The sequence below is a fragment of the Aeromonas sp. QDB39 genome, from assembly GCF_027707585.1.
Classification (GTDB): Bacteria; Pseudomonadota; Gammaproteobacteria; order Enterobacterales; family Aeromonadaceae; genus Aeromonas; species Aeromonas hydrophila.
The window spans coordinates 1-57,671 of the sequence record NZ_JAPCIV010000031.1 but is presented as its reverse complement, the minus strand read 5'-3'; the positions used below and the strand labels follow the sequence as shown (position 1 = coordinate 57,671).

Annotated in this window: 52 protein-coding genes; 37 read left to right on the top strand and 15 right to left on the bottom strand. The window is 57.2% G+C overall.

The genetic code is table 11. The annotated features are described in order from the left end of the window. Positions 1-180: 180 nt before the first annotated feature. The 4 genes from mntA to PG899_RS17775 all read left to right on the top strand — a co-directional run bounded on the left by mntA (position 181) and on the right by PG899_RS17775 (position 2,789). On the top strand, positions 181-615 hold the full coding sequence (mntA, locus tag PG899_RS17790) for a type VII toxin-antitoxin system MntA family adenylyltransferase antitoxin (protein ID WP_270693932.1): 435 nt from the start codon (positions 181-183) through the stop codon (positions 613-615). A gap of 2 nt (positions 616-617) precedes the next feature. Then, positions 618-1,046 (top strand): type VII toxin-antitoxin system HepT family RNase toxin, encoded by a 429-nt coding sequence (gene hepT, locus PG899_RS17785; protein WP_270693933.1) that lies wholly within the window; start codon positions 618-620, stop codon positions 1,044-1,046. A 169-nt stretch (positions 1,047-1,215) separates the two neighbouring features. Further along, positions 1,216-1,470, top strand: a complete 255-nt coding sequence (locus PG899_RS17780; RefSeq protein WP_042047685.1) for a helix-turn-helix domain-containing protein — start codon at positions 1,216-1,218, stop codon at positions 1,468-1,470. After that, on the top strand, positions 1,470-2,789 hold the full coding sequence (locus PG899_RS17775) for a type II toxin-antitoxin system HipA family toxin (RefSeq protein ID WP_270693935.1): 1,320 nt from the start codon (positions 1,470-1,472) through the stop codon (positions 2,787-2,789). Before PG899_RS17780 ends, PG899_RS17775 begins: the two co-directional genes overlap by 1 nt. 419 nt (positions 2,790-3,208) lie before the next feature. Here PG899_RS17775 and fhuB read toward each other — a convergent pair whose 3' ends face one another. From fhuB to PG899_RS17750, 5 genes are all read right to left on the bottom strand, one after another. Continuing rightward, positions 3,209-5,191, bottom strand: a complete 1,983-nt coding sequence (gene fhuB, locus PG899_RS17770; RefSeq protein ID WP_077096335.1) for a Fe(3+)-hydroxamate ABC transporter permease FhuB — start codon at positions 5,189-5,191, stop codon at positions 3,209-3,211. Next, entirely contained in the window at positions 5,191-6,114 is a 924-nt protein-coding gene (locus PG899_RS17765; RefSeq protein WP_077096334.1) for an ABC transporter substrate-binding protein, read from the bottom strand. The genes fhuB and PG899_RS17765 overlap by 1 nt, the downstream gene beginning before the upstream one ends. Before the next feature lie 18 nt (positions 6,115-6,132). After that, a complete protein-coding gene (locus PG899_RS17760; RefSeq protein ID WP_039214120.1) occupies positions 6,133-6,897 on the bottom strand; it encodes an ATP-binding cassette domain-containing protein in 765 nt (254 codons plus the stop codon). Between the two features lie 22 nt (positions 6,898-6,919). Continuing rightward, entirely contained in the window at positions 6,920-8,578 is a 1,659-nt protein-coding gene (locus tag PG899_RS17755) for a multidrug ABC transporter permease/ATP-binding protein (RefSeq protein WP_077096333.1), read from the bottom strand. 79 nt (positions 8,579-8,657) lie between these two features. Next, positions 8,658-10,766: a TonB-dependent siderophore receptor gene (locus PG899_RS17750; RefSeq protein WP_179101426.1), complete on the bottom strand. Its 2,109-nt coding sequence runs from the start codon at positions 10,764-10,766 to the stop codon at positions 8,658-8,660. Between the two features lie 383 nt (positions 10,767-11,149). Here PG899_RS17750 and mioC point away from each other — a divergent pair, with 383 nt between their 5' ends. From mioC to PG899_RS17620, 26 genes are all read left to right on the top strand, one after another. Continuing rightward, entirely contained in the window at positions 11,150-11,599 is a 450-nt protein-coding gene (gene mioC, locus PG899_RS17745) for an FMN-binding protein MioC (RefSeq protein ID WP_029302499.1), read from the top strand. 509 nt (positions 11,600-12,108) lie between these two features. Next, the gene (mnmG, locus tag PG899_RS17740) at positions 12,109-13,998 is read left to right on the top strand and encodes a tRNA uridine-5-carboxymethylaminomethyl(34) synthesis enzyme MnmG (protein ID WP_016352399.1); all 1,890 of its coding nucleotides are present in this window, start codon (positions 12,109-12,111) and stop codon (positions 13,996-13,998) included. A gap of 20 nt (positions 13,999-14,018) precedes the next feature. Further along, positions 14,019-14,645: a 16S rRNA (guanine(527)-N(7))-methyltransferase RsmG gene (gene rsmG, locus PG899_RS17735; protein WP_024946269.1), complete on the top strand. Its 627-nt coding sequence runs from the start codon at positions 14,019-14,021 to the stop codon at positions 14,643-14,645. Between the two features lie 26 nt (positions 14,646-14,671). Continuing rightward, positions 14,672-15,475 carry a ParA family protein gene (locus tag PG899_RS17730; RefSeq protein ID WP_011707916.1) on the top strand — a complete coding sequence of 268 codons (804 nt, stop codon included), beginning with the start codon at positions 14,672-14,674 and terminating at the stop codon, positions 15,473-15,475. Next, positions 15,472-16,380, top strand: a complete 909-nt coding sequence (locus PG899_RS17725; RefSeq protein ID WP_011707915.1) for a ParB/RepB/Spo0J family partition protein — start codon at positions 15,472-15,474, stop codon at positions 16,378-16,380. Before PG899_RS17730 ends, PG899_RS17725 begins: the two co-directional genes overlap by 4 nt. 190 nt (positions 16,381-16,570) lie before the next feature. Then, a complete protein-coding gene (locus tag PG899_RS17720; protein ID WP_017410469.1) occupies positions 16,571-16,981 on the top strand; it encodes an ATP synthase subunit I in 411 nt (136 codons plus the stop codon). A gap of 8 nt (positions 16,982-16,989) precedes the next feature. After that, positions 16,990-17,772 (top strand): F0F1 ATP synthase subunit A, encoded by a 783-nt coding sequence (gene atpB / locus PG899_RS17715; RefSeq protein WP_011707913.1) that lies wholly within the window; start codon positions 16,990-16,992, stop codon positions 17,770-17,772. Positions 17,773-17,830: 58 nt separating this feature from the next. Continuing rightward, positions 17,831-18,073 carry a F0F1 ATP synthase subunit C gene (gene atpE, locus PG899_RS17710; RefSeq protein ID WP_005307205.1) on the top strand — a complete coding sequence of 81 codons (243 nt, stop codon included), beginning with the start codon at positions 17,831-17,833 and terminating at the stop codon, positions 18,071-18,073. Positions 18,074-18,125: 52 nt separating this feature from the next. Next, positions 18,126-18,596 carry a F0F1 ATP synthase subunit B gene (atpF, locus tag PG899_RS17705; RefSeq protein ID WP_011707912.1) on the top strand — a complete coding sequence of 157 codons (471 nt, stop codon included), beginning with the start codon at positions 18,126-18,128 and terminating at the stop codon, positions 18,594-18,596. 13 nt (positions 18,597-18,609) lie between these two features. Beyond that, positions 18,610-19,143, top strand: coding sequence for a F0F1 ATP synthase subunit delta (atpH, locus tag PG899_RS17700; RefSeq protein ID WP_011707911.1), 534 nt, complete (start codon positions 18,610-18,612; stop codon positions 19,141-19,143). A gap of 15 nt (positions 19,144-19,158) precedes the next feature. Then, positions 19,159-20,700: a F0F1 ATP synthase subunit alpha gene (gene atpA / locus PG899_RS17695; protein WP_011707910.1), complete on the top strand. Its 1,542-nt coding sequence runs from the start codon at positions 19,159-19,161 to the stop codon at positions 20,698-20,700. A gap of 43 nt (positions 20,701-20,743) precedes the next feature. After that, positions 20,744-21,610, top strand: coding sequence for a F0F1 ATP synthase subunit gamma (gene atpG / locus PG899_RS17690; RefSeq protein WP_011707909.1), 867 nt, complete (start codon positions 20,744-20,746; stop codon positions 21,608-21,610). Between the two features lie 33 nt (positions 21,611-21,643). Then, on the top strand, positions 21,644-23,032 hold the full coding sequence (atpD, locus tag PG899_RS17685; protein WP_005307215.1) for a F0F1 ATP synthase subunit beta: 1,389 nt from the start codon (positions 21,644-21,646) through the stop codon (positions 23,030-23,032). Between the two features lie 18 nt (positions 23,033-23,050). Further along, positions 23,051-23,479: a F0F1 ATP synthase subunit epsilon gene (locus PG899_RS17680; RefSeq protein WP_005307217.1), complete on the top strand. Its 429-nt coding sequence runs from the start codon at positions 23,051-23,053 to the stop codon at positions 23,477-23,479. Between the two features lie 94 nt (positions 23,480-23,573). Further along, entirely contained in the window at positions 23,574-24,941 is a 1,368-nt protein-coding gene (gene glmU, locus PG899_RS17675; RefSeq protein ID WP_077096330.1) for a bifunctional UDP-N-acetylglucosamine diphosphorylase/glucosamine-1-phosphate N-acetyltransferase GlmU, read from the top strand. A 20-nt stretch (positions 24,942-24,961) separates the two neighbouring features. After that, positions 24,962-26,365, top strand: coding sequence for an undecaprenyl-phosphate glucose phosphotransferase (locus PG899_RS17670; protein WP_077096329.1), 1,404 nt, complete (start codon positions 24,962-24,964; stop codon positions 26,363-26,365). Next, the gene (locus tag PG899_RS17665; RefSeq protein ID WP_143238990.1) at positions 26,349-27,671 is read left to right on the top strand and encodes an outer membrane beta-barrel protein; all 1,323 of its coding nucleotides are present in this window, start codon (positions 26,349-26,351) and stop codon (positions 27,669-27,671) included. The genes PG899_RS17670 and PG899_RS17665 overlap by 17 nt, the downstream gene beginning before the upstream one ends. Before the next feature lies 1 nt (position 27,672). After that, complete coding sequence (locus PG899_RS17660; RefSeq protein ID WP_081398601.1) at positions 27,673-28,212, top strand: polysaccharide biosynthesis/export family protein; 540 nt, start codon at positions 27,673-27,675, stop codon at positions 28,210-28,212. Between the two features lie 15 nt (positions 28,213-28,227). Next, positions 28,228-30,372, top strand: a complete 2,145-nt coding sequence (locus PG899_RS17655; RefSeq protein WP_081398600.1) for a GumC family protein — start codon at positions 28,228-28,230, stop codon at positions 30,370-30,372. Beyond that, positions 30,369-31,583 (top strand): lipopolysaccharide biosynthesis protein, encoded by a 1,215-nt coding sequence (locus PG899_RS17650; RefSeq protein ID WP_077096327.1) that lies wholly within the window; start codon positions 30,369-30,371, stop codon positions 31,581-31,583. Before PG899_RS17655 ends, PG899_RS17650 begins: the two co-directional genes overlap by 4 nt. Further along, complete coding sequence (locus tag PG899_RS17645; protein WP_232105275.1) at positions 31,580-32,959, top strand: capsular biosynthesis protein; 1,380 nt, start codon at positions 31,580-31,582, stop codon at positions 32,957-32,959. Before PG899_RS17650 ends, PG899_RS17645 begins: the two co-directional genes overlap by 4 nt. Further along, positions 32,956-33,957, top strand: a complete 1,002-nt coding sequence (locus PG899_RS17640) for a glycosyltransferase family 2 protein (protein ID WP_270697530.1) — start codon at positions 32,956-32,958, stop codon at positions 33,955-33,957. Before PG899_RS17645 ends, PG899_RS17640 begins: the two co-directional genes overlap by 4 nt. Before the next feature lie 5 nt (positions 33,958-33,962). Then, on the top strand, positions 33,963-35,174 hold the full coding sequence (locus PG899_RS17635; protein ID WP_077096325.1) for a glycosyltransferase family 4 protein: 1,212 nt from the start codon (positions 33,963-33,965) through the stop codon (positions 35,172-35,174). 1 nt (position 35,175) lies between these two features. After that, complete coding sequence (locus PG899_RS17630) at positions 35,176-35,679, top strand: serine acetyltransferase (protein ID WP_077096324.1); 504 nt, start codon at positions 35,176-35,178, stop codon at positions 35,677-35,679. Next, positions 35,666-36,796 (top strand): glycosyltransferase family 4 protein, encoded by a 1,131-nt coding sequence (locus PG899_RS17625; RefSeq protein ID WP_077096323.1) that lies wholly within the window; start codon positions 35,666-35,668, stop codon positions 36,794-36,796. Before PG899_RS17630 ends, PG899_RS17625 begins: the two co-directional genes overlap by 14 nt. Further along, entirely contained in the window at positions 36,789-37,190 is a 402-nt protein-coding gene (locus PG899_RS17620) for a hypothetical protein (protein WP_197984393.1), read from the top strand. The genes PG899_RS17625 and PG899_RS17620 overlap by 8 nt, the downstream gene beginning before the upstream one ends. Positions 37,191-37,220: 30 nt before the next feature. Here the strand turns inward: PG899_RS17620 and PG899_RS17615 are convergent, their stop codons facing one another. The 5 genes from PG899_RS17615 to blrA form a co-directional block, all read right to left on the bottom strand. Next, positions 37,221-38,618 carry a DUF4832 domain-containing protein gene (locus PG899_RS17615; RefSeq protein ID WP_197984392.1) on the bottom strand — a complete coding sequence of 466 codons (1,398 nt, stop codon included), beginning with the start codon at positions 38,616-38,618 and terminating at the stop codon, positions 37,221-37,223. Between the two features lie 177 nt (positions 38,619-38,795). Next, positions 38,796-40,145 carry a cell envelope integrity protein CreD gene (creD, locus tag PG899_RS17610; RefSeq protein ID WP_077096320.1) on the bottom strand — a complete coding sequence of 450 codons (1,350 nt, stop codon included), beginning with the start codon at positions 40,143-40,145 and terminating at the stop codon, positions 38,796-38,798. Between the two features lie 118 nt (positions 40,146-40,263). Next, positions 40,264-41,058, bottom strand: coding sequence for an OXA-12 family class D beta-lactamase AmpH/OXA-724 (locus PG899_RS17605; RefSeq protein ID WP_077096319.1), 795 nt, complete (start codon positions 41,056-41,058; stop codon positions 40,264-40,266). Between the two features lie 75 nt (positions 41,059-41,133). Beyond that, positions 41,134-42,555 carry a beta-lactam sensor histidine kinase BlrB gene (gene blrB / locus PG899_RS17600; RefSeq protein ID WP_077096318.1) on the bottom strand — a complete coding sequence of 474 codons (1,422 nt, stop codon included), beginning with the start codon at positions 42,553-42,555 and terminating at the stop codon, positions 41,134-41,136. A gap of 34 nt (positions 42,556-42,589) precedes the next feature. After that, positions 42,590-43,264 carry a beta-lactam response regulator transcription factor BlrA gene (gene blrA, locus PG899_RS17595; protein WP_077096349.1) on the bottom strand — a complete coding sequence of 225 codons (675 nt, stop codon included), beginning with the start codon at positions 43,262-43,264 and terminating at the stop codon, positions 42,590-42,592. A 123-nt stretch (positions 43,265-43,387) separates the two neighbouring features. Here blrA and PG899_RS17590 point away from each other — a divergent pair, with 123 nt between their 5' ends. The 7 genes from PG899_RS17590 (at position 43,388) to PG899_RS17560 (ending at position 53,933) form a co-directional block, all read left to right on the top strand. After that, complete coding sequence (locus tag PG899_RS17590; protein WP_017410463.1) at positions 43,388-44,161, top strand: DeoR/GlpR family DNA-binding transcription regulator; 774 nt, start codon at positions 43,388-43,390, stop codon at positions 44,159-44,161. Between the two features lie 55 nt (positions 44,162-44,216). Further along, positions 44,217-46,049 (top strand): glutamine--fructose-6-phosphate transaminase (isomerizing), encoded by a 1,833-nt coding sequence (gene glmS, locus PG899_RS17585; protein ID WP_077096317.1) that lies wholly within the window; start codon positions 44,217-44,219, stop codon positions 46,047-46,049. A gap of 157 nt (positions 46,050-46,206) precedes the next feature. Further along, positions 46,207-47,028: a TnsA endonuclease N-terminal domain-containing protein gene (locus PG899_RS17580; RefSeq protein ID WP_001029679.1), complete on the top strand. Its 822-nt coding sequence runs from the start codon at positions 46,207-46,209 to the stop codon at positions 47,026-47,028. Beyond that, on the top strand, positions 47,015-49,123 hold the full coding sequence (locus PG899_RS17575) for a DDE-type integrase/transposase/recombinase (protein WP_000267723.1): 2,109 nt from the start codon (positions 47,015-47,017) through the stop codon (positions 49,121-49,123). Before PG899_RS17580 ends, PG899_RS17575 begins: the two co-directional genes overlap by 14 nt. Then, on the top strand, positions 49,120-50,787 hold the full coding sequence (locus tag PG899_RS17570; protein ID WP_001276994.1) for an AAA family ATPase: 1,668 nt from the start codon (positions 49,120-49,122) through the stop codon (positions 50,785-50,787). Before PG899_RS17575 ends, PG899_RS17570 begins: the two co-directional genes overlap by 4 nt. 2 nt (positions 50,788-50,789) lie before the next feature. Next, a complete protein-coding gene (locus tag PG899_RS17565) occupies positions 50,790-52,316 on the top strand; it encodes a TnsD family Tn7-like transposition protein (protein WP_001243518.1) in 1,527 nt (508 codons plus the stop codon). After that, complete coding sequence (locus PG899_RS17560) at positions 52,317-53,933, top strand: Tn7-like element transposition protein TnsE (protein WP_000251879.1); 1,617 nt, start codon at positions 52,317-52,319, stop codon at positions 53,931-53,933. A gap of 55 nt (positions 53,934-53,988) precedes the next feature. Here the strand turns inward: PG899_RS17560 and PG899_RS17555 are convergent, their stop codons facing one another. The 5 genes from PG899_RS17555 to sat2 form a co-directional block, all read right to left on the bottom strand. Continuing rightward, positions 53,989-54,114, bottom strand: a complete 126-nt coding sequence (locus PG899_RS17555; protein WP_000870005.1) for a hypothetical protein — start codon at positions 54,112-54,114, stop codon at positions 53,989-53,991. A gap of 49 nt (positions 54,115-54,163) precedes the next feature. Beyond that, complete coding sequence (locus PG899_RS17550; protein ID WP_001271300.1) at positions 54,164-54,541, bottom strand: hypothetical protein; 378 nt, start codon at positions 54,539-54,541, stop codon at positions 54,164-54,166. A gap of 841 nt (positions 54,542-55,382) precedes the next feature. Then, positions 55,383-55,880 (bottom strand): hypothetical protein, encoded by a 498-nt coding sequence (locus PG899_RS17540; RefSeq protein ID WP_001444089.1) that lies wholly within the window; start codon positions 55,878-55,880, stop codon positions 55,383-55,385. A gap of 75 nt (positions 55,881-55,955) precedes the next feature. After that, positions 55,956-56,744 (bottom strand): ANT(3'')-Ia family aminoglycoside nucleotidyltransferase AadA1, encoded by a 789-nt coding sequence (aadA1, locus tag PG899_RS17535; RefSeq protein WP_001206315.1) that lies wholly within the window; start codon positions 56,742-56,744, stop codon positions 55,956-55,958. A gap of 57 nt (positions 56,745-56,801) precedes the next feature. Further along, the gene (gene sat2 / locus PG899_RS17530) at positions 56,802-57,326 is read right to left on the bottom strand and encodes a streptothricin N-acetyltransferase Sat2 (protein ID WP_000704156.1); all 525 of its coding nucleotides are present in this window, start codon (positions 57,324-57,326) and stop codon (positions 56,802-56,804) included. Positions 57,327-57,671: the final 345 nt, after the last annotated feature.

The following is a 57,671-nucleotide window of genomic DNA, read 5'->3' as shown; positions in this document are numbered from 1 at the left end:
ATGCCAAAGGAGGGAATCTACAGAAGCTGGGCTTTGAGGTGAGTCATCTTTTCGACTCGCCGAACAAGCCAGCAGCCAAGCGCAGCGCGGCAGGCTACTGGAAGTTACGTACAAAAGCCCAACCATGTGGCACCATACTAACCGGAACTCTGTCTCAAACGACCAAATGGCCGTACCAATATGAAACCCGACAGCGATGTTATTCACCAGTTGATTACCCTCGCCAACAGCAACCCCCAGGTGCAGGTGCTTTGGCTTTACGGCTCCCGTGCCAAGGGGACTGCTGGTCCTGCCAGCGACTGGGACCTGGCGGTGGCCTTTGATCCGATCAAACAGAACGGACCCTTGGGCACTGCACTGGAGAATCGGTTGCGGCCCGAATTGCTAGCGCTGGAGTGGCAACGAGCCCTGGGGTTGGCAGAGGGGAAACTTTCGGTCGTCGATATCAATCAGGCCCCGATCCCGCTGGCCTTTGCGGTAGTCGATGCCAATCGTCCTCTCTATAGCAGTGATGAGGGGCGACGCTTGCAGGAAGAAGCGCGGATAATGTCGCAGATGGAACTTGGTTATCCCCGTCGCCAGATAGATATCAGTAAGCATCATTCAGAGGAGTAGAGATGAGCGATAACGCCTATATCGGCGCTTTGCGCATCAGCCTGTCGCGCTATCAGGCCGAGCTGTCAGAGATCCGGGCTATTCTGGCGCTGCGTGCGCTTTCCAATCTGGAGTACCGCGCCGCCGAGCGAACCCTGCAAGTGTCTATCGAAGCGTGTATTGGCGTGGCAAAGCACTGGGCTAAAGCATTGGCAAGTCATACCCCACAGGATGCCTATCAGGCATTTGAAATCCTGGCCCAGCGTGGTGAGCTATCCCCCGACACCTTGATCGGCTGGCGCAAGATCATTGGCCTTCGCAATGCGCTGGTGCACGACTATCTGAATATTGACCCCGAGATCATCCGTAGCGTCATTGCTCAAGGCTATAGCGACCAGCTATTCACGTTTGCAGAGCAAGGTCTCGACTGGTTGGCTGCCCATATTGATTGAAACTTCGACGTCATCTCTCCGTTTGCCGTTCTCTTACCCGCTATAAGGGATAAATGTTAAATACCGTCTATGGCGTGTAAATGATACTTACCCTCTACAACAGGTAAATATTGATATACCTGCCATAGCGTGTAAATTGGAAGAAGGCACGCTACCAGGTTGTCGAATCATGAAAGTAACCAGCGCCAAGCAGCTGAGCGCCTGTATCAAGGATGCCAGGCTTTCTCAAAAGCTCTCTCAAGGCAAAGTGGCCGAGAAAGTGGGGATTAGGCAAGACACAGTCTCCAGCTTCGAGCTCAACCCTGAGTCCACCAAGCTGGAGACCCTGTTCAAGATCCTCGCGGCACTCGAATTGTCACTGGACATCAAACCCCGCAATGAGTCATCCGATAGTCCGGCATCGGGCTGGAAGGAGGAGTGGTAATGGCCAATCTGGCTGTCTACATGAACGGCTATCGGGTAGGCACATTCACCAAAACTACCAGCGGCGCCCATCAGTTTCAGTACCATGAGTCATGGCTAGCACAACCGGGCAGCCGTCCGATCTCACTCTCCATGCCATTGCGCCATCAGGCCTACCGGGGCGATGAAACCTATAACTTCTTCGACAACCTGCTGCCAGATAATACGGAGGTGAGAAACAGGGTTGTAGCACGCTATCAAGCGGCATCAACCCAGCCCTTCGATCTGCTCAGTTGCATTGGCCAGGATAGCGTAGGGGCATTACAGCTGGTTACCGAAGGGCACGACGTTCCAGATGTCAGGCGAATCGACTACAAAGCACTTTCCGATGACGAGCTCGAGCAGATCCTGACCAGCTACAAATCAGGAATCCCTTTGGGGATGGTCAGAGAACAAGAGGAGTTCCGGATCTCTATCGCCGGGGCGCAAGAAAAGACTGCGCTGCTCTATCTCGATGACCGTTGGTACTTGCCACTCAACGCAACGCCGACAACCCACATTATCAAACTCCCTATCGGCAAGATTGAAAGCCACTCCTACTCGATAGACCTCTCCCAGAGCGTAGAAAACGAATATCTCTGCACTCTGATTACCAAGGAGTTTGGTCTACCCGTACCTCACTGCTTCATGATGCAGGTTGGCCAGGTCAAAGCACTGGCTGTGGAACGCTTCGACAGACGTTACGCTGCCGATCGCAGTTGGATCATGCGCCTTCCCCAAGAAGATTTCTGTCAGGTATTGAATGTTCCGTCAGCACGGAAATACGAGAACCATGGAGGACCGGGGATCACTGACATCATGAAAACCTTGCTGGGCTCTGCGACACCAGAACAGGATCGCTACCTATTCATGAAATCTCAGGTCCTGTTCTGGCTGCTGGCGGCCACCGATGGCCATGCAAAAAACTTCTCGGTCTTTATTGAGCCGGAAGGGCGTTTTCGCCTGACCCCTTTTTACGACATCCTATCTGTCTATCCAGTATTTGGCGGCCGAGGCCTCAACCGAAGGGACGCCAAGCTCGCTATGGGCCTAGCAAGCAGCAAGGGAAAGAAGTACGCCATTGAGCAGATATTCCCGCGTCATTTCTTCCAAACGGCGAAAGCTGTGGGATTTGAGCGTTCTGCTATGGAAGAGATCCTGACAGAACTGGCCAACTCCGTTGATGATGTTATTGAGAGCGTTACACAGCAATTGCCAGCAGGCTTCCCCGATACCATCAGCAGCACCATTCTAGAGGGCCTAAAAGCCCGCTCAGCCAGGCTGATAAAGGGCTGGGATTAAAATGGCGGTATGTGGGATGACTGCACGGTTAGCCAAACTACCTATGGGAAACTTGCACGGTTCGAAGAGTAAAGCGGCTTTCCAGGTTCCGGACGGTGCTACAGTCGGTTCAAAATATGTTCAAAACTCACCTAAAAAACGGTTTTAAGTGCGTGTGGTGGCATCACGTTGATTCATATGGGAAGGCTGCACGATCGAGAATGGACTATGTGGGAACGCTGCACGATAGCAGAAACCCGTGAGCGGCCTCTCAATATGCTGTTTTAGTTACTTTTACCCCAAGCGGCCCCCGAAAAGTCACTAACATATTGAAGATAATAGATTATTTACATTCTGCATCGGCAAGTAAGCCTGCACGGCAGGCAATGAAAAGCCCGGGTTCATCCCGGGCTTTTTTTGTGCATTTTTCATCCACCAACCTACAGGCGGCGTAGGCACCACATGAAGTAAGCGCCCCCTAACAAGGTGGAGACCAGCCCTACCGGTACCTCCTGCGGGAACAGGATCTGCTGGCCGATCCAGTCCGCTGACACCATCAGCAGGGCGCCGAAGACGGCGGCACCGAGCAGATGCCAGCGTGCCCGCACCAACCCCATCAGCTTGGCCATGTGCGGTGCCAGCAGACCGACGAAGGAGAGCGGTCCCACCACCAGGGTCGCGCTGGCGGTCAGCACGGCCACCAGCAGCAGGATGGCGAGCTGAGCCCGGTTGAGCCGAATGCCGAGCGCGGCGGCCACCGCCGGCCCCATCGGCAGCAGATCGAGCCAGCGACTGAGCAGCAGGCAGGCTGCCAGCAGCGTCAGCGCCAGCACGACCAACCCGCCGGCAATCGGCAGGGTGACGTAATAGGTGGAGCCGGACATCCAGGAGAGCAGTTGCTGCACCCGCAGGTCACCGTTGGCCAGCGCGATGGCCTGCAGCGGCTCGAACAGCGCCGTGATGGCGATGCCGGAGAGCAGCAGCCGCTCCGGCTGGAAGCCGTGGCTGCGATTGACCAGCAGCAACAGCAGCAGACAACCGAAGGCACCGAGCAGGCCGCCGGCCAGCATCATGGGCAGCGGCAGTGCGGGCAGCAGCAGCGCCGTGGCAATCACCCCCATGAAGGTGCCACCACTCACCCCCAGCAGCTCGGGGCTCGCCATGGGGTTGCTGCTGACCCGTTGCAGCAGGGTGCCCGCCAGCGCCAGCAGCATGCCCGCCGCACCGGCCGCCAGGGTGCGCGGCAGCCGCCACTCCAGCTGGGCCTGCCAGCGCAGCCAGCTCGGCCAGTGCCAGCCGTCCATCCCCTGTCCAAACAGCAGGGAGGCGATCACCGCCAATACCAGCCCCATCAACATCAGGCCGACAAGGCGGGCCGGTGCCGGGTGGCGGGCCACCAGCAGGGCAGCATTCGCCTTCGGCGTGCCCGATTTGATACCCAGGCGCGGGATCAGCCACAGCAGCAGTGGCGCCCCCAGCAGGGCCGTCATGGCACCGGTCGGGATGAGCACAGAGCCGCTGCGGCTCAGGGATTGCAGCAGCAGATCGGTAGCCGCCAGCAGCAGAGAACCCAGTACCGAGGCCCACAGCAGCCGCAGGGCCAGTTTTCTCACCCCCAGCAAGCGCACCAGGGCGGGCGCGGCCAACCCGATGAAGCCGATCAGCCCCACCACGCTCACCACGCAGGCGGTGACGAACACCGCCAGCCCCAGCCCGGCGAAACGCAGGTGTTGAAGGGAGACCCCCAGGCTGCGGGCGCTGGCATCATCCAGCTCCAGCACCGCCAGCGGGCGCACCAGCACCGCGGCCAGCACGCCGGCCAGCAGCAGACGGGGCAGCAGGTAGCTCACCCCGCTCCAGCTGTTCTGCACCAGCGAGCCACTGCCCCACACCAGCAAGCCTTTCAGCTCCTCCTGGAAGAACAGCAGAAGCCCCATGCTGATGGCCGCCAGATAGAGGTTGATCACCAGCCCGGCAAAAACGATGACCACTGGATTGAGCTGGCGACGCCAGGCCAGGGCAAACACTAGCCCCATGGCGAGGCTGCCGCCGGCCATGGCGATCCACTCCCGCCCCAGCAGCAGCCAGGAGGGAGCAAACAGGGTCACCATCATCAGCGCCAGCTGGGCGCCGGAGGCCACCCCCAGGGTGGTGGGCGAGGCCAGCGGGTTGCGCAGCACCTGCTGCATCAGGGTACCGGCCAGCCCGAAGGCGGCGCCGGCCAGCAAGCAGATGGCAAGACGAGGCAGCCAGCTGAAGTGGACCACCGCCTGACTGGCATCGGTCAGATCTGGCGACAGCAGGGCCGCCAGCCAACGCGCCACCGGCAACTGACCGGCCAGCTCCCAACCGGCTAGCGCCAGCGTCAGCCCCAGCAGCAGGCTGACGGGAAGCCGCAGCGGCGACGGAAAAATCCGGTTCATCACAACCCCTCCCCGCTTTGCCCATCCTGCTGCAGCGCAGTACTGAGCTGCACGGCGAAGCGACGCGCCGCCAGCACGCCACCAAAACTCCACACCGCGGGCAGATGCAGCACGGCCGCCGCCCTCACCTGTGGCAGCTGCTGCCACAGACCGGGCTCCTGCAGCCGCTCGCTCACCCCGACCGGGATCGGATCGACCACCACCAGCCGCGCTTGCGGCAGCGCCATCAACTGCTCCAGGCTGGCCACGGCAAAGCCCCAGGCATTGGTTTCCCCCTGCCAGCCATTGCGCAGGCCGAGCCGCTGCATCACCGCCGCGAACAGGCTGTGGCGGCCAAATACCCGCACATGGCGCTCATCGATGAACTGCACAACCAGCAGGGGCGGCAGATCTTCGGGTAATGTGGCCCGCATCTGAGCCAGATCCTGGTCCAGCCTGGCCAGCAGTTGCTCGGCCTCGGCGGTCTTGTTCACCAGTGCGGCGATGGTCAGGGTCGCCTCGTGCAGCCGCTGCCACAGATCGACATCCGGTTCGTAGAGCGCGATGGATTGCACCGGCGCGATGCGGGAGAGGGTCGGCGCCAGCGGGGCCGCCAGCGGCGAGATGAGGATGCGATCGGGTTTCAGCTCGGCCAGCAGCTCGCGGTTGGGCTGGGCGCGCTGGCCGATATCCACCACGGCGGCCGGCAGCAGCGGTTCGCCGACCCAGGCGCGGTAGGAGCCGACATCCCCCACCGCCAGCGGCGTCACCCCGAGTGCCAGCAGGGTTTCGGCTATGGTCCAGTCGACGGTGGCAATGAGGGGTACCGACTTCACAGCATCGGCTTGAGGGTGGTCTGCTGCGGCAAGCATCACTGGCTCGGCCTGCAACATGAGCGGAGCCAAGAGGCAGCAGAACCAGCCAACTTTCTTGAATAAGAGCATCGAGATAACAAGCCTTATCTAAACGATGGCGATGGCGTGGTCATGGGCCGGGTGGCGAATGACCTCCATCGGTATGCCATAAATGGCGTGCAGGGTCTCGCCGGTCATGATCTGCTCGGGTTCGCCGTGGGTGAGCAGGCGGCCGGAGTGCAGCGCCACCAGCCGATCGCAGAAACGGGAGGCCATGTTGATGTCGTGAATGACGATGATGACCCCGAGCTTGAGCTGACGGCTCAACTGCTTGACCAGCGTGAGCACCTCCACCTGATGGGCTACGTCCAACGCGGCCAGCGGCTCGTCCAGCAGGATGAAACGGCTCTCCTGGGCCAGCAGCATGGCCAGCCACACCCGCCCCCGCTCGCCGCCGGAGAGCGTATCCACCAGCCGGTCGGCAAAGCGTTCGGTATGGGTCAGCGCGATGGCCCGTTCGACCTGGCGGTGATCCTCCACCCCCATCCGGCCCAGCAGGCCGCGCCAGGGGTAGCGACCCATCTCCACCAGCTCCCGCCCGAGCAGGTTTTCGGCGCTCGGCAGATGCTGGGGCAGATAGGCCACCTGACGGGCGAAGTCGCGCGCCCCCCACGCCGGCAGCGGCTTGTCATCGAACCGGATCTCGCCGTCACTGAGCGGCTGCTGACGTGCCAGCAGCTTGAGCAGGGTGGATTTGCCCGAACCGTTGTGGCCGATGAGGCCATAGACCTTGCCCTGCTCAAAACAGAGATCGGTGGGGTGCAGCAGCGTGCGGTCATTGACCGCGAAGCTGGCTGATTTCATCTCAAACATAAGCGGTTCCTGTTGGCCGGGTTCAAACCGGCACCTCTGCATTCAAGTCACAATCCAGATGGGCGACCGCATCGCGGCTCACCTGCTCGCGCCGCTCGCCGGTCAGCTCGCTGAGCCGGCCCTGGCGCATCTCCAGCAGCCGGTCGGCCTGGGAGAAGTAGAGATCGTCGTGGCTGATGGCGATCACGGTCTTGCCCATCTCCTTCAGGCGCGGCAGCAGCAGCTGATAGAAGATGCGGCGGAACTGGGGATCCTGATCCGCGGCCCACTCGTCAAACAGCATCACCTCGCGCTGCTCGGCCAGCGCCAGCAGCAGGGCGACTCGCTTGCGCTGCCCCTGGGAGAGGTCGATATCGGCGATGAAGCCATCTTCGATGGTGAGCTTGCTGCCCATCTGCAGCCGCTCCAGCCACTCGGCCACCAGCTCATCCTTGGGTTCCGGCCCCAGCAGGTGCTGGAACAGGTGATAGTCGGTGAAAATGGCGGAGAAGAGCGCCAGATAGGCGTTGCGATCGGTGACCGGCTCCCCATCCAGCAGGATCCGGCCCGATACCGGTTGATAGAGGCCGGTCAGCAGCATGGCCAGGGTCGACTTGCCGGAGCCGTTGCCACCGATGATGAAGATCTGCTCCCCCTTTTCGATGACCAGATCGATAGGGCCGACGGCAAAGCCGCCCTCCCCCTGATAGTGAAAGATCACCTGCTCCAACTCGATGCGCTGCCAGGCGCGGGGCGCGGACGGCAGCGGGAAGTCGGCGTCCGGCGCGGCCAGATTGAGGGCCGCAATCTTGTCGAACGCCACCTGGGCAGAGAGCAGGGTCGGCAGGGCGCCAATGCCCTGCAGCAAGGGGGTACGCAAGAACAGCAGGGTCAGCGCGAAGGTGGCGGCCACCCGGGTGTCGGCCCAGCCCAGTCCGTTGGCCAGGAAGAAGACCAGGCCGATGGCCCCCAGCATCATGATATTCGACCAGTTCACCGCGCTCAGGTGATAGGTGTCGGCACGGATGATCTGCTGGCGGTACTCCTGCGCATTCTGCTGATAAAGCTGGTGGTAGACGAAGTGGGCACGCTCGCGGTTGAGCGCCAGCTCCTTGCTGCCGGCGATGATGGCCTGATAGTTCTGATAGAGCCGATCCTCGGCCTGACGCATGTGGGAGAGATGACGATAGACCCGGTTCACCAGCAGCCAGCCCACCACCATGGTGAAGGTGACCCAGAGCGTGGTGACGCCAAGCAGGGCCGGCGACAGCCAGCCGAGGTAGAGGGCCGACCCCAAGGTGAGCACCAGCCCCTGCACCAGCTCCGGCAGGCGCACGAAGGCGATGGTGATCTGGCCGATGTCGCTGGAGAGGGAGGCCAGCAGCGGCCCCTGGCCAATCTGGCGCAGACGGGCGACATCGGTATCCAGCAACTGCTTGAGCAGGCGGCCGCGCAGCCGGTAGACGAAATGATGGCCGAGGGTGGTCAGCGCCAGCTGAGAGCCGAGCGTGATCACCAGCAGCAATAAAATGAGGCCGATCAGCTGACCGAGCACCGGCAGCGGATCGCCGACGGATTCAACGAGAGGCTGATTGATAAAGGCAATGACACCAATCCCGCTGACGGCACTGAGCAGGCTGAGCAGGGTAATGGCGATGAAGGGCCAACGATATTGGCGATAAACCAGAGACAAGAGTTCCATAACGGACCGGTATTCCAGAGAGATCAGAGCAACTGCAGGTGAAAAGAAGGGCGGGAACCCGGTTCCCGCCCCACTTCGATTACCAGCGGTAGTTGATGCTGCCCACTACGCTGCGCGGCTCGCCGTAGTAGCAGTAGTAGTCGCAGCTGGCCACGTAGGTATCACCCAGCAGGTTGTTGACATTGAGCTGAGCCCGCCAGTTCTTGGCAAAGTCATACCCGATCATCGCATCCCATACGGTATGGGCCGGCACCTCGGCCGAGCCATAGATGGGGGTGTAATCCGCATTCACGGCACCGATGCCGACGCTGGAGCCGACGTAGCGCACGCCGCTACCCAGTTCCAGACCGGAGACCGGACCCTGCTGCACCTTGTAGTTGCCCCAGAAGGAGGCCTGGTGGCGCGGGATCAGACTGGCACGGCGATCGCCCTTGCCGGTGTCGTTGGTCTTGGCATCGGTATAGGTGTAGGCGGCAGTCAGGCGCAGCGCCTCGGTGGCCTGCACGCTCCCTTCCAGCTCGACGCCCTGGGAGGTCACTTCACCGGCCTGGGTCTGCTGGCCGGAACCGGTGGAGACCAGCGAGTTGGTCTGCTCCAGATCGAACAGGGCCAGGTTGATGTAGCCATCGAGGAAACTCGGCGCGTACTTGACGCCGGTCTCGTACAGGGTGCCCTTGAGCGGCTTGTAGGATTGGCTGGTGTTGGGGTCGATCCCCGGCAGCACCTCGAACGACTCGGCATAGGCAATATAAGGAGAGAGACCGTTGTCGGCCAGGTACATCAGGCTGCCGGAGAGGGAGAGCTCGTGATCATACTGCTTCTCGTTCTTGCCCTTGGCTTCGCTGATGTTGTGGGTCTCCACGTAGTCGAAGCGACCACCGCCGGTCAGCAACCAGCGATCGTCCCAGCGGATCTGGTGCTGGGCGTAGAGACCGCTCTGGCCCTTGGTGCTCTTCTGGTGGGTGGCGGTGGATTCATCAAAACCGGGGAAGCCGCTGTAATCCGGGTTCATGGTATTGATGGAGCCCATGCCGTAGTTGTCGGCTTCCTGGCCTTCATTGACATGGCGCTGCAGATCCACCCCCAGCAGCAAGGTCTGTTCCGTACTGTCGGTGTTCCAGTAACCCACCATCTGGTTGTCCATGGTGGCGCTCTTGGTGGTGCCATCGCGATAGACCAGGCCGCGGAAGGCGGTAGTGCCTTCATAGGTCGGGAATATATAGGTCTGGCGCAGCAGCAGATCGTTGTAGTTGAAGCGGACGTTCTGCTTGAACTCCCAGGTCTGGTTGAGCTGGTGGGCCAGCTCGTAACCGGTGGAGATCTGGGTGTTACGGTTGCGATCGTAATCCGGCTGGCTCAGGTTGGTGCTGGGATCGATCTGGCCACCGCTGGTATTGAGGGTGCCGTAAACCGGGAAGAAGCCGTTGGTCGGCACCCCTTCGTCGTGCAGGAAGCTGGCCAGCAGGGTCAGGCTGGTGCGATCCGAGAGATCGAAGGTCACGCTCGGCGCCAGATAGACGCGATCGTTGTAAGTGCCATCCAGCACGCCGTCACGCTCTTTATAGAGAGCAACCATGCGGTAGCGGCTGTTGTCGGTCAGCGCATCGGAGACATCCACCCCGATCTGGCGGTGATCCCGGCTGCCGAGCTGCAGATCCAGCAGCCCCTGCGGGGCGGCGGTAGGCCGCTTGCTGATGGCATTGATCACGCCTCCGGGAGGCGCCTCGCCGTAGAGGATCGAGGCTGGTCCTTTCAGCACTTCCACGCTCTCCAGGCCGAACGGCTCCGGCGTCCAGACATAGTAACCGGTGCCGAACAGGCGGTTGCCGTCCAGATAGGAGGCGGCATCGAAGCCACGCACCTTGAACCAGTCGGTATTGTTGTCGGAGCCATAGAGGCCGCTGAGCACGCCGGAGCGGTAGCGCAGGGACTCGTCAAGCTGCTGCACGGCGTGCTGATCCAGGTCCTCGCGGTTGACCACGGAGACGGCGCGAGGCGTCTCGGCCATCGGCACTTCCACCTTCATGGCGGTGCCGGTGACCAGCATGGTCTCGCTGGCCTTGAGCAGTTCTTTCGGTGGTTCGGCCGCCAGCACGGGCAGGCTGGCCAACAGGCAGGAGAGCGGCAACAGTTGCTGTGCGCCTCTCTTTCGCATTGCTGCGATGGGGGTGTCTTTTTGCGCAATCATAGTAAGTGTCTCAAATATCAATGAGTTGTTTCTGATTTCTTATTATTGGTGCCCGGTCATGCCGGTAGCCCGGTTCCTCAGGCGAATAAAGCAGCGACATGCTACTACAGGAGCCATGATCGAATCGATTCAATAATTGCTAATCATTTGCATCTGCATTGTTACTTAACGTATCAAGGCGTCGATTGAGCAGCATATGAAGAGGGGGAGCAGATCTTTTTCTGCCAGTCGGCAAGAAGGTGTCAACGGAGCGCCGGGGATCCCCATTGATGGGCAAAAAGCACCGAGGATCCATTATCCCCAAGCTTTATCCATATTTATCCACACCCTTTGGCGGTAGAATCCGGCTTTTCCTCGCTTTGCCAGAAATCAGGATCCATTACATGGCCAAACTCAATCTCGTCGTCGGTTCCATGCTGGGAGCCGCCGAATATGTTGCAGATCACGTCGCCAGCTTGCTGGAACAGGCAGGCCATCAGGCCGAGATCCACAATCCGGCCAGCCTGGCCGAGGTGCTCGCCGAGCCCGAAGCCATACTGCTGGTGGTCACCTCCACCCACGGCGCCGGCGATGTGCCGGACAACCTGCAGCCCTTCGCCAAGGATCTTGCCGAGCAGCATCCGGATCTTAAAACATTGAAATATGGCGTGATCGCGCTGGGTGACAGCAGTTATGACACCTTTTGCCAGGGCGGCAAGACGCTGGATCGACTGCTGGCCGAGTGCGGCGCCAGCCGGATTGGAGATCGTCTCGACATCGACGTGACCCAGCACGAGATCCCGGAAGATGCCGCTGAAGGCTGGATCCGGGACTGGCTGGCATTGATCGCCTGAACGGGAGCGGGAGATCCGGTAAAAAAGGCCTTGATCTCCCCGCTTATCCCCAGATCGCTATCCACCAGGTTATTAACAGATGGATCCGGATAAGTTGTTCTACGCCGTTACCCACAACGACGCCGAGAAATGTGTATAACTATGGTGTAAAACTCTGTAAAACCTATAGTTATCCATGTATGAGATCCAGAGCGGCAAGCCTCTGTGCATAAAAACCCTTGTTATCCCCCAGTTCACGGGGCCAGGATCCAAGCTTTTCCACAACCTGGGATCGTCTTTAACACGATGATCTTTATGATCAAAAAGTGCTTATCAACAGAAGTGGCGGATCCTAATAAAAGATCCAATAAAAGATCGATCTAAAGATCCTTAAGATCTATTTAGTGGATCCTCCCTCCATACTGAACGCTAAGTAGACGTTCCCCTCAGGGCGTGAAACAGATAGAATGTTCCGCCCTTCAGCCCAGGCAAATAAAGATCTTCAGGCGTGCAGATCAAGGTGATCCCCAATGCAATACCATGAACAATTTGATGTGATCGTCGTTGGCGGCGGTCATGCAGGAACCGAAGCAGCAACAGCGGCAGCCCGGATGGGGCTGAATACCCTGTTGCTGACCCACAATATCGATACGCTGGGACACATGTCCTGTAATCCGGCGATCGGCGGGATCGGCAAGGGACACCTGGTCAAGGAAGTAGATGCCCTCGGCGGGATCATGGCGCGCGCCATCGATCTTGGCGGGATCCAGTTCCGCACCCTCAACTCCTCCAAAGGACCGGCAGTGCGCGCCACTCGTGCCCAGGCGGATCGCCTGCTGTACAAGGCCGTCGTACGCCAGATGCTGGAGAACTACCCCAACCTGAAGATCTTCCAACAGGCCTGTGACGATCTGATCATGGACGGGGATCGGGTTGCCGGCGTGGTGACCCAGAGCGGGATCCGCATCAGTGGCAAGACGGTAGTACTGACCGTCGGCACCTTCCTGAACGGCCTGATCCACATCGGGATGGAGAACTACAAGGGCGGCCGCGCCGGGGATCCTCCCTCGATCGCTCTCGCCCAGCGCCTGCGGGAACTGCCGCTGCGCATCGATCGCCTCAAGACCGGCACTCCGCCGCGCATCGATGCCCGCAGCGTCGATTTATCGGTGATGCAGGCCCAGTACGGCGACGATCCGCGCCCGGTCTTCTCCTTCATCGGCGACGCCAGCCAGCACCCGCGTCAGGTGCCCTGCTACGTTACCCATACCAACGAGCGCACCCACGAGGTGATCCGCAACAACCTGGATCGCAGCCCCATGTACGCCGGGGTGATCGAGGGGATTGGGCCGCGTTACTGCCCGTCGATCGAGGACAAGATCACCCGTTTTGCCGACAAGACGGCGCACCAGATCTTCGTCGAGCCGGAAGGCCTGACCACCCACGAACTCTACCCGAACGGGATCTCCACCAGCCTGCCGTTCGACGTGCAGGTGCAGATCGTCCGTTCCGTGCGCGGCTTCGAGAATGCCCACATCACCCGTCCCGGCTACGCCATCGAGTATGACTTCTTCGATCCGCGGGATCTCAAGGCCAACATGGAGAGCAAGTGCATTCCAAACCTGTTCTTCGCCGGCCAGATCAACGGCACCACCGGCTATGAAGAGGCGGCCGCCCAGGGTCTGCTGGCCGGTCTGAACGCCGGTCTGCGGGCGCAGGAGAAAGATGCCTGGCATCCGCGCCGGGATCAGGCCTACATCGGCGTGATGATGGACGATCTCTCCACCCTGGGGACTCGCGAGCCCTACCGCATGTTCACCAGTCGCGCCGAATATCGCCTGCTGCTGCGCGAAGACAACGCCGATCTGCGTCTGACCGGCATCGGCCGTGAACTGGGTCTGGTGGACGACGAGCGCTGGGGCAAGTTCAACGCCAAGATGGAGCAGGTGGAGCAGGAGCGTCAGCGCATGCGCTCGACCTGGATCCACCCGCAGCATCCGTCGCTGGAGGCGGTCAATGCTCTGGTCAACACCCCGTTGACCCGCGAGCAGAGCCTGGAAGAGCTGCTGCGTCGCCCCGAGGTGACCTATGAGGCCCTGATGGCTATCGAGGGGGTCGGTCCGGCCCTGCCCGATACGGCAGCCGCCGATCAGGTGGAGATCCAGATCAAGTACGCCGGCTACATCGAACGCCAGCACGACGAAGTGGAGAAGCAACTGCGCAACGAGAACACCTTGTTGCCGCTGGACATGAACTACCGCGACGTCAACGGCCTCTCCAACGAGGTGATCGCCAAGCTCAACGATGCCAAGCCGCAGACCATAGGTCAGGCGTCCCGCATCTCAGGCATCACCCCGGCGGCCATCTCCATCCTGCTGGTTCATCTGAAAAAACACGGCCTGCTGCGTAAAACCGCCTGAGGATCCTACCGTTGCAAAACATGCTGGAAAGATTGAACGGCCTGCTCATGCAGGCCGGAATTGTTATCACCGATACCCAAAAGACCCAGTTGGTTCAGCTTGTCGAGTTGCTGCACAAGTGGAACAAGGCTTACAATCTCACCTCGGTACGAGATCCGGACGCCATGCTGGTCAAGCATATCCTCGACAGCCTGGTGGTGAGCCAGCACCTGCACGGTGAGCGCTTCATCGATGTGGGCACCGGCCCGGGCCTGCCCGGCCTGCCGTTGGCGATCATCAACCCGGACAAGCAATTCGTGCTGCTGGACAGCTTGGGCAAGCGGATCAACTTCATCCGCCAGGTGATCCTGGAGCTGGGCTTGACCAACGTGACGCCGGTCAAATCCAGGGTCGAGGAGTATCAGCCCGAGGTCGGATTTGACGGTGTGCTGAGCCGGGCATTCGCCTCGCTGGAAGACATGCTGAACTGGTGTCACCATCTGCCGTCGGCCCAGGGCAGCTTCCTGGCGCTCAAGGGACAATTCCCCGAGCAGGAGCTGGCCCAGTTGCCCGCCAACATCCATCTGGTCGCCTCCCATCAACTGGTGGTGCCGGAGCTGGAAGGCGAACGTCATCTGCTGGAATTCAAACATATCCAGCCCGAATAGGGTCGCAGTTTCATTTAGGGGACAGTGTGGGAAAAGTCATCGCCATAGCCAACCAGAAGGGTGGAGTGGGTAAAACCACCACCTGTGTGAACTTGGCCGCCTCCATGGCCGCTACCCGCCGCAAGGTGCTGGTGATCGATCTGGATCCGCAGGGCAATGCCACCATGGGCAGCGGTGTCGACAAGTACGACGTCGAGCGCACCGCCTATGAGCTGCTGATCGAGGATGCCCCCATCGGCGAGGTGATCATCCCCGAAACCTCCGGGGGCTATCACCTGATCGCCGCCAACGCCGACGTGACCGCAGCCGAAATCCGGCTGATGGAATTCTTCGCCCGCGAGATCCGCCTGCGCAATGCGCTGGCCTCGGTACGAGACAAATACGACTACGTCTTCATCGACTGCCCGCCTTCTCTCAACATGCTGACCGTCAACGCCATGGCTGCCGCCGACTCCGTGCTGGTGCCCATGCAGTGCGAATACTATGCGCTGGAAGGGCTTACCGCCCTGGTCGACACCATCAGCAAGCTGGCAGCAGTGGTCAACCCGGAGCTGAAGATCGAGGGGGTGCTGCGCACCATGTTCGATCACCGCAACCGGTTGGCCAATGATGTGTCCGATCAGCTTAAACAGCACTTCGGGGACAAGGTCTATCGCACCATCATTCCCCGCAACGTAAGACTGGCTGAGGCGCCGAGCTTCGGTGCGCCGGCCATGCACTATGACAAATCATCGGTGGGCGCCAAGGCCTATCTGGCTCTGGCTGGCGAGATCCTGCGCCGTCAGGAGCAGGAACGTCAGGTGACCATCGCAGACCGAGAGAGCATATGACGCCGAAAAAACGTGGGCTGGGCAAGGGGCTGGACGCTCTGCTCAGCACCAGCACGGCCGCGCGCCAGAAACAGGTGATGAGCGACCAGCGCACTGAGCAGGCCATGGCCCCGACCAACCAGGGCGAGCTGCGCAAGCTGCCGGTGGAGTGGCTGCAATCCGGCAAGTACCAGCCGCGCAAGGATATGTCGCAGGATGCGCTGGAAGATCTGGCCAACTCCATCCGTGCCCAGGGGGTGATCCAGCCCATCGTGGTGCGTCCGCTCGGCGAGCACTCCTTCGAAATCATCGCCGGTGAGCGGCGCTGGCGCGCCTCCCAGCTGGCCCGCCTCGAGGTGGTGCCCTGCCTGGTCAAGGACGTGCCCGACGAGGCGGCCGTCGCCATCGCGCTGATTGAGAATATCCAGCGCGAGGATCTCAATGCCATCGAAGAGGCGGTCGCCCTGCAGCGGCTGCTGACCGAATTCGAACTGACCCACCAGCAGGTGGCCGAGGCGGTGGGCAAGTCCCGCACCACGGTCACCAATCTGCTGCGCCTCAATCAGCTCAACGACGACGTGAAGCGCTTCGTCGAGCACGGCGACCTCGACATGGGTCATGCCCGTGCCCTGCTGGCCCTGAGCGGCCAGGCACAGTCCGAACTGGCGAAACTGGTGGCCCAGAAGGGGCTGACAGTGCGAGATACCGAGAAGCTGGTGCAAAAAGCGCTGGAACCGGCAAAAGCCAAGGTCGAGCCCGTCCGTGATCCCCAGTTTGGTTATCTCGAGCGCCAGATTTCAGAAAAAATTGGCAATCAGGTACAACTTCAGCCGGGAAAACAGGATAGCGGTAAGTTAGTAATAAGTTACGAGAACTTGGCGGATTTGGACCGGGTATTGGGCTATTTTGGCCTGTCAGAAACGTGATTTTTACGCTTTTTGTAGTAATAAAACATCCATTCCTTTTGATATGAACATAACCTTAATTCTGTGCGGAAAGCCGCAAAAATTAAGGATTTTTGCCATGTTGCAATAGCTGTCTTCAAGGGTATAATTTGACCGGCTTTTTGGGCTGTAAACGCGGGGTCTTCGGATCCCGATTTTTTACAGTTCTGTAATGTTCAGGGGTAGGTTGGTGAAGCAGAAAATAGCCTTGGAAGGTTTAACGCTGGCCTTGGCTATGCTCGTTTGTCAGCTCGTCCTGATCCTGGCGATCAGTACCGTCTGGTTTTACCAGACCGGTGCGTTTGCCGGACGCTCCTCCCTCTTCGGGGGGGGCATGTACTGGGTTCCTCAAGCCCTGTTCACGCTCTGGGTTCTGCGCCGCAAGGTGACGAAGGAGAGTGTGGGCCTGGTTCTGCGGGACTTTTATGGTGGGGCAGGGATTAAGCTCATTACTACAACAGGACTTTTCGCCCTGATGTTTGGCGCCGGGATCGAGGTCGATACCGTCTCGTTCTTCGCCACTTATATCCTCGCCCTCGTTGTACAGTGGATAGTCTCATTCACGCTTAACAACCACTATTAGGAAAACTCATGTCTGCAACCGGAGAAGTCCTGACTCCTCAGGGATATATCTCCCACCATCTGACCCATCTGCAAGTCGGGTCTGGGTTCTGGACGGTGAATATCGATTCCATGATATTTTCCGTCTTGCTAGGCGCTCTGTTTATCTGGTCGTTCCGCCGTGTCGCCGTCAAGGCTACCAGTGGTGTGCCCGGCAAACTGCAGTGCTTTGTGGAGATGCTGGTCGAGTTTGTGAGTGGTAACGTCAAGGACATCTTTCACGGTCGTAACAAGGTCATCGCACCTTTGGGCCTGACAGTGTTCGTGTGGATCTTTCTGATGAACCTGATGGATCTGATCCCCGTTGACTTTATCCCCCACGCTGCACAGTTGATGGGTGTTCCCTATCTGCGTGTGGTTCCCTCTGCTGACGTTAACATCACCATGTCCATGGCTTTGGGCGTGTTCTTCTTGATCCTGTACTACAGCATCAAGGTCAAGGGTATCGGCGGGTTCGTGAAGGAGCTGACGCTTCAGCCTTTCAACCACCCGGCGGCCATCCCGGTTAACCTCATCCTGGAAACTGTTACGCTGATTTCCAAACCTGTTTCTCTGGGTCTTCGACTGTTCGGCAACATGTATGCTGGCGAACTGATCTTTATCCTGATTGCGGGTTTGCTACCCTGGTGGTCACAGTGGATCCTGTCCGTGCCTTGGGCAATTTTCCACATCCTGATCATCACTTTGCAGGCGTTTATCTTCATGGTGCTGACCATCGTCTATCTGTCGATGGCACAAGAAGACCATGGTTGATGCAACTCAAATAATCCTTTTTATACAATCAATTACATCTAAATAAATGGAGATCCTCATGGAAAACTTGAACATGGACCTGCTGTACATCGCTGCTGCAATGATGATGGGTCTGGCGGCTATCGGCGCGTCCATCGGTATCGGTATCCTGGGTGGCAAGTTCCTGGAAGGCGCTGCTCGTCAACCTGACCTGATCCCTGTTCTGCGTACCCAGTTCTTCATCGTGATGGGTCTGGTGGATGCGATCCCGATGATCGCCGTTGGTCTGGGTCTGTACGTGATGTTTGCGGTTGCTGGCTAAGTCTCAACGACTCCCGGACATAACCCATTAACTAACTAAGAGGACATAGGCTGTGAATATCAACGCCACCCTCCTCGGCCAAGCAATTGCTTTTTTCATCTTCGTAGTGTTTTGCATGAAGTACGTATGGCCGCCGCTGATGGCAGCCATCGAAGCCCGTCAGAAAGCCATTGCTGACGGTCTCTCTTCCGCGGAGCGTGCCAAGAAAGATCTGGATTTGGCCAAGGCCAACGCCACCGATCAGCTGAAAGAAGCCAAGCTCCAGGCTGCAGAAATCATTGAACAGGCTAACAAACGTAAAGCCCAGATCATTGATGAGGCTGCTGCCGGTGCCCACTCTGAGCGGGAAAAAATCCTGGCTCAGGGCCGTGCCGAGATCGAAGCTGAACGTCATCGTGCCAAAGAAGAACTGCGTAAGCAGGTTGCTGCTCTTGCCATTGCTGGTGCAGAGAAGATCCTGGCGCGTCAAATCGACCAGGCTGCCAACAGCGACATCGTCGACAAACTGGTAGCAGAACTGTAACGGGAACGGGGCTATGTCTGAACTGACTACAATCGCTCGCCCCTACGCCAAGGCTGCTTTCGAGTTTGCCGTTGAGCACAAGGCGGTTGACCAGTGGCTGGGGATGCTCGGCTTCGCTGCACAAGTAGCGGAGAACGAGACCATCCACAACCTGGTAAACGGCTCTGTGGCTGCTGAAGAACTGGCAAGTATCTTTGTCGGTATCTGCGGTGAGCAACTCGACGAGCATGGTCAGAACCTGATCCGGGTGATGGCTGAGAATGGTCGCTTGGGTGTGCTGCCGGCGGTCGTTGCTGAATTCGTCGCGTTCAAGGCTGAACTGGATAAAGAAGTTCAGGCTGACGTGATTTCGGCGATCGAACTGACCGACCAGCAGAAAGCCAATATTCAGGCTTCTCTGGAACAACGTCTCGCGCGCAAAGTGAAGCTGAATTGCAGCATGGATGCGTCCTTGATGGCCGGGGTGCTCATCAAGGCCGGTGATCTGGTTATCGACGGTACAGTCCGCGGTAAGCTGGATCGCATGGCTGACGCGCTGCAATCTTGATTGGGGTATTAGAGCATGCAACTGAATTCCACTGAAATCGCCGAGCTGATCAAGCAGCGCATTGCGCAGTTTGATATCAAGAGCGAAGCGCGTAACGAAGGTACCATCGTCTCTGTGAGCGACGGTATCATTCGTATTCACGGCCTGGCCGATGCCATGCAAGGTGAGATGATCGAGCTGCCGGGCAACCGCTACGCTCTGGCATTGAACCTGGAGCGTGACTCCGTCGGTGCGGTGATCATGGGTTCCTATGACGGTCTGTCAGAAGGAATGAAAGTAAAAGGGACTGGCCGCATTCTGGAAGTGCCGGTCGGTCGTGGTCTGTTGGGCCGGGTGTTGAACACCCTGGGTCAGCCGATCGACGGTAAAGGTCCAATCGACAACGACGGCTTCTCGCCGATCGAAGTGATTGCACCGGGCGTTATCGAGCGTAAGTCTGTTGACCAGCCGGTCCAGACCGGTCTGAAAGCCATCGATGCCATGATCCCTATCGGTCGTGGCCAGCGTGAGCTGATCATCGGTGACCGTCAGGTTGGTAAGACCGCCATCGCGATCGACACCATCATCAACCAGAAAGACTCCGGCATTAAGTGTGTCTACGTTGCGATTGGCCAGAAGGCCTCCACCATCGCCAACGTGGTACGCAAGCTGGAAGAGCACGGCGCCCTGGCCAACACCATCGTGGTAGTTGCCTCTGCTTCCGAAGCTGCCGCTCTGCAGTACCTGGCTCCGTATGCCGGCTGCTCCATGGGTGAGTACTTCCGTGACCGCGGTGAAGACGCGCTGATCATCTATGATGACCTGTCCAAGCAGGCCGTAGCTTATCGCCAGATCTCCCTGCTGCTGCGCCGTCCGCCAGGACGTGAAGCTTACCCGGGTGATGTTTTCTATCTGCACTCCCGTCTGCTGGAGCGTGCTGCTCGCGTCAACGCCGAGTACGTAGAGAAGTTCACCAATGGTGCCGTGAAAGGCCAGACAGGTTCCCTGACCGCGCTGCCGATCATCGAAACCCAGGCGGGTGACGTATCTGCATTCGTACCGACCAACGTGATCTCCATCACTGATGGTCAGATCTTCCTGACTTCACAGCTGTTCAACTCCGGTATTCGTCCGGCGGTTGACCCGGGTATCTCCGTATCCCGTGTGGGCGGTGCTGCTCAGACCAAGATCGTCAAGAAGCTGTCCGGTGGTATCCGTACCGCGCTGGCCCAGTATCGCGAACTGGCGGCATTCGCCCAGTTCTCCTCCGATCTGGACGACGCAACCCGCAAGCAGCTGGACCACGGTCAGAAAGTGACCGAGCTGATGAAGCAGAAACAGTACTCTCCGCTGAGCGTGGCTCACCAGTCTCTGGTGCTGTTCGCCGCGGAAAAAGGCTATCTCTCCGATGTCGAGCTGAACAAGATCGTCGACTTCGAAGCCGCTCTGCTCTCTTACGCCAATACCCAGCATGCTGAGCTGATGGCTGAAATCAATGCCAAGGCCGACTACAACGACGCGATCGTTGGCAAGCTGACTGCGTTGCTGGATGACTTCAAGGCAACCCAGACCTGGTAAGCGTGTGTGGCAGCGCGAGCTGCCACCTGATGGAGAGTAAGAGATGGCCGGCGCAAAAGAGATACGTAACAAGATCGGGAGTGTGAAAAACACTCAGAAGATCACCGGCGCTATGGAAATGGTGGCAGCAAGCAAGATGCGCCGTGCGCAAGATCGCATGTCTGCCAGCCGTCCGTACGCTGAAACCATGCGCAAGGTGATCGGCCATATCGCTCAGGGGAACTTGGAATACAAGCACCCCTACCTCATCGAACGTGAGGTCAAGCGAGTGGGTTACATCGTCGTCTCCACCGACCGTGGCCTGTGTGGCGGTTTGAACATCAACCTGTTCAAGGCTGCCCTCAATGATATGAAGCAATGGAGCGCGAAAGGAGCCAAGGTTGACCTGGCTCTGATCGGCAACAAGGCCTCCAACTTCTTTGAACGGCACGGCGCCAAGGTGAAAGCTCATGTCGCAGGACTGGGCGATAACCCGAGCGTCAATGACCTGATTGGTTCAGTCAAGGTCATGCTGAAGGCTTACGACAACGGTGAGATTGACAGGCTGTACCTGGTGTACAACAAGTTCGTCAACACCATGGTTCAGCAACCACGAGTCGATCAACTGCTGCCTTTGCCCGTAACTGAAGACAGCAAGCTCGCCAAGAAACACCACTGGGATTACCTCTATGAGCCGGATCCCAAGCAACTGCTGGATACCCTGCTGATTCGCTACGTCGAATCCCAGGTGTACCAGGGGGTAGTGGAAAACTTGGCAAGTGAACAGGCAGCCCGAATGGTTGCCATGCAAGCCGCGACTGACAACGCCGGTAACCTGATTAACGATCTGCAACTGGTATACAACAAGGCCCGTCAGGCCAGTATTACCCAGGAACTGACAGAGATCGTATCCGGTGCTGCTGCGGTGTAAGGCAAGGGTTATCAAAGGTTTAGAGGATTTGACATGAGTAACGGTTTCATCGTCCAAATCATCGGCGCTGTGGTGGACATCGAGTTCCCGCAAGATGCCGTGCCCCAGGTGTACGATGCACTGAAGGTTGTCAGCGAAGGTCAAGGCCAGGGTCTGGTGCTGGAAGTTCAGCAACAGATCGGTGGCGGCGTCGTTCGTTGCATCACCATGGGCTCCTCCGACGGTCTGCGTCGTGGGTTGGAAGTAGTGAATAGCGGTAAATCCATCCAGGTGCCGGTCGGTGTATCGACTCTGGGTCGGATCATGAACGTACTGGGCGATCCGATCGACGAAAAAGGTCCGATTGGTGAAGAAGAGCGTTGGTCCATCCACCGCGCGGCTCCCAGCTACGAAGATCAGTCCAACAGCAACGACCTGCTGGAGACCGGCATCAAGGTTATCGACCTGGTATGCCCGTTCGCCAAGGGTGGTAAGGTTGGTCTGTTCGGTGGTGCCGGTGTAGGCAAGACCGTCAACATGATGGAGCTGATCCGTAATATCGCGATCGAACACAGCGGTTACTCCGTGTTCGCCGGTGTAGGTGAGCGTACCCGTGAGGGTAACGACTTCTACCACGAGATGATGGAGTCCAACGTACTGGACAAAGTATCTCTGGTTTACGGTCAGATGAACGAGCCGCCCGGAAACCGTCTGCGCGTGGCGCTGACCGGTCTGACCATGGCCGAGAAGTTCCGTGACGAAGGTCGTGACGTGCTGTTCTTCGTGGACAACATCTACCGTTACACCCTGGCCGGTACTGAAGTATCCGCACTGCTGGGCCGTATGCCTTCCGCAGTAGGTTACCAGCCGACCCTGGCCGAGGAGATGGGTGTTCTGCAGGAACGTATCACCTCCACCAAGACCGGTTCCATCACCTCCGTACAGGCCGTTTACGTGCCTGCGGATGACTTGACCGACCCGTCTCCGGCGACCACCTTCGCCCACCTGGATGCGACCGTCGTACTGTCCCGTCAGATCGCGGCACTGGGTATCTACCCGGCCGTTGACCCGCTGGACTCCACCTCCCGTCAGCTGGATCCGCTGGTGGTTGGCAAGGAGCACTACGAGACTGCTCGTGGCGTTCAGACCGTACTGCAGCGCTACAAAGAGCTGAAGGACATCATCGCCATCCTGGGTATGGATGAACTGTCAGAAGAAGACAAACTGACCGTAGCCCGTGCCCGTAAGATCGAGCGTTTCTTGTCCCAGCCGTTCTTCGTGGCAGAAGTGTTTACCGGTTCCCCGGGCAAATACGTGCCGCTGAAAGAGACCATCCGTGGTTTCCAGGGCATCCTGAAAGGCGAGTACGACGATCTGCCGGAGCAGGCGTTTTACATGGTTGGCAGCATCGACGAAGTTGTCGAGAAAGCCAAGAAACTGTAAGCCTCGATAGGAGGGCCCATGGCAGAGATGATCTCCTTTCACCTGGACGTGGTGAGCGCTGAAGGAAAACTGTTTTCCGGTCGCGTGCAGTCCGCTCAGGTATCAGGCTCCGAAGGTGAGCTGGGTCTCCGCCACGGTCATGCTCCGTTGCTGACTGCCATCAAGCCGGGCCTGGTCCGCTTGGTGAAGCAGAATGGAACTGAAGAGGTGCTGTACATCTCCGGCGGCATGCTGGAAGTACAACCCGAAGCCGTGACCGTGCTGGCGGACACCGCGATTCGTGCCGACGATTTGGATGAGGCGAAAGCCCAGGAAGCCAAACGCGCGGCGGAAGAGCGGATCCACAGCTCCCATGGTGATATCGACTACGCCCAGGCCGCTACCGAGCTGGCCAAGGCGATGGCTCAATTGCGGGTCATCGATATCGTCAAAAAGAATTACCGTTAATAACGGTGAGGTAAAAAGCGACCTGCGGGTCGCTTTTTTTTTACTCGTTGGATAGACTCCGCCGAGTATTTCTTCATGTTCCAAAGGTCGAATTATGTCTCTCAACGTCGTGATCCTGGCGGCGGGTAAAGGTACCCGTATGCGCTCCTCCCTGCCCAAGGTGCTGCACCCGGTCGCCAACAAGCCGATGGTTTCCCATGTGATCGAGACTGCCCGCAAGGTCGGTGCCGAGCAGTTGCATCTGGTGTATGGCCACGGTGCCGAACTGCTGAAGGAGCGGATCCAGGCATCCGACCTGAACTGGGTGCTGCAGGCCCAGCAACTGGGGACCGGCCACGCCGTCGCCCAGGCCATCCCGTTCTGGCAGGACGAAGACGACGTGCTGGTGCTGTACGGCGATACCCCGCTGATCCAGCCGGAAACCCTGCAGCGGCTGCTGGCCGCCAAGGCCGCCGACGGCATGGCACTGTTGACCGTGGTGCTGGACAACCCGACCGGCTATGGCCGCATCGTGCGCAGTAACGGCCAGGTGGTCGGCATCGTCGAGCAGAAGGATGCCAATGCCGAGCAGCTGGCCATCCGCGAAGTGAACACCGGCGTGCTGGTGGCCAACGGTGGCCAGTTGCGTCAATGGTTGTCACGTCTGGACAACAAGAATGCCCAGGGCGAGTTCTATCTGACCGACGTGATCGCCATGGCACACGGGGATAATTGCCCGATTGCTGCCGTGCATCCGGACCATGCCATGGAAGTGGAAGGGGCCAATAATCGGGTTCAGCTGGCTCAGTTGGAGCGCAGTTATCAGCAGATGCAGGCCGAGCGGCTGATGATTGCCGGTGTCACTCTGATCGACCCCCTACGCTTTGATTTACGAGGAGTTTTGGATATTGGTGAGGAAGTTCTTATTGATGCAAATGTCATCATTGAGGGCAAGGTGGTGCTGGGCAACCATGTACGCATCGGAGCCGGTTGCGTGCTGAAGGATTGCGTGATCGGCGATCACACCGAGGTGAAACCTTACTCCGTCATCGAGGGGGCTCAGGTGGCAGATCTGTGTTCGGTCGGCCCATTTGCCCGCTTGCGTCCTGGCGCCGTGCTGGAGCAGGATGCGCACGTTGGCAACTTCGTCGAGATGAAAAAATCCCGTCTCGGGGTCGGTTCCAAGTGTGGTCATCTTACCTATCTGGGGGATGCAGAGATCGGCGCCAAGGTGAATATCGGGGCCGGCACCATCACTTGCAACTACGACGGGGTCAACAAGTTCCAGACCATCATCGAGGACGATGTGTTCGTCGGTTCCGATACTCAATTAGTAGCGCCAGTTCGCATCGGCAAGGGAGCAACCCTAGGTGCGGGCTCTACTATTACCAAGGATGTGGGTGAGCATGAACTCGTGATTACCCGGGTACCCCAACGCCACATCCGCAATTGGGCTCGTCCGGTCAAGAAAACTGATAGGTGATATCAGTATGAAGGCCATCCATGAACAAACGAATCATCCGGCTTGCAGATGCAAGCCACAGCCTGTTTTCCCGCTTTGTCGATCTGGTGGGAATATTTATCTCCATGCTGTTGCTGTCCCGGCATTATGGTTTGCTTCATGGATTGGACGAGATGTCCCTGGCTACGCTGGGCATGGTGGTCTTTTTTCTGGTTTCCCAGAACACAGGGCTCTACCGTAGTCAGGTTCGCAATCATCTGGCGCAGTCTCTGCTGCGCCTGTTCAGCACCTGGGTGCTGACTGGTTCTCTGCTTTATCTTCTTATCTGTTTCGTTCCTCTCTTCCAGCCTCATCACGCATTTACGCTGAACATAGGTCTGCTCTGGCTGTCTCTGGCCTGCCTCTCTTCTGCCTGCTATCGACTGTTGTACCGGCTGGTAACCCTCTGCTTCAGTACCCCGTCTCATGGCCGGCGCGTAGCCATCATCGGTGTCACCCCGACAGGTCTCGCCATCGAGAAGTCCCTGTGGGAAAGCCAGACCAATGATATCCAGATGCTGGGTTTCTTTGACGCCCGCAGTGAGGATCGCTTTGGTTACCCGACCCGCAGTCCTGTGCTGGGTGAAGTGGACAAACTGCTGGCGTTGGCGCGTCAGGGGTTGGTGGATGAGGTCTATCTGGCCCTGCCACTGACGGCCAGGGATCGCATCAATCACTATCTGTACGAGCTGTCGGATACCACGGTCGACACCTATCTGGTACCCGATTTCTATGAGTACAGCCTGACTGTTTCCCAAATAAAACGGGTGGGCGACATCTATACCTTCAGCGTGTTCGATTCCCCCTTCGAGGGAGGCTCGGCCTTGCTCAAGCGGATCGAGGATCTGGTGCTGGGTTCGCTCATTCTGCTGCTCATCTCCCCCGTCATGGTACTGGTGGCGTTGGGGGTTCGTCTCTCCTCCCCGGGACCCGCCCTGTTCAAGCAGGATCGCTACGGCCTGGGCGGCAAGCGGATTCGGGTATGGAAATTTCGATCCATGCGGGTCATGGAGAATGATGCCGTGGTGACCCAGGCCACCAGGGGGGATCGCAGAGTCACCCGTTTCGGTGCCTTTCTCCGTCGCACCTCACTGGATGAATTGCCGCAGTTTTTCAATGTGATCCAGGGCTCCATGTCCATTGTCGGTCCCCGTCCCCATGCGGTTGCTCACAACGAACAATATCGCACTTTGGTGGATCGCTACATGCTCCGACACAAGGTCAAGCCTGGTATCACAGGCCTGGCTCAGATAAGCGGATGTCGTGGCGAAACCGATACCCTCGACAAGATGGAAATGCGGATAAAGTTCGATCTCAAGTACATCCAGTACTGGTCGCTCGGACTGGATCTCAAGATCATTTTCCTGACCGTGTTCAAGGGGTTCACTGGTGCATCGGCTTACTAGCCTGGTTTGCGCCGGACTGCTGCTCTCCCCTTCTCTTTCAGTCCGTGCCGACGTCACTCCCGTATCGCATCAGGGGCCGCTTGGCCTGGCGATCCAGACCGAGGTGGCGAGCCGTCATGGTCATGACAGCAACCTGCTGTGGCAGCGTGAAAGTCATCAGGCGATCGATTCCGATTTCATCGGGATCGCCCCGGAATTCCGGATGGTGGGCGAGCGGGGTCTGGATCGTTATCAGCTGAGCTACCAGGGCGACTATCGCCGTTATGACGGCAGTCGGGCCGATGACTATGCGGATCATCAACTTCAGCTCGATGGCAGCTGGCGTTTCTCCCTGCGCAACGCCTTTCAGCTGATGTACCAGTATCGGTTGGGCCACGAGGCGCGTGGCGAGGGCCTTACCGAAGGCTTTCTGCTGCAGGGCGACGAGGGGGATGCCACGTTTGGCTGGTTCAACATCGCCGAGCCGTTGCGCTTCAGGCGCACCGAGCTGGGTGGGCGTTACAGTTATGGCGCCCCCGAGGCCAGAGGCAAGCTGGAGCTGGCCTGGTCCCGCAAGGTGATGCGCTATGCAGACAAGCACCATTATCTGAATGGGTTTGAGCGCTACGTGACCGAGCAGGAGTGGCAGGAGAACACGGCCATCGCCGAGCTGTTCGATCAGGTCAGCCATGTCAGCCGTTTTCGCTACACCCTGCAGGCCAACCTGCGGCGCTACCCTGCCAACCCGAACAAGGACTCTGACGAGTTTTTTCTCATCACCGGGGTGATGAGCCAGCTGACCGGCAAGACCCGGATCGATGCCAATATCGGCGGGATCTACAAGCGTTTCATCAACGATCCGCAGGCGGAGAGCTTCAGAGGACTGAACTGGGATCTGCGTCTGGGATGGCAACCACTCGACTACAGCAACTTCGCGCTGATCTCCAGCCGCACCATTCGTGATCCGGGCGGTGACGGCGGCTATGTCAGCAGCCAGCAATATGGCGCCGAGTGGCAGCACTACTGGTCAGCCAAGGTGGCGACCACGCTCTCTTACCAGGATATCCGCGATGACTATCACCAGTCGGTTGTCTGTGGTCAAGACCATCGCCACCGTCAGGATGAGATCCACCGCTGGGGCATGGGGCTCAGCTATGACCTACGCCCCTCCATCAACCTGGGGTTGAGCTATCAGCTGGCCGATGCCACGTCCAGTTTCAGTGGACAACCCATCGAGATCGGCAGTGGCTCTGGGTCAGCCTGCTACGGGCGGGCGCTAGGTTATGACAAACAACAGCTTTCTCTTTCACTCAAGGTAGCCATTTAACATGAACAAAAGCGTGATGGTGCTTCTGCTTGGCTGCTTGTTCAGCCTGTCAGGCTGGGCCGGTCAAGACCCCTTGAATACCCAGCAGGTCTATCGTCTGGCTGCGGGAGACGAGGTGGAGATCCGGGTCTATGGCGAGCCTGACCTGTCGATGAAGTTCAGGATCGATACCAGCGGCCATGCCAATTATCCCTACCTGGGGCAGGTGCTGCTGATGGGGCGTACCACGGCGGAGGTCGCGGATTTCCTGGCGCATGGCCTCAAGCAAGGGGTATTGCGCGACCCCATGGTGACGGTGAATGTGACCACCTTCCGTCAGGTGTTCGTTGCGGGCGAGGTGGCGCAGCCTGGTGGCTATGAATATCAGCCCGGGTTGACGGTGGAGAAGGCGGTGGCACTGGCGGGAGGATTCACCGATCGGGCGGCTCGGCGTGACATCAGCTTGCGCCTCAACGGCGACGACAGGTTGCTGGAAGAGGTGAGTCTGCAGCAGCGGCTCAATCCCGGCGACATCATCACCATAGAACAAAGCTTCTTCTGAATCAGGACTCCATTCATGTCTTCATTGTTGGTTGAAAATGGCCGTGCGCTCGAGAGTCGCATCGATTTCAGCGCGCCCTGGCGTGCCTTGAAGGCCAATTGGTGGAAGGTAGTGCTGTTTGCCCTGCTGATGACACTGGCGGCGGCGCCCTTCATCCTGGTCATGCCGCCCTATTATCAGGCCAGTGCGGCACTGCTGCTGAAAGCCGACACCGACAGCGCCTCCCCCGTCGAGCCCATCTATCGGGTCGACACCAGCCGGCGCGAGTACTACAACACCCAGTTCGAGCTGCTCAAGTCGCGTCGGGTGGCGGACAAGGTGGTGACCAGTCTGGGGCTGGCCGATGAGCCCGAGTTCAATGGTCAGCCTGACCCGGATGGCTGGTGGGCCCGGCTGAAGGGGTTGGTGCGGGAGCCCCAGATCGAGAGTGAATCGGCGCGTCACCAGCATGCGCTCGATTACCTGGCCAAGCACCTGACCGTCTCGCCGGTGCGCGATACCCAGCTGGTCAGCATAGGTTTCGAATCCCGTTCCGCCGAGCTGGCCGCCAGGGTGGCCAACGAGGTGGCCAAGACCCATATCGCCCTCAGCGTGGAGGAGCGGGTCGATGCCAACACCATGGCGTCCAAATGGAATCAGACCCGGCTGGAGGAGGTCAAGGCCAGTTTGAACCGCCAGGAGCAGCGGCTCGGCGATTTTCTGGCGAGCCACGACTTGCTGACCTTTCGCGGGGTCGATGGTCTGCAGACCGAAGAGCTTGGCATCATCACCAACAAGCATGCGGATGCGCGGGAGCGGCGGTTGGCCGCCCAGGCCGAATATCAGAGTATCCAGGGTTATGGCGGGTGCGATCCGGCGACGCTTGCCTCCTTGCCTGAAGTATCCAACCACCCCCAGATGCAGGATCTGCGTATCGCGCTCATCAAGGCGCAGCAGGCGCTCTCTGAACTCTCCAAGCGCTATGGCCCCAGGCATGAACGCATTCTGCAGGCGCAAGCCCGCATCACGGCGCTCAACACCCAGTCCGACCGGCTGCTGCGCGAGATAGCCAGAGGGATCCAGGAACGTTACCAGAGTGCCCTGCACAAGGAGCAGCAGTACCTGCAGCAACTGGAAGAGAAGAAGCGGGAATTTGCCTCGCTGGCGGTCAAGAAGGATGACTACAACAACCTGAAGAACAACATCGACAAGACCCGCCAGCTCTACAACGAGCTGTTCCGTCGCCAGGAGGAGACCCGGCTCAATGCCCAGTTGCACGAGCCGAGTGCCATCCTCTATGACGATGCTTCCGTCCCGTTGCTGCCCTCCAAGCCGAACAAGCTGCTGTTCCTGCTGATGGTGTTGATCATGGCCGGCATGGTGGCCGTGCTGGTGGTGATCTCCGCCGGTGCCTTGCGCAATACCCTGGACCGTTTGAGCCAGCTTGTCCCGCAGCTCGGAGTGCGGGTGCTTGGCGAGATCCCGCGGCTGGCGGCCCTACAGGAGCAATCCGTGCTGTTGCGGGCCGGGTCGGTCAACCCCAGGGTGGGGGCCTGTGCGGATGATCTCTACGCCATCCTGCGGCTGGAATCGAACCCGCTGCAGCGCATCATGATCACCTCCACCCGCGAAGGGGAAGGCAAGTCCACCCTGGCGGCCCTGTGTGCTGCCAGCTTTGCCCGCCATGAGCGGGTGCTGCTGGTGGACGGCGATCTGCGACGCGGCACCCTCAGCCGCCAGTTAGTTGGCCCGTCAGCCAAACCCGGATTGGCAGAGTTGCTCGCGGCTGAGGCCGAACTTGCCGATTGTCTGGTACAAAAAGAAGGGCTGACCCTGCTGCCGGTGGGGCGTCTGGTCATGTCGCCATTGGCGCTGCTGGGTTCCCCGCTCTGGGCCGAACTGTTGGTCACCCTGACGTATCAGTTTGATCGCATCATAGTGGATACGCCGGCGCTGGAGCTGGGCAAGGATGCCCTGCTGCTGGGGCAACCGCTGGATGGGGCCATTCATGTGATCCAGTCCGGGGCACTGCCCGCCGGGCGCGTGCTGACAGCGTTGGAACAACTCAAGACGACCCGGGTGCCCGTTCTGGGGGCCGTGCTGACCCAAGTGGCCGAGCGCCAGCTGGAAGGGGGCGAGAATCTGAGGCTCTGTGGTGCCCCCAGCCAGGGAGCATTATGAAACTGCTGCGCAGCATCACAACCATAGGCGGCGCTTCCGTGCTTTCCCAGCTGATCGGCGCCCTGTCGGTCTGGTATCTCTCCCACAAGTTCGACATGGCTGCGGTGGGCCTCTATGCCCTGAGTTACAGCGTGGTGCTGATTGGGGCCCAGATCGCCACCTTTGCCTCCCAACTGCTCATTCCCAAGCTGGACGAGGCCGAACTGCCTGCCAACCTGATGTTCACGCTGCTGCAGGTCTGCTTGATCCCCATCCCCTATGTGCTGGGGATAGTCTGCTTTTTTGCGCTGCCGCTGTGGCCCCTTTATCTGCTGACGGTGACGCACGGACTGATCCTGATAGCCGAGAACCTGGCGCTGCGGGCGGGTCATTACCAGCGCCTCGGCTTGCAGCGGATCTGTGCCTCTGCCGTGGTATTGCTCAGTCTGTTGTTGGCGCCAGACATGAGCCGCTTCTATCAGGCATGGGCGCTGTTGTTGCTGCTGGTGATCGGCGGCTGGCTCGGGAGCGCCTTTGACTGGCGCAATATATGGCGGGCCGCGCTGACCCCGCGCCAGCTGGTGCGTTTCTTTTCCCGGCACCGGGCCCATCTGGCCGGGGTGGGCAGCGCCGAGGTGCTGGCCATGGTCACGGCCAACCTGCCGACCCTGCTCATCAACTTCTGGTTTTCACCGCTGGTGGCCGGCTATTTTGCGGTGGTCAACCGCTTCTGTCTGGCGCCCGTGATCATAGTCGGTAACGCCATACGTCATGCCATCTTCTCCCGATGGTCGGACGATTTTCGCCAGCACCGTTTCAACGGACAGGAGTTTCGCAAGGTGAAACTCCTTCTGCTGGCGATGGGCAGTGCGGCAACGCTGGGCATTCTCATCTGCTATCCGCTGGTGATGCGCTGGTGCTTCAATGAGGAGTGGATCGCCTCCATCGACACCTCCCGTTACATGCTGCCCTATGTGTTCACCGCCGTGGCGGTCTGCCCGTTGACCGTGATCGAGCTGGTGTTTGGCTCGCCTGGCTACTTCCTGCGGATCCAGCTTGAACAACTGCTGGTGGTGTTGATCGCCTTCGTGCTGCTGCCCTGGCTGCAACAGGATTATGGCCTCTGTGTGCTGGTGTTCTCCCTGCTGACGGCGCTGCGCTATGGCTTCGTTTATCGGCGGGTAAACCGCCGGGCTGCCGAGTTGCAAGGGCGAATGGAGCCGGCCTCGTGAACAGCGCGCTCATCATGCAGGCCAACCTGCTGCTGTCGCTGGTCATTTGCGGCCTGGCGCAGTATGCCACCGGCATTACCGCCTTCCTCTGGCTGCCATTCCTGCTGGCGATCACCACCCTGTTGCTGCTGCCGCTGCAGACTCGCTATGGCCCGCTGCGGCTGGATTATCAGGAGAAAGTGCTGCTGTCGCTTTATTGCGGGCTGCTGCTGCTGGCTCTGCTCGGTACCCTGCTGCAACAAGGGGCCATGGTCACCCTCATTGGCTTCAAGAACGAGCTGGCGCTCTCTCTGCTGCTGCCCTGCCTGTTGCTCGGTTTCTGTCGCGAGTCGCAGATATATCGCATCATGCGGCTGGTGGACTGGGTCTTCTATCTGCAACTGCCAGTGGTGCTGTTCCAGGTGCTGGTCATAGTGCCGCAACGGGTTGCCCTGCACGGCGAGTTTGAGAAGTGGGATTCGGTGGTCGGCACCTTCGGTGGCGATCCCATGGGGGGCGGCAATACGGGGGCGCTCGGCTTTTTCTGCCTGCTGGTGATGCTGGTCAAGCTCTCCGAATTTCGCCACGGCCTCCTCTCCCTGCGCTCGGTCGTGCTCCACATTCTGCTGGCTTTCGCTATCTGCGTGCTGGGGGAGGTGAAGTTCATCATCCTGCTGTCGCCATTGCTGCTGGCCTGGGTCTGGCTTTCGCCCAGCTATGTCAGGGGCATGCAGAATTATGACATCAAGCGGCTGTTGCTCATTGTTCTGGCCATGGGGGGGCTGGTTGTCATCGCCATGCTCCTGCTGTCGGCATCCTATTCGTCGGCATTCGAGGGGGCTGAGCCGCAGGGGCCGCTCGATCTGTTCATCGACTCCCTCGGTTATGTGTTCGATCCCAACCATATCAATCCGGAAACCGGTGAGCTGGGGCGGGTCACCACCCTCTTCTTCTGGGCCAGCAACGGCGATCACCATGGCCTGAGCAATCTGCTGTTTGGCTATGGTCTCAACACCACCAATCACGGCAGCACCATGCCGGGGTTTCTCAACCCCCTGTTCAACGTGCTGCTGGACTCCACCTCGCTCAGCGTCTTGCTGTGGGAAATCGGCTTGGTGGGGGCTGCGCTGTTCATCGGTCTGGTGGGGTTGCTGCTCTGGTGTTGTCGTCCCCGCCCCCTGTTCGTTCGGGACCGCCTGAGCAAGGCGGATGTGCGGCTGCTCAGCTACCAGCCTGCCTTCATCGCCTTTGGCATCGGCTGCCTGCTCAGCTTGCCCTACAGCCAGCTGCTGATGCTGATCCCCGTGCTGCAGTTCATCTTCTATTTCGTGTTGGGGTCTGCCCTGGTGATCCGTTCATCGGTCCGGCAGGCCAGCTGTTCAAGTGAGGCATCATGAAGCCACAGCCATTCATTTCCGTCATCATCAAGACCTATAACGAGGCGGCAAGGATTGCCGGCACCATAGGCAGTATTCGGGCTGCTCTCGGCGATTATCCCCACAAGATCATAGTGGCGGACAGCCTGTCGACCGATGCGACCCAGACCATTGCCTGCGGGTTGGGGGTGACTGTGGTCAGCCTGACGAACCCGGCCGATCGCTGCTGCGGGGTGGGACCCCAGCTGGGTTATCTCTTCAGCGAGGGGGAGTATCTGCTGCTACTCGATGGTGACATGGCGCTGGAACCTGAATTCACGCCGGCGGCCATCGCCTACCTGCAGGCACATGCCGACTGTGGCGGGGTGGCGGGGCGAGCCGAGATGGATGAGGCCCAAAGCTACGAGTTCAAGTCACGCAAGCAGCGCATCCACAAGATCTATCCGCTCGGCCCCTCCCGCTGGTTGTGCGGTGGCGGCCTGTTCCGGCGCTGCGCCATCGAGCAGATCGGCTATCTTACCAATCGCAATCTGCATGGTTACGAAGAGGCCGAGCTCGGCATCCGGCTGCGTCAGGCGGGTTACCGCCTGGAACGGCTGAATGTGTCCTTCTTCTTTCACCGATCCCACACCCTGGACTCCCTGGCGCTTATCCGGTATCGCTGGCGCATGGGCTATCTGTTTGCCAGTGGCGAGCTGGTGCGCTCGGCCTGGCGCCAGCCCTATTGGCGTGAGGCGTTGACCGTGATCCGCTCCGAACTGCTGTTCGGGCTCTATCTGCTTGTGCTGCTGATCAGCCTGCTGTGCTGGGGTGGTGGTGCGTCTGGCTGGCTGCCCCTGCTTGCGCTGCTCCCCCTGCTCGGTTTTATCACGCTCAAGACCGCCAGGAACCGCTCCCTCGGCGATGCCCTGCGCAGCGTCATGAATCTCTCCATCTATGCGGCCGGGCTGGGGCGTGGCCTGCTGCTGCCCCAGCAGCCTCCCCGCCAGGCCCCCGCCCATCGCCTCATTCAGGAGTAATCACAGTGAAGGTTTTGTTTGCCAACAAGTTTTTTTTCATGAAGGGCGGTGCCGAGACGGTTTTCTTTCAGGAGCGGGAGATGGTGCGTCAGGCGGGTCACCAGGTGATCGAGTTTGCCATGCAGCACCCGGACAACCTGCCCTCGTGCCAGAGCGACTATTTCCCGACCAAGGTCGACTATCACGATCGCCACGGGTTGCTGGATCGATTGAAGATTGCCGCTCGCTTCATTCACCACCAGGAAGCCTGTGAACGGCTGGCCGCCCTGATCCGGGCCGAGCGGCCCGACATAGTCCACTTTCACAATATCTACCATCAGCTCACCCCGAGCATCATACGGGTGGCCAAAGAACTTGGCTGCAAGACTGTGCTGACGGCTCACGACTACAAGGTGGCCTGCCCAAACTACAGCATGCTGGTGAAGGGGGCAGCCTTCGATCTCAAGCGGATCGAGGGTTCCTGGCTCAAGCTGTTTCGCCACCAGTGGCAGGAGGGATCCTGGGGCAAGAGCCTGCTGCTCTCCGCCGAGGCGGCCTGGCAGCAGTGGCGCGGCAACTATGAGTGTGTCGATGCTTTCGTCGCGCCGAGCGCCTTCATGGGGCAGATGATCCGCACTCGGCTACCCCGGGCTCGCATCGAAGTGATCCTCAATGGTGTCGATGTGGAACAGAGCCGCGAGAGTGGGGAGGATCAGGGCTACTTCCTGTTCCTCGGTCGATTGATGACGGAGAAGGGGGTCGAGACCCTGACACGTGCCCACCAGCAGCTGCAGCACAGGGCCGGGCTCAAGATCGTCGGTGATGGGCCCCTGTTCGAACACCTCAGGAGCCATTACCCCGATGCCGAGCTGTTGGGATTCAAGCAGGGGGAGGCCTTGCTCGATCTGCTGCGCCACGCCAGGGCCGTGGTGGTGCCATCGGAATGGTACGAGAACTGCTCCATGTCGGTGCTGGAGGCCATGGCCTATGGCAAACCGGTGATCGGCGCTCGCATTGGCGGCATTCCGGAGCAGATCCGCGATGGCCAGGATGGCTTGCTGTTCGAGCCCGGCAATGCCGATGCGCTGGCCCACTGCATGGATCGGCTGACGGCCGATCCGGCGCTGACGGTGCAGATGGGACAATCGGCTCGCCAGCGGTTGATCGCGCACTACTCCCTCGCCAGCCATCAAAACGCCCTGCTGGCGCTCTATCAGTCATTGCTGGAGGGGCAATAACATGGGCTTCTGGCATGAGCTGAGGGCCGAACTGGCCCTCAATCCGAGCAAGACGGCCCGGCTGTTTCTGCTCAGTTACCGCCTGGGGCAGAGCTACTATCAGGACCGCAACCTGGCCTACCTGCCGAGCCTGCTGTTGCTCAAGGGATTCAAGCTGGTGTGCGGGCTGGATATCTCCCCCAGAGCCAGGATCGACTGGGGTCTGCGGCTCTATCATCCCCAGAATATCGTCATCAACGACGCGGTACGCATGGGGCGTGACTGTACCCTGCGTCACAACTGCACCCTGGGCAACAAGCCGGATCGACACAGCGGCCAGGCAGGTTCCCCCGTCATCGGCGACGGGGTCGAGTTTGGCACCGGCGTCATCGTCATCGGTGCCATCACCATAGGCGACCATGCCAGAGTTGGAGCGGGCGCCGTCGTTACCCGCGCCGTGCCGGCCCGGGCCGTGGCCGCAGGCAACCCCGCCAGAATCATTCGAGAAGACCATGAAGCAGACTAGTGTGACCGTACTCGGTACCCGAGGCATACCCCATGTGCTGGGTGGGGTCGAGACCCATTGCCAGGCACTCTACCCCGAACTGCATCGCCAGTTCGGGCTGGCCGCGACCGTGCTGGCGCGTGCCCCCTATGTGGAATACGACAAGGGGGAATTTGAAGGTGTGGCGCTCAAGGCATTGCCTGCCCCCAGGAGGCGATCGCTGGAGGCCATCCTTCACTCTCTGCTCGCGGCCTTTTACTGCCGCAGTCAGCCCTGCGATCTGGTGCATGTTCACGCCATCGGCCCCGGCCTGGTCGTGCCGCTGCTACGGCTGCTCGGCAAGAAGGTGGTGTTCACCCACCATGGTCCGGATTATGACCGGCAGAAGTGGGGGCGACTGGCCAAGTGGGTGTTGCGGCTCGGCGAACGCTGGGCGGTGCGTTATGCCAACGAGGTGATCGTCATCTCGGAAGTGATCAACGACGCGATCCGCCGCGAATACGATCGCCAGGATGCCCATCTGATCTACAACGGGGTGAGGCCGGCCGAGCTGCCGGGCCCGGAGGCGATCGGCATGACCCTTGGTCATTTCGGACTGGCGCCCGGCGGCTATCTGGTGGCGGTTGGCCGCTTTGTGGAAGAGAAGGGGTTGCACGATCTCATTGCCGCCTATCGCCAGCTGGATACCGAGCTGGTGCTGGTGCTGGTGGGTGATGCCGATCACCCGACCCCTTACAGCGAACGCCTGAAGGTGCTGGCAGACGAGACCCCGGGGGTGATCAGAACCGGTTTTCTCAGCGGAAATGCGCTGGTGAGCGTCTTCTCCCAGGCCGCCCTGTTTGTCATGCCCTCCTACCATGAGGGCTTGCCCATTGCCCTGCTGGAGGCCATGTCCTTCTCCCTGCCGGTGGTGGTGAGCGACATTCCGGCCAACCTGGCGGTCAAACTGCCGGCATCAGCCTATTTCTCCACCGGCGATGTGGCGGCGCTGGCGCAACGGCTGCGGGCACGGCTGACGCTGGGACCGGTGGACTACAGCGAGTATCTCAGGCTGTATGATTGGCCGCGGATTGCCGGTCAGACCATGGCGGTGTATCGCAAGGCGCTGGCTAAGGCAGAAGGAGCCAAAGGTGAATAAGCAGCAGGAACGACATGGCGTCATGGATCGCTTCTACCGGGCCCTGGCGCCCGAGGTGGCCCAGAGCCTGAGCGAGACCCAGCGCTGCGGGATCGAGCAGGCGTTGCGGGTGATGAGCAACGGCAAGTCTCATGCCATCAACGTCAACAGCGCGTTCGGGCTCGGCAACTGGCGCTGCTATCTGGTGGTGCTGGTGGGCAGGGATCGTCGCCGCTCGCAGCGAGAGAGTGGTCTGCGCTTTCAGCTCAAGGTGCTGCTGACCACCCTGTTGCTGCTGACTGGGCTCTGCGGCACAGTGTTGCTGCTCTATCTCATCAAGTCCGCCCTTGGCATCGACATCTTCAAGGACTTCTCGTTCGGGATATGGGACCTGTTCAAGCAGAGTCTGTCGTGATGAAACAGGCTCCCGAGGGAGCCTGCTTGTTCACTGGATGTCGAGCTCGGTCAGCCGATACCAGCCGTTATCCTCTCGCCCGGCGATCCCCAGCTGCAAGGCGGGTTGCTTGTCTCGGCCGATGAAGGCCAGCTCCAGATAGTAGCGGCCAGCAGCTATCCTGCCTGGCAGTGTCAGACTGTCCAGCGTGGTGAAGCCGTGGCCCGGGATCCAGCGCGTCATGTCGTTGCGCGTCACCAGCATGGCGCCGACCTGGCCCTCGTCATTGACCAGTCGGTAGGCCAGTGGCCAGTTCTGGTAGGCCGGCGCCACCCCCTCGTTGTGCCAGTTGCCATTCAGGGTCAGGGTTGTTCCCGGCTGTAGCGGTCCCTTCAGCACCAGCTGATCCAGGACGATGCGATAGCCCATCTTGCGCAGTGCATTGTCGACTATGGCTCGGTACTGGGCCGGGACCGGATCCGATTTCAGGTTGATGGTGGAGACGTGCTGGGCCAGTGCCCAGTCAAACGTCGCCTGCACATCCTCCTGGCTGTATTGCTGCTGGTTTGGCCACTCGCTTAGCTTGCCGCACACCTCGAAACTGACCGGTGCCCGCTGCCAGCTGGTGTCAAAACCGGGGACATGGGCCCGGGCACTGGCCAGCCGCTCGGGGTAGGCATCACGCATGTGGCTCCAGCTTTGGGAGAAGTGATGCCAGTCGCCAAGGCAGTCCGCTCGCCAGCCGGCGCCTTTGCCCACCGCGTATTCGAACATGGGAAGGTGATTGATCAGCATCAGCCTGGGGGTCTTGGCAAAGGCCGCCATCTGCAGATCCACATACTGCTTGAGCAGGGCGCTGGAGTAGCGTTGCTCCAGCGTCGGGCCCGGGAAATTGCTCATGTGCCATTCGCCCCATGAACCTATCATGCCGATGTCGATATGACTCAGGGCCGGGTTGCCATCGTAACGAGCCCCCAGCGCCTGAAACAGCCGCTTGCTCCGTTCGATGAACAGGGGGTCGCCATAGTCGGGCACGAAGGTCTGGTGATCATTGACCCACTCCCCCCGGATCCCCTTGTCGATGAGCCAGCCCGGGATCTTGCTGCCCGAGAAGGGTTCATCCAGCGTCATGACCCTGAGTGCCACCATCTGCCTGGGCGTCTCGTGCTGTGCCTGCGCGATCGCGGCATCGATCAGGGCAAAGTTGTATTGGCCCTCTGCGGGCTCCAGCTCGCTCCAGTAGAAACGAAAGTAGTCGACCGTGGTGGTGGGGTGCTGCTCCAGGGACAGGGTCTGGCCCCAGCTGTCGTGGAACTCCTCGAGCCCGACTCCCGGGTTGTTCAGCAGGTCATTGACCGGCTCCGGATTCAGGGTGAGCGTGCCTGCCAGAGCGCCGTGAGCCCATAGCAAACCCGAGTAGAGCAGGAGCCTGCCCTGATGCATCTTCATCTTGTTGCCTATGCGTGTGGGGTATTGAGTACATGCTAAGTAATTCTCCGGTAAAGACCCAGTCGGTTCGAGGGATTTTAAAAAGAACCAACTGGGGCTTATGTCACGTTAGTCAGGCTTTGACGGAAGGCTGAGCCGACAGGCATGGAGCAGGCTCTCCATGGTGGCCGTCGTGTCTTACCTGGCTGAGGTCTCAGACTGGCTGCCCATCACCCGATACCAGTCCAGCTTGCGGGTCAGCACCATGACCAGCGTCAGGATGGCGAACAGCAGCAGGGCGCCGAGCAGCAGAGCTATCTCCTCGGCCTGCAGCAAACCGAACAGGATGGCGTAGACCAGCCCGAGCAGGGCCGCGAAGCCGAGCCCCTGTCTGGGGCCGCCCAGCACATGGCTGAGGTAGAAGCCGTTGAGGGCCACGCTGGCCAGGGTGGCAATCAGATAGGCCCAGGCAAAGCCGAGGTGTTCGGTCAGGGCCAGCAGCACCAGATAGAAGATGGCCAGCCCCATGCCCACCAGCGCGTACTGGATCGGGTGCACCCGCAGCCCCTTGAGCAGCTCGAACATGAAGAAGCTGAGGAAGGTGAGGCCGATGAACAGCAGCGCATACTTGGCGGCCCGCTCGTTCTGCTGGTAGTGATCCACCGGCTGCACCAGGCTGACGCTGAAGGCAGGCAGATCGCCGCTGGCACCCTTCATCATCCGGTTGAAACGGCTCTCCATGTCGGTGGCAAACCAGCTGCTCTGCCAGCTGGCCTCGAAACCACTGCTGGTAAGGGTGCGGCTGCCCGGCAGAAAGTCACCGATGAAGTTGGGGTGGGGCCAGTTGCTGGCGAGGTTGAGCCTGCTGTCCTGGCCGAGCGGCACCACTTCCAGCTGGTTCATCCCCTGCAGATCCAGCTCGATGTGAAAGGCGCCGTCTGCTCCCGGCAGGGTGGCAAGCGGTGCATGGATACCGGCCAGCCCGTCACCCAGCAGGGCGCCGGGAGCAAACGGGATGCGTTGTTCCCCCAGTTGCAGCTCAGGCACCCGGTTGATGCCGCGGGCATCGGACAGCACCAGGCTCAGATAGGGTTTGCCCGCCACCAGGGCGGGATCGGCGCCATCGACGGTCAGATCCGGTTCGCCGCTGATCAGGGTCTTACCGTTCAGTTCGGCAGGCAGTCGCCCGGAGAGGGAGAGCCGGGTGTGATAGACCTGGGCCTGGTAGATACCGAGCTTGCGCGGGGTCACCTCCATGCTGGCCTGCACATCCAGCTGTTCTGGCAGCAGGTAGCGGTAGAGCTGCAGTTTGCGCTCGAAGCGCTTGCCATCCTGCTCCACCGTGACTGTGCGGGTATAAGGCTGCACCACGACTGGCCCCAGCAGTCGCTGCGGGCCGCTGCTGCTGGCCATGATGCTGTGGATGGCCTGGTTGCGATAGGCCTGGCGCTCCCGGTTCAGCTCCATGATGGATTGCACCGGCACCATCAGCAGCAGGCTGAGCAACAGCAGCAGAAAGATCTTGTGGCTGAATATCTGTTTGACCATGACACGTCTCCTTGTTGATGGCGCCGAGTGTGACGGTCGTGGGTGAAGGGGAGATGGGGCTGTGTGAAGCGGGGGTGAAGGGGGATAAAAAAACCGGCGCCTGGCGCCGGTCTGGGTATCACAGGGTTTTCAGTTTGGCCGGCAGGGCGGCCAGCACCTCTTCCTTGGCCTTGAGCGAGGCGAACTGTTTGCCGGGTTTCTGCACCACGGTATGGACGAAGATGAGCTGTTTGCCCGGCTTGCTGGCCCAGCCGACGAACCAGCCGATCTGCTGCTCCCGGTTGAGGCTGCCATCCAGCTTCTTCGGGTAGCCCATGCCGGTCTTGCCGTGGATCTGCCAGCCGTCGCTCTCGCTCACCTTGAGGATGTTGGCGGTGTACTGCAGGGTTTGCGCCGACACCGGCAGCTTGCCGCTCACCATCTTGCCGAGGAAGCGGGCCTGCTCCTGTGGACTGATGGCAAGGCTGGAACTGAGCCAGGCCTGGGTCAGACCGTCGTGCTTGCCAGGATTGCCGGAGAGATCCCGGTTGCCGTAGTCAAAACGGTCGACGTACTGCTGGAAGCGCTCCATCCCCAGCCATTCGGTGATCTGCTGGGAGAACCAGACCACCGAGTAGGTTTCCCAGCGGCGCGGGGTGGTTGTTTCCCGCCAGGCGGGCAGCCAGTCGTCGTAACCCGGCTTGAAAGGCAGTGCCGGGTGCTCTTCGTCCACCAGAAAGCCGCTGTCGTAGCCCATCAGCGCCAGCGGGATCTTGAAGGTGGACGCGGGTGGCAGCTGGCTTGAACAATCCCCTTCGCTGGAGAGGGCCTGGCCGTTGCCGTCGGCATAGAGAAAGCAGCCGGTGGCGGCGCTGGCCGGCAGCGAGAACAGCAGGCCTGCGCCGAGCAGGCCGGATAACAGAAGGCGGGACATGGGGTCTCCTTGAGCACATAGAGTTCGCTGGGAAAACATCAGCATAGCGCCGCTTTATGTGGCCAGTGTGAAGTGTCAGCCCGCCGGTAACCAGAGCTCGGCCAGTACCCCGCCGTCAGGCTGGTTGGCGAGGGTCAGCCGGCCACCGTGCTGGCGGGCCACCTCGGTGGCGAAGCTGAGCCCGAGGCCGCTGCTCTTGCCCTTGTCGGGTCTGGGCAGCGAATAGAAGCGCTCGAAGATACGCGGCAGGGCGTAGTCCGGAATGCCGGGCCCCTGATCCCGCACCCGGAAGCAGTAGCCTCCCTCCTCCATGGCCCCGCTCAGTGCCAGGGTGCCGCCGATGGGAGAGAAGTCGAGGGCGTTGTCCAGCAGGTTGCCGAGGGCCTGCTCCACCAGCAGCGAGTCCCACTTCTGTTTCTGGGCCTCGCCGAGTTCGGCCACCAGCGTCACCTGACGGCGCTGGGCCAGGATCTGGCGGGCATCGAGTACCCGTCTGCCCAGCCTGGCCGGCTCGACGGCCTGCCTGTCCAGCCCCTGCCCCGACTCCAGTTTGGCCAGCTGCAGCATCCGTTCGATCAGCTGCTGCATGCGGGCCGTCTCCAGATTGATGTTGCCGATAAAACGGGTAGCCACCTCGGGTGGCGGCGCCTCGGCCAGGATCTCCCCTGCCCCGCGAATGGCGGCCAGCGGGCTCTTGAGTTCGTGGGTCAGGCTGTGCACATAGGCTTCGATGTAGGCCTTGCCGTCCAGCTGGCGACGCATGGTTTCCAGGGAGCGGCCGAGCCGATCCAGTTCCGGGCTGTAGAGGCGCGGCAGGCTGGCGGGCTGACCCTGGCTGACCGCATCGGCGTAGTGCACCAGCTTGCCGATGGCGCGGTTGAGCCACCATACCAGCAGGGCGCCGATCAACAGCGAGATGAACAGCAGCAGCGCCGCCCCCTGCAACAGCTGGTGTTCGCTGCGCTCTATCATGGGCAGCAGGGTACGGTTGGGCTTGGCGACGGTGAGGGAGCCGAGGATATCGTCCCCCTCCCGCAGCGGTGCGGCCACGTGCATCACCGAACTGGCGGGATCGTCGGGGTCGCTGCGGGTGCTGCGGGCGCCGTATTCGCCGCGCAGGGTGCGATAGACATCGTTCCAGCGCGAGTAGTCCTTTCCCAGATCCACCCCGTCCGAGTCGTACACCACCTTGCCCCAGCGATCGACCACATAGATGCGGTACTCCGCCTGCTGTTTGAGGTGGCCGTCGATCAGGGCGTTGATGGGGCTCTGGTTGAGGCGGGCGAAGGCGCTGGCCAGCCGGCCATCCGCCATCTTGCCTTCCTGCAGGTCATCCAGCGCCAGCGGTGCCAGCATCTGGGCCATGTCCACCAAGGTATCTTCGGTGGCGCTGCGCACCCCGGGTTTGATCTCCTCGACGAAGATCTCCAGCACGAACCAGGCGGCCAGCGCGAAAATCAGCACCAGCCCGCACAGCAGTTGCAGCCCGATCCTCATGGCGTCCTCCGGCCGGTGTCAGGCCATCCTCTGTTCATGCCAGCTCCAGGCTGTAGCCGAGCCCGCGATGGGTCAGGATCAGGTTGGCGTGGGGATCCCGCTCCCGCAGCTTGGCGCGGATGGTCTTGATGTGGGTGTCCACGGTGCGATCCAGACTCTCCTCCGCCCCGCTCCACACCAGATCCATCAGCTGCTGGCGGGAGTAGACCCGGCCCGGCGCCTGCATCAGGGTCTTGAGCAGCAGGTATTCGTAACGGGTGAGCGCCAGCGGCTGGCCGTGAAAGCTGATGCGGGCCCGCTCCTCGTCCAGCGCCAGCAACTGGCTCGGTGGGGGCGTGGTTGGCTGGCTGCGGCGCAGGATGACCCGTACCCGGGCGCACACCTCCCGTGGCGAGAAGGGCTTGGCCACATAGTCGTCGGCCCCGATCTCCAGTCCGATCAGCCGGTCTATCTCCTCGCTGCGGGCGGTGAGAAACATCAGCGGGGTATCGCACAGTGCCCGCACCTGTTTGCACAATTCGAAACCGCTGATGTCCGGCAGCCCCACATCCAGGATCAGAAAGTCGGGGCGCGTCTGTTCCAGTCGCGCCAGCAGCGGTTGGCCGAGGGAAAACCACTCCACCTCGAAACCGTCGGTTTGCAGCGCGTAAATCAGGGTGTCGGCGATGCTGGCTTCATCTTCCACCAGCCAGATGGTTCGTTTTTGCATGGCATCCTCGTCGCAAATCAGCTGCCCCATTCTGGCATCGAACCAAATCGGATCCTATTTGCCGTTTGATTTTTTCAAAAAAGGTATTAATATTTCGCCATTCTTTCGAATCGAAACTTAAAGATGACCAAACGTAATACTCAGCAGCGCCGTCACACCATAGTGAGCCTGGTGCAGGAGCAGGGTGAAGTGAGCGTCGATGCCCTGGCCAAACACTTCGCCACCTCCGAAGTGACCATCCGCAAAGATCTGGCGGTGCTGGAGACCGGTGGCCTGCTGCTGCGCCGTTACGGCGGTGCCGTTCCCCTGCCCTCCGAGATGGTGGTGGAGAGCAATCCCGAGCAAGTTTCGAAACGAAAGCTGGCGATTGCCCGTGCGGCTGCCGAACGGATCCGTGATCACAATCGCGTCATCATCGACAGCGGCAGCACCACCAGCGCCATGATCCCCATGCTGGGCAACAAGCGCGGCCTCATCGTGATGACCAACTCCCTCAACGTGGCCGGCGCCCTGCGCGAGCTGGAGAACGAACCCACCCTGCTGATGACCGGTGGCACCTGGGATCCCCACTCCGAATCCTTCCAGGGGCAGGTGGCGGAGCAGGTGCTGCGCTCCTATGACTTCGACCAGCTGTTCATCGGCGCCGATGGCATCGATCCTGAACGCGGTACCACTACCTTCAACGAGCTGGTGGGCCTCTCCCGGGTCATGGCCGAAGTGTCGCGGGAGGTCATCGTCATGGTGGAGTCGGAGAAGATCGGCCGCAAGATCCCCAATCTCGAACTGCCCTGGTCCGGCATCCATACCCTGGTGACTGACGAGGGGCTGGCCAGTGCGGCCAGAGAACAGATCCAGGCCAGGGGGATCCAGCTGATTTGCGCCCCCGTGGCCGTTTGACCTGAACAAACCATTATCCAACCGAATTAACGTCTTACGTCTCAAGGAGAAGTGTATGTGTGGCATCGTCGGGGCCGTCGCCCAACGTGATGTGGCTGAAATCCTGGTAGAGGGCCTGCGCCGTCTGGAATACCGTGGCTACGATTCGGCCGGTGTCGCCGTGTTCAGCGCCAACCAGCCGCTGCAGCGGGTGCGTCGGCTGGGCAAGGTGGCCGAGCTGGCCAAGGCGCTGGAAGAGCAGTCCGTCCACGGTGGGACCGGCATTGCCCACACCCGTTGGGCTACCCATGGCGAGCCGTCCGAGCGCAACGCTCACCCCCACGTCTCCGAGCATATCGTGGTGGTGCACAACGGCATCATCGAAAACCACGAAGAGCTGCGTGAAGAGCTCAAGGCACTGGGCTATGTGTTCAGCTCCGACACCGACACCGAGGTGATCGCCCACCTGGTGCACCACGAACTGAAATCCGCCCCCAACCTGCTGGCGGCCATGCAGGTCGCGGTGAAGCAGCTGCGCGGCGCCTACGGCACCGTCGTGATGGACAGCCGTGACGACAGCCGCGTGGTGGTGGCCCGCTCCGGCTCCCCGCTGGTGATCGGTCGCGGTATCGGCGAGAACTTCATCGCCTCCGACCAGATGGCACTGCTGCCGGTGACCCGTCGCTTCATCTTCCTGGAAGAGGGTGACGTGGCCGAAGTGACCCGCCGCGACGTGCACATCTTCGATACCCACGGCGAGGCCGTGGTGCGCGAGGAGCTGGAGTCCGAGCTCTCCCACGATGCCGGTGACAAGGGTGAATACCGTCACTACATGCTGAAAGAGATCTACGAGCAGCCCAAGGCCATCACCAATACCCTGGAAGGTCGGCTGGGTTCGGATCACGTGGTGGTCGAGTCGTTCGGCAACGGCGCCCGCGCCATCTTCGACAAGGTCGAGCACGTCCAGATCGTCGCCTGCGGCACCTCCTACAACTCCGGCATGGTGGCTCGCTACTGGTTTGAAGAGATCGCCGGCGTCTCCTGCGACGTGGAGATCGCCTCCGAATTCCGCTACCGCAAGTCGGTGGTACGTCCCAACAGCCTGCTGGTGACCCTCTCCCAGAGCGGCGAGACCGCCGACACTCTGGCCGCCCTGCGACTGGCCAAGGAGTCCGGCTACATGAGCTCGCTGGCCATCTGCAACGTGCCGGGTTCCTCCCTGGTGCGTGAATCGGATCTGGCCTTTATGACCCGGGCCGGTGCCGAGATCGGGGTGGCCTCCACCAAGGCGTTCACCACTCAGCTGGCCGGTCTGCTGATGCTGGTAGCCTCGGTCGGTCACTGCCGCGGTAACCTGAGTGCCGCCGCCGAGGCCGAGCTGGTCAAGGCGCTGCAAGCCCTGCCGCTGCGCATCAAGGAGAGCCTGGCGCTGGCCAAGGATATCGAAGCCCTGGCCGAAGAGTTTGCCGACAAGCACCACAGCCTGTTCCTAGGCCGTGGCAGCCAGTACCCCATCGCCATGGAAGGGGCGCTGAAGCTCAAAGAGATCTCCTACATCCACGCCGAGGCCTATGCCGCCGGTGAGCTCAAGCACGGCCCGCTGGCGCTGATCGATGCCGAGATGCCCATCATCGTCGTGGCGCCGAACAACGATCTGCTGGAGAAGCTCAAGTCCAACGTGGAAGAGGTGCGTGCCCGTGGCGGTATCCTCTACGTGTTCGCCGATGCCGATGCCGGCTTCAAGAGCGACGAGACCATGCGGGTGATGAGCCTGAACCACGTGGAAGAGATGATCGCGCCGATCGTCTATACCGTGCCGTTGCAGCTGCTCTCCTACCACGTTGCCCTCATCAAGGGCACCGACGTGGATCAGCCGCGCAACCTGGCGAAATCCGTGACCGTGGAATAAGCCGTCGCCGGAAATGAAAAAGATGTGGGCGGACAATAAAGTCTTAAACTGAACAAAATAGATCTAAACTATGACAATAAAGTCTTAAACTAGACAGAATAGTTGTAAACTGAAATCAGTCCAGTTATGCTGTGAAAAAGCATACTGGACTTTTGTTATGGCTAAAGCAAACTCTTCATTTTCTGAAGTGCAAATTGCCCGTCGTATTAAAGAGGGGCGTGGCCAAGGGCATGGTAAAGACTATATTCCATGGCTAACAGTACAAGAAGTTCCTTCTTCAGGTCGTTCCCACCGTATTTATTCTCATAAGACGGGACGAGTCCATCATTTGCTATCTGACTTAGAGCTTGCTGTTTTTCTCAGTCTTGAGTGGGAGAGCAGCGTGCTAGATATACGCGAGCAGTTCCCCTTATTACCTAGTGATACCAGGCAGATTGCAATAGATAGTGGTATTAAGCATCCTGTTATTCGTGGTGTAGATCAGGTTATGTCTACTGATTTTTTAGTGGACTGCAAAGATGGTCCTTTTGAGCAGTTTGCTATTCAAGTCAAACCTGCAGCAGCCTTACAAGACGAGCGTACCTTAGAAAAACTAGAACTAGAGCGTCGCTATTGGCAGCAAAAGCAAATTCCTTGGTTCATTTTTACTGATAAAGAAATAAATCCCGTAGTAAAAGAAAATATTGAATGGCTTTATTCAGTGAAAACAGAAGAAGTTTCTGCGGAGCTTTTAGCACAACTATCCCCATTGGCCCATATCCTGCAAGAAAAAGGAGATGAAAACATTATCAATGTCTGTAAGCAGGTTGATATTGCTTATGATTTGGAGTTAGGCAAAACATTGAGTGAGATACGAGCCTTAACCGCAAATGGTTTTATTAAGTTCAATATTTATAAGTCTTTCAGGGCAAATAAGTGTGCAGATCTCTGTATTAGCCAAGTAGTGAATATGGAGGAGTTGCGCTATGTGGCAAATTAATGAGGTTGTGCTATTTGATAATGATCCGTATCGCATTTTGGCTATAGAGGATGGCCAAGTTGTCTGGATGCAAATAAGCGCTGATAAAGGAGTTCCACAAGCTAGGGCTGAGTTGTTGCTAATGCAGTATTTAGATGAAGGCCGCTTAGTTAGAACTGATGACCCTTATGTACATCTTGATTTAGAAGAGCCGTCTGTAGATTCTGTCAGCTTCCAGAAGCGCGAGGAGGATTATCGAAAAATTCTTCCTATTATTAATAGTAAGGATCGTTTCGACCCTAAAGTCAGAAGCGAACTCGTTGAGCATGTGGTCCAAGAACATAAGGTTACTAAGGCTACAGTTTATAAGTTGTTACGCCGTTACTGGCAGCGTGGTCAAACGCCTAATGCATTAATTCCTGACTACAAAAACAGCGGTGCACCAGGGGAAAGACGTTCAGCGACAGGAACAGCAAAGATTGGCCGAGCCAGAGAATATGGTAAGGGTGAAGGAACCAAGGTAACGCCCGAGATTGAACGCCTTTTTAGGTTGACCATAGAAAAGCACCTGTTAAATCAAAAAGGTACAAAGACCACCGTTGCCTATAGACGATTTGTGGACTTGTTTGCTCAGTATTTTCCTCGCATTCCCCAAGAGGATTACCCAACACTACGTCAGTTTCGTTATTTTTATGATCGAGAATACCCTAAAGCTCAGCGCTTAAAGTCTAGAGTTAAAGCAGGGGTATATAAAAAAGACGTACGACCCTTAAGTAGTACAGCCACTTCTCAGGCGTTAGGCCCTGGGAGTCGTTATGAGATTGATGCCACGATTGCTGATATTTATTTAGTGGATCATCATGATCGCCAAAAAATCATAGGAAGACCAACGCTTTACATTGTGATTGATGTGTTTAGTCGGATGATCACGGGCTTTTATATCGGCTTTGAAAATCCGTCTTATGTGGTGGCGATGCAGGCTTTTGTAAATGCTTGCTCTGACAAAACGGCCATTTGTGCCCAGCATGATATTGAGATTAGTAGCTCAGACTGGCCGTGTGTAGGTTTGCCAGATGTGTTGCTAGCGGACCGTGGCGAATTAATGAGTCATCAGGTCGAAGCCTTAGTTTCTAGTTTTAATGTGCGAGTGGAAAGTGCTCCACCTAGACGTGGCGATGCTAAAGGCATAGTGGAAAGCACTTTTAGAACACTACAAGCCGAGTTTAAGTCCTTTGCACCTGGCATTGTAGAGGGCAGTCGGATCAAAAGCCATGGTGAAACAGACTATAGGTTAGATGCATCTCTGTCGGTATTTGAGTTCACACAAATTATTTTGCGTACGATCTTATTCAGAAATAACCATCTGGTGATGGATAAATACGATCGAGATGCTGATTTTCCTACAGATTTACCGTCTATTCCTGTCCAGCTATGGCAATGGGGTATGCAGCATCGTACAGGTAGTTTAAGGGCTGTGGAGCAAGAGCAGTTGCGAGTAGCGTTACTGCCTCGCCGAAAGGTCTCTATTTCTTCATTTGGCGTTAATTTGTGGGGTTTGTATTACTCGGGGTCAGAGATTCTGCGTGAGGGTTGGTTGCAGCGGAGCACTGATATAGCTAGACCTCAACATTTAGAAGCGGCTTATGACCCAGTGCTGGTTGATACGATTTATTTGTTTCCGCAAGTTGGCAGCCGTGTATTTTGGCGCTGTAATCTGACGGAACGTAGTCGGCAGTTTAAAGGTCTCTCATTTTGGGAGGTTTGGGATATACAAGCACAAGAAAAACACAATAAAGCCAATGCGAAGCAGGATGAGTTAACTAAACGCAGGGAGCTTGAGGCGTTTATTCAGCAAACCATTCAGAAAGCGAATAAGTTAACGCCCAGTACTACTGAGCCCAAATCAACACGCATTAAGCAGATTAAAACTAATAAAAAAGAAGCCGTGACCTCGGAGCGTAAAAAACGTGCGGAGCATTTGAAGCCAAGCTCTTCAGGTGATGAGGCTAAAGTTATTCCTTTCAACGCAGTGGAAGCGGATGATCAAGAAGATTACAGCCTACCCACATACGTGCCTGAATTATTTCAGGATCCACCAGAAAAGGATGAGTCATGAGTGCTACCCGGATTCAAGCAGTTTATCGTGATACGGGGGTAGAGGCTTATCGTGATAATCCTTTTATCGAGGCCTTACCACCATTACAAGAGTCAGTGAATAGTGCTGCATCACTGAAATCCTCTTTACAGCTTACTTCCTCTGACTTGCAAAAGTCCCGTGTTATCAGAGCTCATACCATTTGTCGTATTCCAGATGACTATTTTCAGCCATTAGGTACGCATTTGCTACTAAGTGAGCGTATTTCGGTCATGATTCGAGGTGGCTACGTAGGCAGAAATCCTAAAACAGGAGATTTACAAAAGCATTTACAAAATGGTTATGAGCGTGTTCAAACGGGAGAGTTGGAGACATTTCGCTTTGAGGAGGCACGATCTACGGCACAAAGCTTATTGTTAATTGGTTGTTCTGGTAGTGGGAAGACGACCTCTCTTCATCGTATTCTAGCCACGTATCCTCAGGTGATTTACCATCGTGAACTCAATGTAGAGCAGGTGGTGTATTTGAAAATAGACTGCTCGCATAATGGTTCGCTAAAAGAAATCTGCTTGAATTTTTTCAGAGCGTTGGATCGAGCCTTGGGCTCGAACTATGAGCGTCGTTATGGCTTAAAACGTCATGGTATAGAAACCATGTTGGCTTTGATGTCGCAAATAGCCAATGCACATGCTTTAGGGTTGTTGGTTATTGATGAAATTCAGCATTTAAGCCGCTCTCGTTCGGGTGGATCTCAAGAGATGCTGAACTTTTTTGTGACGATGGTGAATATTATTGGCGTACCAGTGATGTTGATTGGTACCCCTAAAGCACGAGAGATTTTTGAGGCTGATTTGCGGTCTGCACGTAGAGGGGCAGGGTTTGGAGCTATATTCTGGGATCCTATACAACAAACGCAACGTGGAAAGCCCAATCAAGAGTGGATCGCTTTTACGGATAATCTTTGGCAATTACAGCTTTTACAACGCAAAGATGCGCTGTTATCGGATGAGGTCCGTGATGTGTGGTATGAGCTAAGCCAAGGAGTGATGGACATTGTAGTAAAACTTTTTGTACTCGCTCAGCTCCGTGCGCTAGCTTTAGGCAATGAGCGTATTACCGCTGGTTTATTGCGGCAAGTGTATCAAGATGAGTTAAAGCCTGTGCACCCCATGCTAGAGGCATTACGCTCGGGTATCCCAGAACGCATTGCTCGTTATTCTGATCTAGTCGTTCCCGAGATTGATAAACGGTTAATCCAACTTCAGCTAGATATCGCAGCGATACAAGAACAAACACCAGAAGAAAAAGCCCTTCAAGAGTTAGATACCGAAGATCAGCGTCATTTATATCTGATGCTGAAAGAGGATTACGATTCAAGCCTGTTAATTCCCACTATTAAAAAAGCGTTTAGCCAGAATCCAACGATGACAAGACAAAAGTTACTGCCTCTTGTTTTGCAGTGGTTGATGGAAGGCGAAACGGTAGTGTCAGAACTAGAAAAGCCCTCCAAGAGTAAAAAGGTTTCGGCTATAAAGGTAGTCAAGCCCAGCGACTGGGATAGCTTGCCTGATACGGATTTACGTTATATCTATTCACAACGCCAACCTGAAAAAACCATGCATGAACGGTTAAAAGGGAAAGGGGTAATAGTGGATATGGCGAGCTTATTTAAACAAGCAGGTTAGCCATGAGAAACTTTCCTGTTCCGTACTCGAATGAGCTGATTTATAGCACTATTGCACGGGCAGGCGTTTATCAAGGGATTGTTAGTCCTAAGCAGCTGTTGGATGAGGTGTATGGCAACCGCAAGGTGGTCGCTACCTTAGGTCTGCCCTCGCATTTAGGTGTGATAGCAAGACATCTACATCAAACAGGACGTTACGCTGTTCAGCAGCTTATTTATGAGCATACCTTATTCCCTTTATATGCTCCGTTTGTAGGCAAGGAGCGCCGAGACGAAGCTATTCGGTTAATGGAGTACCAAGCGCAAGGTGCGGTGCATTTAATGCTAGGAGTCGCTGCTTCTAGAGTTAAGAGCGATAACCGCTTTAGATACTGCCCTGATTGCGTTGCTCTTCAGCTAAATAGGTATGGGGAAGCCTTTTGGCAACGAGATTGGTATTTGCCCGCTTTGCCATATTGTCCAAAACACGGTGCTTTAGTCTTCTTTGATAGAGCTGTAGATGATCACCGACATCAATTTTGGGCTTTGGGTCATACTGAGCTGCTTTCAGACTACCCCAAAGACTCCCTATCTCAATTAACAGCACTAGCTGCTTATATAGCCCCTCTGTTAGATGCTCCACGAGCGCAAGAGCTTTCCCCAAGCCTTGAGCAGTGGACGCTGTTTTATCAGCGCTTAGCGCAGGATCTAGGGCTAACCAAAAGCAAGCACATTCGTCATGACTTGGTGGCGGAGAGAGTGAGGCAGACTTTTAGTGATGAGGCACTAGAGAAACTGGATTTAAAGTTGGCAGAGAACAAGGACACGTGTTGGCTGAAAAGTATATTCCGTAAGCATAGAAAAGCCTTTAGTTATTTACAGCATAGTATTGTGTGGCAAGCCTTATTGCCAAAACTAACGGTTATAGAAGCGCTACAGCAGGCAAGTGCTCTTACTGAGCACTCTATAACGACAAGACCTGTTAGCCAGTCTGTGCAACCTAACTCTGAAGATTTATCTGTTAAGCATAAAGACTGGCAGCAACTAGTGCATAAATACCAAGGAATTAAGGCGGCAAGACAGTCTTTAGAGGGTGGGGTGCTATACGCTTGGCTTTACCGACATGACAGGGATTGGCTAGTTCACTGGAATCAACAGCATCAACAAGAGCGTCTGGCACCCGCCCCTAGAGTTGATTGGAACCAAAGAGATCGAATTGCTGTACGACAACTATTAAGAATCATAAAGCGTCTAGATAGTAGCCTTGATCACCCAAGAGCGACATCGAGCTGGCTGTTAAAGCAAACTCCTAACGGAACCTCTCTTGCAAAAAATCTACAGAAACTGCCTTTGGTAGCGCTTTGCTTAAAGCGTTACTCAGAGAGTGTGGAAGATTATCAAATTAGACGGATTAGCCAAGCTTTTATTAAGCTTAAACAGGAAGATGTTGAGCTTAGGCGCTGGCGATTATTAAGAAGTGCAACGTTATCTAAAGAGCGGATAACTGAGGAAGCACAAAGATTCTTGGAAATGGTTTATGGGGAAGAGTGAGTGGTTAGGCTAGCTACATTTAATGACAATGTGCAGGTTGTACATATTGGTCATTTATTCCGTAACTCGGGTCATAAGGAGTGGCGTATTTTTGTTTGGTTTAATCCAATGCAAGAACGGAAATGGACTCGATTTACTCATTTGCCTTTATTAAGTCGAGCTAAGGTGGTTAACAGTACAACAAAGCAAATAAATAAGGCGGATCGTGTGATTGAGTTTGAAGCATCGGATCTTCAACGAGCCAAAATAATCGATTTTCCTAATCTCTCGTCCTTTGCTTCCGTACGCAACAAGGATGGAGCGCAGAGTTCATTTATTTACGAAGCTGAAACACCATATAGCAAGACTCGTTATCACATCCCACAGTTAGAGCTAGCTCGGTCATTATTTTTAATTAACTCCTATTTCTGTCGAAGCTGTTTGAGCAGTACCGCTTTACAGCAAGAGTTCGACGTTCAGTATGAGGTTGAGCGAGATCATTTAGAGATAAGGATCTTACCCAGTTCATCGTTTCCTAAAGGGGCGTTAGAGCAGTCGGCCGTAGTGCAGCTTTTGGTTTGGTTGTTTTCGGATCAAGATGTTATGGATTCGTATGAAAGTATTTTTAGGCACTATCAACAAAATAGAGAAATTAAGAACGGCGTTGAAAGCTGGTGCTTTAGCTTTGACCCTCCGCCCATGCAGGGTTGGAAATTACATGTAAAAGGACGTTCTTCTAACGAGGATAAGGATTATTTAGTTGAGGAAATAGTAGGTTTAGAAATCAACGCTATGCTTCCTAGCACAACAGCTATTAGCCATGCCTCTTTTCAGGAAAAGGAGGCAGGTGATGGTAGTACGCAGCACATAGCGGTTTCAACAGAGTCAGTTGTTGATGATGAGCATCTACAGTTGGACGATGAGGAAACAGCCAATATAGACACAGACACACGAGTCATAGAGGCTGAGCCGACATGGATAAGTTTTAGTAGACCTAGTCGAATTGAAAAATCTCGCAGGGCAAGAAAAAGTAGCCAAACTATTTTAGAAAAAGAAGAAGCAACAACAAGTGAAAATAGTAATTTGGTTAGTACTGATGAGCCACACTTAGGTGGTGTCCTAGCAGCGGCAGATGTGGGTGGGAAGCAGGATGCAACCAATTACAACTCTATTTTTGCTAATCGATTTGCTGCTTTTGATGAGCTACTTTCAATTCTAAAAACTAAATTTGCATGTCGGGTGCTTTTTGAAGAAACCTTGGTTTTGCCAAAAGTTGGGCGTAGCCGATTACATCTGTGTAAAGATGGCTCACCAAGAGTGATTAAAGCCGTTGGGGTGCAACGTAATGGCAGTGAATTTGTATTGCTAGAGGTGGATGCATCGGATGGGGTGAAAATGCTTTCTACCAAAGTGTTGAGTGGCGTTGATAGCGAAACATGGCGGAATGATTTTGAAAAGATACGGCGTGGAGTGGTGAAGAGCTCATTGAATTGGCCAAATAGTTTGTTTGATCAATTATATGGACAAGACGGGCATAGAGGGGTGAATCATCCAAAGGGGTTGGGGGAGCTGCAAGTATCGAGAGAGGATATGGAAGGGTGGGCTGAGAGAGTGGTTAGAGAGCAATTTACGCATTAAAGGAATGACTGAAAGAGCCTGTAAACCCTTTTGTGTAAGTGCTTTTGCCGGTCAGTTAAAGGTGGCCATTTAAACGGTCACCAAATTCGATCATAAAACGGTTCATGGCCGGCTTCCAGTTGCGGATCGGCATCGTCCATTTCTTGGTCGCCGCCTGGATAGCCAGGTACACCACCTTCATCGCTGATTCGTCCGTAGGGAACACCTTGAGTTCATATTAATGGAATTTTCTACAAATAGCCTCCGTGGTTTTGAGGGGGGATTACAGACGATCCATAGTAGTAATCCAATGAGTTCTTGAGCGCGGCGACATGTTTGGACGCCTTGGCAAAAATTAGAGCCTGCTTGAAGTGCAGGCGAGCACGTGCTTGGACGATTGATCCATTCGCGGTCAAAAACTCAATCTTGGATGACAGCGTGTCAGGAAATCCAATATCGAAGTCCCGCCCCGTGTCAAAGTAGGGCATTTCATGATCAAAGGACGAAGCTTCCCAGGCCACTTCCCTAATATTCCAGCCGCTAGAAACAAGATTTCGTACGACTTCATCAACTTTTTTGCTTTCCAACTTGTCACAAAGTGCATAGGCAAGAGCTTTGGCGGCAGACACGTGCGTTTCCTCTTAAACATAGGTCGAACGGATACCCGAGGCAAAGCGGAGCATTAGTCCCAAAGCATCTCCGGTAGATCCGGAGGCTCCATACTGAAGGCATGGCATCTTGGGCATTGATATTTGAAACTTCTCTCTAGATAGCAGGGATTTCTTGGCCTTGCCTCATGCTGATAGCTTGTAAATATCACACGATCCTTAGCCCCACAAAGTGAGCATACTCCGTAGCTTTCATTTATAGAAATCGTCGTTAGATTGTCGCAGCATGTGCACGTTCCGACTATTTGCTCAGGAAGCATCGCCATACCTTGGCCTAGGTAAAGAAGATCAGACTCGTAGCCACATCGGTGGCAACTGAGCTTGTACGCAATGCCCATCTGGTTGTCTCACCTGAATCGTAACGTCAGAGCTATTCATCCATCCATTCGGCATCAATGTATGCCACTAAGCCGACCAGCTGACCGTTTGGACTGAAGTATGTTGCCTGCACCCCACTTGACATCTCATCAATACCACCGCACTGCGCTAGGCGCCGGTCCCACTTGCCCACAGAAGCGTCAGGATCGGCTGAGTTCCCCAAGACCCTTGTGAGCCATGCCTCCTTTAACTCAACCTCTCGAATGATTGCGTCGGCCAGCTCCTCCGCGTTATCTAGTTCGACATAGTCTGGAATTCGGACGTACGTTCTGAACACAGCTGGATACTTACTTGGGCGATTGTCATACATGACATCAACAATGTACCCGTTTGTGTAACCGTCTCTTGGAGGTTCGTATGACACTAGTGGTTCCCCTCAGCTTGCGACTAGATGTTGAGGCCTAACATTTTATTAGAGAGCAGGCTAGTTGCTTAGATACATGATCTTCAGGCCGTTATCTGTCAGGGCAAGCGAAAATTGGCCATTTATGACGACCAATGCCCCGCAGAAGCTCCCATCTTTGCCGCCATAGACGCCGCGCCCCCCTTTTGGGGTGTAGAACATCCTTTTGCCAGATGTGGAAAAGAAGTTCGTTGTCCCATTGTTGGCAATGACGTAGTAGCCGGCGAAAGTGCGAGACCCATTTGCGCTATATATAAGCCTACGATTTCCGTTGCGACTATTGTCGTAATTGGATGAACTATTATCGTAGTTGCTCTCAGAGTTGTCGTAATTTGATGGACTATTGTCGTAATTGCTTATGGAGTTGTCGTAGTTGCTTGGAGAAATGTCGTAGTTGGATGGGGAGTAGTCATAGGGAAGACGAGCTTCATCCACTAAAACAATTGGCAGGTCAGCAAGTGCCTGCCCCGATGCCATCGCAAGTACGAGGCTTAGAACCACCTTCAACAGATCGCGCATAGTCTTCCCCAGCTCTCTAACGCTTGAGTTAAGCCGCGCCGCGAAGCGGCGTCGGCTTGAACGAATTGTTAGACATTATTTGCCGACTACCTTGGTGATCTCGCCTTTCACGTAGTGAACAAATTCTTCCAACTGATCTGCGCGCGAGGCCAAGCGATCTTCTTGTCCAAGATAAGCCTGCCTAGCTTCAAGTATGACGGGCTGATACTGGGCCGGCAGGCGCTCCATTGCCCAGTCGGCAGCGACATCCTTCGGCGCGATTTTGCCGGTTACTGCGCTGTACCAAATGCGGGACAACGTAAGCACTACATTTCGCTCATCGCCAGCCCAGTCGGGCGGCGAGTTCCATAGCGTTAAGGTTTCATTTAGCGCCTCAAATAGATCCTGTTCAGGAACCGGATCAAAGAGTTCCTCCGCCGCTGGACCTACCAAGGCAACGCTATGTTCTCTTGCTTTTGTCAGCAAGATAGCCAGATCAATGTCGATCGTGGCTGGCTCGAAGATACCTGCAAGAATGTCATTGCGCTGCCATTCTCCAAATTGCAGTTCGCGCTTAGCTGGATAACGCCACGGAATGATGTCGTCGTGCACAACAATGGTGACTTCTACAGCGCGGAGAATCTCGCTCTCTCCAGGGGAAGCCGAAGTTTCCAAAAGGTCGTTGATCAAAGCTCGCCGCGTTGTTTCATCAAGCCTTACGGTCACCGTAACCAGCAAATCAATATCACTGTGTGGCTTCAGGCCGCCATCCACTGCGGAGCCGTACAAATGTACGGCCAGCAACGTCGGTTCGAGATGGCGCTCGATGACGCCAACTACCTCTGATAGTTGAGTCGATACTTCGGCGATCACCGCTTCCCTCATGATGTTTAACGCCTGAATTAAGCCGCGCCGCGAAGCGGTGTCGGCTTGAATGAATTGTTAGGCGTCATCCTGTGCTCCCGAGAACCAGTACCAGTACATCGCTGTTTCGTTCGAGACTTGAGGTCTAGTTTTATACGTGAACAGGTCAATGCCGCCGAGAGTAAAGCCACATTTTGCGTACAAATTGCAGGCAGGTACATTGTTCGTTTGTGTCTCTAATCGTATGCCAAGGAGCTGTCTGCTTAGTGCCCACTTTTTCGCAAATTCGATGAGACTGTGCGCGACTCCTTTGCCTCGGTGCGTGTGCGACACAACAATGTGTTCGATAGAGGCTAGATCGTTCCATGTTGAGTTGAGTTCAATCTTCCCGACAAGCTCTTGGTCGATGAATGCGCCATAGCAAGCAGAGTCTTCATCAGAGTCATCATCCGAGATGTAATCCTTCCGGTAGGGGCTCACACTTCTGGTAGATAGTTCAAAGCCTTGGTCGGATAGGTGCACATCGAACACTTCACGAACAATGAAATGGTTCTCAGCATCCAATGTTTCCGCCACCTGCTCAGGGATCACCGAAATCTTCATATGACGCCTAACATTTTATTAGTAAGCATGCTCGTTTTGTCACCCGCTGATGCTTACCGTTAATTAATATAATCACTTGTATTAAATAGACTTTCTTTAAAAATACAAGACACTCTGTTATTACAAATCGTGCATGCCGTCTATCCTGCTTGCACGATGCACATTATCTCACCCAAAGAACTCATAACATTTTAATTTATTTAGCATTAAATTAAAACTCTACCGGTAAACAAGCATCTCTAGGCGTAAAAAACAGGCACTTTTTTAAGGGTATACGGATTTAATGGTTGATGGGGCACCTTCACCCCATCAATCTGATACCACCCTCAGATGGTTGATAGATCG

Bases quoted from the DNA above. Each gene is read 5' to 3' on its own strand.
- mntA (WP_270693932.1), top strand. From the start codon at position 181: ATGAAACCCGACAGCGATGTTATTCACCAGTTGATTACCCTCGCCAAC.
- hepT (WP_270693933.1), top strand. From the start codon at position 618: ATGAGCGATAACGCCTATATCGGCGCTTTGCGCATCAGCCTGTCGCGC.
- PG899_RS17780 (WP_042047685.1), top strand. From the start codon at position 1,216: ATGAAAGTAACCAGCGCCAAGCAGCTGAGCGCCTGTATCAAGGATGCC.
- PG899_RS17775 (WP_270693935.1), top strand. From the start codon at position 1,470: ATGGCCAATCTGGCTGTCTACATGAACGGCTATCGGGTAGGCACATTC.
- fhuB (WP_077096335.1), bottom strand. From the start codon at position 5,191: ATGAACCGGATTTTTCCGTCGCCGCTGCGGCTTCCCGTCAGCCTGCTG.
- PG899_RS17765 (WP_077096334.1), bottom strand. From the start codon at position 6,114: ATGCTCTTATTCAAGAAAGTTGGCTGGTTCTGCTGCCTCTTGGCTCCG.
- PG899_RS17760 (WP_039214120.1), bottom strand. From the start codon at position 6,897: ATGTTTGAGATGAAATCAGCCAGCTTCGCGGTCAATGACCGCACGCTG.
- PG899_RS17755 (WP_077096333.1), bottom strand. From the start codon at position 8,578: ATGGAACTCTTGTCTCTGGTTTATCGCCAATATCGTTGGCCCTTCATC.
- PG899_RS17750 (WP_179101426.1), bottom strand. From the start codon at position 10,766: ATGATTGCGCAAAAAGACACCCCCATCGCAGCAATGCGAAAGAGAGGC.
- mioC (WP_029302499.1), top strand. From the start codon at position 11,150: ATGGCCAAACTCAATCTCGTCGTCGGTTCCATGCTGGGAGCCGCCGAA.
- mnmG (WP_016352399.1), top strand. From the start codon at position 12,109: ATGCAATACCATGAACAATTTGATGTGATCGTCGTTGGCGGCGGTCAT.
- rsmG (WP_024946269.1), top strand. From the start codon at position 14,019: ATGCTGGAAAGATTGAACGGCCTGCTCATGCAGGCCGGAATTGTTATC.
- PG899_RS17725 (WP_011707915.1), top strand. From the start codon at position 15,472: ATGACGCCGAAAAAACGTGGGCTGGGCAAGGGGCTGGACGCTCTGCTC.
- PG899_RS17720 (WP_017410469.1), top strand. From the start codon at position 16,571: ATGTTCAGGGGTAGGTTGGTGAAGCAGAAAATAGCCTTGGAAGGTTTA.
- atpB (WP_011707913.1), top strand. From the start codon at position 16,990: ATGTCTGCAACCGGAGAAGTCCTGACTCCTCAGGGATATATCTCCCAC.
- atpE (WP_005307205.1), top strand. From the start codon at position 17,831: ATGGAAAACTTGAACATGGACCTGCTGTACATCGCTGCTGCAATGATG.
- atpH (WP_011707911.1), top strand. From the start codon at position 18,610: ATGTCTGAACTGACTACAATCGCTCGCCCCTACGCCAAGGCTGCTTTC.
- atpA (WP_011707910.1), top strand. From the start codon at position 19,159: ATGCAACTGAATTCCACTGAAATCGCCGAGCTGATCAAGCAGCGCATT.
- atpG (WP_011707909.1), top strand. From the start codon at position 20,744: ATGGCCGGCGCAAAAGAGATACGTAACAAGATCGGGAGTGTGAAAAAC.
- atpD (WP_005307215.1), top strand. From the start codon at position 21,644: ATGAGTAACGGTTTCATCGTCCAAATCATCGGCGCTGTGGTGGACATC.
- PG899_RS17680 (WP_005307217.1), top strand. From the start codon at position 23,051: ATGGCAGAGATGATCTCCTTTCACCTGGACGTGGTGAGCGCTGAAGGA.
- glmU (WP_077096330.1), top strand. From the start codon at position 23,574: ATGTCTCTCAACGTCGTGATCCTGGCGGCGGGTAAAGGTACCCGTATG.
- PG899_RS17670 (WP_077096329.1), top strand. From the start codon at position 24,962: ATGAACAAACGAATCATCCGGCTTGCAGATGCAAGCCACAGCCTGTTT.
- PG899_RS17660 (WP_081398601.1), top strand. From the start codon at position 27,673: ATGAACAAAAGCGTGATGGTGCTTCTGCTTGGCTGCTTGTTCAGCCTG.
- PG899_RS17655 (WP_081398600.1), top strand. From the start codon at position 28,228: ATGTCTTCATTGTTGGTTGAAAATGGCCGTGCGCTCGAGAGTCGCATC.
- PG899_RS17650 (WP_077096327.1), top strand. From the start codon at position 30,369: ATGAAACTGCTGCGCAGCATCACAACCATAGGCGGCGCTTCCGTGCTT.
- PG899_RS17640 (WP_270697530.1), top strand. From the start codon at position 32,956: ATGAAGCCACAGCCATTCATTTCCGTCATCATCAAGACCTATAACGAG.
- PG899_RS17630 (WP_077096324.1), top strand. From the start codon at position 35,176: ATGGGCTTCTGGCATGAGCTGAGGGCCGAACTGGCCCTCAATCCGAGC.
- PG899_RS17625 (WP_077096323.1), top strand. From the start codon at position 35,666: ATGAAGCAGACTAGTGTGACCGTACTCGGTACCCGAGGCATACCCCAT.
- PG899_RS17615 (WP_197984392.1), bottom strand. From the start codon at position 38,618: ATGAAGATGCATCAGGGCAGGCTCCTGCTCTACTCGGGTTTGCTATGG.
- creD (WP_077096320.1), bottom strand. From the start codon at position 40,145: ATGGTCAAACAGATATTCAGCCACAAGATCTTTCTGCTGCTGTTGCTC.
- PG899_RS17605 (WP_077096319.1), bottom strand. From the start codon at position 41,058: ATGTCCCGCCTTCTGTTATCCGGCCTGCTCGGCGCAGGCCTGCTGTTC.
- blrB (WP_077096318.1), bottom strand. From the start codon at position 42,555: ATGAGGATCGGGCTGCAACTGCTGTGCGGGCTGGTGCTGATTTTCGCG.
- blrA (WP_077096349.1), bottom strand. From the start codon at position 43,264: ATGCAAAAACGAACCATCTGGCTGGTGGAAGATGAAGCCAGCATCGCC.
- PG899_RS17590 (WP_017410463.1), top strand. From the start codon at position 43,388: ATGACCAAACGTAATACTCAGCAGCGCCGTCACACCATAGTGAGCCTG.
- glmS (WP_077096317.1), top strand. From the start codon at position 44,217: ATGTGTGGCATCGTCGGGGCCGTCGCCCAACGTGATGTGGCTGAAATC.
- PG899_RS17580 (WP_001029679.1), top strand. From the start codon at position 46,207: ATGGCTAAAGCAAACTCTTCATTTTCTGAAGTGCAAATTGCCCGTCGT.
- PG899_RS17575 (WP_000267723.1), top strand. From the start codon at position 47,015: ATGTGGCAAATTAATGAGGTTGTGCTATTTGATAATGATCCGTATCGC.
- PG899_RS17570 (WP_001276994.1), top strand. From the start codon at position 49,120: ATGAGTGCTACCCGGATTCAAGCAGTTTATCGTGATACGGGGGTAGAG.
- PG899_RS17565 (WP_001243518.1), top strand. From the start codon at position 50,790: ATGAGAAACTTTCCTGTTCCGTACTCGAATGAGCTGATTTATAGCACT.
- PG899_RS17555 (WP_000870005.1), bottom strand. From the start codon at position 54,114: ATGAAGGTGGTGTACCTGGCTATCCAGGCGGCGACCAAGAAATGGACG.
- PG899_RS17540 (WP_001444089.1), bottom strand. From the start codon at position 55,880: ATGCGCGATCTGTTGAAGGTGGTTCTAAGCCTCGTACTTGCGATGGCA.
- aadA1 (WP_001206315.1), bottom strand. From the start codon at position 56,744: ATGAGGGAAGCGGTGATCGCCGAAGTATCGACTCAACTATCAGAGGTA.
- sat2 (WP_000704156.1), bottom strand. From the start codon at position 57,326: ATGAAGATTTCGGTGATCCCTGAGCAGGTGGCGGAAACATTGGATGCT.